This is a genomic window from Hungatella sp. SL.1.14 (genome assembly GCF_024460495.1).
Classification (GTDB): Bacteria; Bacillota; Clostridia; order Lachnospirales; family Lachnospiraceae; genus Hungatella; species Hungatella hathewayi.
In genome coordinates, this window is record NZ_JANFYJ010000003.1 from 1 (window position 1) to 57,671 (window position 57,671).

Here is a 57,671-nt window from a genome sequence, read left to right on the forward strand (position 1 = left end):
TTTTTGTGCGTAATCATGTATAGGTGATCAGTAGTAGAGACATCTAAAATGAGTATGCTGCATATAGAAAATGTGATACAATTAAATTCCTTCTTTACAAAACAATATATGCGTGCTATAATAATTACGTTTTTGCTTTTCTAACTTGCGGCTTAGCTATATTGGCAGGCCGCATTTTTTGTATACATAACTGCATAAATTTAGCAGAGTAGAGTAAAAAAGCGTTGATTTATTGAGAAAAAAGTGATATGATTTTCCCAGCAGCTCTTCTTTGCGGTCGTCTAGGTATATTTCCCCCATATACCCGGGCGACTTTTATATGCGTATCTTACTATGTTACATCAACTGGCATCTGGTGATCGTTGCGTTAAAAACCACATAGCTGATATATCCACATCGATTATCGTTTCCGCCATCTCGCGGGTCTCCTGATACTTTGCGTTTCTGGCAGTCTGGGCGTGCCGCTGGTAAGTTTCAATTATTTCAAAAAACAATTCGACTGTTCTGTCCATTTTTCCCCCTTCTTTCTTTATAATTATATTTACCGGTAATTGATATTAACCGACCGGAAACTGGCCCGGCAAGACCGTGGCCAACGCCCAGGGCTACGCAAGTGACGGAGAGCAGGGCTACGTTATGGTGGATATCCCCGGCTGTTACTCTCTGATGGCCCATTCTACAGAGGAAGAGGTGGCAAGGGATTTTATCTGTTTTGAAAATCCGGATGCGGTCATCGTCGTCTGTGACGCCACCTGTCTGGAACGAAACTTAAACCTGGTGCTTCAGATCTTAGAGGCCAACAGGCGGGCGGTTGTCTGTGTCAACCTTATGGATGAAGCAAAGAAGAAATCCATTACGATCAGGTTCGATGTCCTGGAGGAGCGGCTGGGAGTTCCCGTCATCGGTACCACGGCCAGAAGCGGGAAAGGGCTGGAACAGATCTACGAAGGGCTTAACCGTGTGCTGGAACTGAAAAGAGAGATGGTGGAAGCAGAAGAGGTAGAGGCAGAAGAAGCCACAGAGGCAAAGGAAGCCACAGAGGCAGAAGAAGCCGTAGAAGCAGAAAAATCCGTAGACAGACGATTTGCGGAAAATCCGGCGCCGCGGATTCTTATCCGGTATCCGGAATACATTGAGGCGGCTATCGCCCGGCTTACCCCGGCGGTAAAGAAGACGGCCGGTGAAGGAGTCAATATCCGCTGGCTCTGTGCCCGTCTTCTGGATTCCAACGAAAATCTGATGGAGGCCGTCCGCAAATATCTCACACCGGTGGCAGAATCGGAGGAAGTCTCCTCCCTTCTGATGGAAATCCGGGAGGAATGGCAGGAACGCGGCATCTCGCAGAAACAGGTGAGCGATGATATGGCGTCCGTCTTTATCCGAAAAGCAGAATTTCTCTGCCGGGGCGCGGTTGTATTTGAAAATCAGACGTATGACAAGAAGGATCGCCTCCTGGACCGTCTGTTTACAAGCAAGGCCACAGGATTCCCCATTATGTTTCTGATTCTTCTGGGAGTTTTCTGGCTGACGATCACGGGAGCCAACTATCCGTCGGAACTGTTAAGCAGCGGCCTGTTCTGGCTGGAGGACCGGATCAGCGATCTGTTTCTTGCCGCCGGCATGCCTGTTGTCTTAAATGATCTTCTCGTCCACGGCGTTTACCGCGTGCTGGCCTGGGTTATTTCGGTTATGCTGCCGCCAATGGCAATCTTTTTCCCGCTGTTTACGCTTCTGGAGGACTTCGGTTATCTTCCTAGAGTTGCGTTTAACCTGGACCGGTGTTTCAAGCGCTGTGCCGCCTGCGGAAAACAGGCATTGACCATGTGCATGGGCTTTGGCTGCAATGCCGCCGGAATCATCGGCTGCCGCATCATCGACTCACCGAGGGAACGTCTGATCGCCATGATTACGAACAACTTTGTCCCATGCAATGGCCGTTTCCCGACCATGATTGCCATCATCACCATGTTTTTCGTGGGAAGTGCTGCCGGGGCATTTTCCTCCGTCCTGTCCGCTGCAATCCTGGCGGGAGTCATCGTGCTCGGCGTGCTCATGACGCTTCTGATTTCAAAGATTTTATCCGCTACCGTGTTAAAGGGCGTGCCCTCCTCCTTCACGCTGGAACTGCCGCCATACCGGAAGCCGCAGATTGGAAAGGTCGTCGTCCGCTCCATTTTCGACAGAACCTTATTCGTACTGGGCCGTGCCATCGCGGTGGCGGCACCGGCAGGGCTGATTATCTGGCTGATGGCGAACATCTCTGTGGGGGATGCAACGCTCCTGGCACACTGCTCCGGATTCTTAGATCCCTTTGCCCGGGTGATTGGAATGGACGGCGTTATACTGCTGGCGTTTATTCTCGGCTTTCCGGCTAATGAGATCGTGGTGCCGATCATCATCATGGCTTATCTGGCTGAGGGAAGCCTGCTGGATATCAGCGATCTATCGGTACTCCGGGACTTGCTGGTGAGCCATGGCTGGACCTGGATCACGGCGGTCAGCACCATGCTGTTCTCCCTGATGCACTGGCCCTGCTCCACGACGTGTCTGACAATCAAAAAAGAGACACAGAGTGTGAAATGGACGATTGCTTCCTTCCTGGTACCAACGGTTACGGGAATTGTCGTGTGTTTCTTATTTACGACCGCGGCGAGAGCATTTTTCTAGGAAAACAGAGGCAGAGACCGCAGCCATGTGTCAAATCATATGGTCTGCGGTCTCTGTTTTTGCTTAACCGCTGTTCTTCCTTGATTCCCGGTATTCTCCCGGTGTCATGTCTTCATACTTTTTAAATATTTTTGAGAAGTAATAAGAGTAGCTGAACCCTGTCTGTTCCGCAATTTCCTTGATGGAAAGGCTGGTTTCTTCCAGAAGCTTCCGGGATAGTTCTATCTTCTTCCGGTTTATATAATCATTGAAATTATAACCAGTCCTTTCCTTGATAATCTGGCTGATATAAAAACGGTTATAGTGGAAATGTTCAGTTAAATCCACCATCTGAATATTTTCTGTGAAATGTTCATTTAAGTAGGTAATGATTTCCTGGTCATCTGAGGCAGAGGACAGGCGTTCTGCAGAGCTGATGATTCTGCCTGTCATATCTTTAAGTTCTGCTTCAATCTTATCCAGATCATAGATTCCATCCATATACGGTGCGGGCATCTTCGAGATCGGGAAATCTCCGATGTCCAGCTTATTTTCATATATTACGTTATAGAGGCTGGAAAGAAGCTGAAAAAAGACAAAGGTGATCTCCTGTTTTTTTAAATGGTGGTACTGCTTCAGCTCGGAAAAAATGGCATGAAGCGCCTCAAGACTTTCTTCGTACAGCCCAAGACTTACCAAATGAGTGAAACGCCGTTCCTTTTCATAGGGATATTCGAAGGCGCTTCCCACATTTTTCTGAATCTGGTAGATGTTGATGACGGGAGAGTCGAATGTGGCGACGAAATTCAGCGCAGTGACCGAATCGGCATAACTTTTATACAGCTGCTGAATGGTTGGGACAAAACGGCCGATGCCGATATTGGTCTGAACATTCGTCTGCTGGAGAATACCGCGGCAAAGGTTTTCGGCGAATGCCGCAGCATCACCTATTTTCGACTCTTCATCCGCGTCTCCGGGTAAATGGAGTGCAATGGTGATTGCGTCCTTTTCTGTTTCGGCACAGAAGCCGGTGGCAGAGTCTGAGAACAACTGGCTTAAGATGGACAGAGTCTTTAATTTGACCTGCCATTTTTCATCCTCCGTATGTTGGCTGAATGCAGGTTTCAGAGTCATTACAATATAGTTTTCAAGCTTTAGACTGATATTCTGGCAGCGCAGTTTTTCCACCATCTCGTCCAGAGACCAGTCCGGAAGAGTGATGAGTTCTGTCAAAAGGTAATTCCGATAGATGGGAAGTGCCTCCTTTAAATGGGCCTTCATCGTCTGATTTTCTATCCTCATGCGTCCGATATAGTTATCGAGGGCCTCAAACTCCTCTGTATGAGCCGGTTCTGCTGAAATGATAGAGGAAAGGATCCTCCGGAGCGGACGAAACAGGCGGAGAAAGGCGTACAGGATAATGATGAGCGCGGCCAGAAACAGGGTGGCTACAAACAGGATGTAATAGATGTCAAGGCCGGCGAAGAGAACGGAGGGAGCCGGAGTTTCAAACAGGTAGATGAGCCCTGTGATTTCACTGACGAGTGTTGTCACAACCGTCTTATCGAAAATGACGGTGCCTTCGCCGGAAGATGGCCGTGTCCCCTCCCCCCAGATGCGTGAACCCTGGCTGTCAAATATGGACAGATGTTCACTGCCGGATACACAGTATTTGCGGACCAGTTCCTCTGATACGACTCTGGAGAAATTGATATTAACCACGAGGCAGCTCTGGCCATAGCCGTCAGAAGAGGGAACCTTCATGACGATGGAGGAAATGTTCTGCCCGCCGAGTACATGGCTATTGGAACGGCTGTACAGGGTGCGCAGACTTGTCCTTTTGTCCTGGGAAAGCATATGGGTGATGGGGGAGGGATCGAAAAAACGTTCAAACGGCATGGCGCCCATGGCTGTAGACAGAACCGTCTGGTAACCGGGCAGATAAAGATAGATGGAATCAAAGTATTCATTGACGGGCAGCATGGAGGAAAGATAGGACATGAGAGCCGTTTTGTGCTCAAAGGAATTGTCATAGGTTTCTACGATGCGGATGAATTCCCGGTTATTGTGCACCATGTTCCAGCAGGCAGTACGCATGAGATCCATGGAAGCATCAAACTCCCGTGATATCTGAAGTGCAGTATGATAGTTATCCTTCTTCAGCTGCTCTGTATACAGCTGCTGCGCCCGGTGGTTGTAAAGCAGCAGATTGAGAATAAGAATGAGGCACAGGGTCAGTGTCAGTAAAAGGACAAACTGTTTCTGTGCAGATTTTCGTGACGAAAAAGATTGATGCTTCATGGAAACTCCCCCTGTTTCTGATGAATAAAAACGTAGCTTTTTCTGGCGCTTCTGTGTCTGAATTATATCATTTGAGGAAATAAAAGTAAACAATCACAGGCGCTCTGCAATGGAGGGAAAATGGAAAAAACATCGAATTTGCGGGAAAAAACGGTGGGTAATAGATTTGTGAATCACATTTTTATTCATCGTGGGGCATCGGAGGAGTAAGGGGAAGTGTGCCGGGTGAGAGAATAGTTTTGTCAATTGCATTTATTATTATATACATTTGACCGGAAGGGGCTTAAGATGAAATTGCCAGCCATGGACAAGGCATTTCGTTTTTTATTACAATTGTTATATCTAAGGAGGAAGGGGCAATGAAGGTAATGACAGGTCCCCGGCCGGAGAACAGAGTCAGGAGCACATGCAGCTATATCTGGAGAAACAAGTACCTGTATCTGCTGATGCTTCCGGGAATCGTACTGCTGCTGGTGTTTAAATATGCACCCATGTATGGAATCCTGATGGCGTTTAAAGACTTCAGTTTCCGGGACGGAATTTTAGGCAGCCCATGGAATGATTTTGCACATTTTAAAAGGCTGTTTGCTTCACCGGATTTTTACAACGTTTTAAAAAATTCTATCGTATTAAATGTATTAAAGATTGTATTCTGTTTTCCCATACCGATCATACTTGCGGTCATGCTGAATGAAATCCGCTATAAGAGATTTAAAAAGATTACGCAGACGGCGGTGTATCTTCCATACTTTATATCCTGGGTGGTGCTGGTGTCAATTACCACAAATCTGTTGTCTACCAACGGAGGTCTGGTAAATGAACTGCTCAAAAGCCTGGGGATAGAGCCGATCATGTTTTTAGGGAAAAGCGAATGGTTCCGCCCTCTGATCGTGATTACCACCATATGGAAGGATACGGGATGGAATACCATCGTATATCTGGCGGCTTTGACGGCCATTGACCAGTCTCTTTATGAGGCAGCCATGGTAGACGGAGCATCGCATATTCAGAGAATCCTTCATATTACACTGCCCGGCATTGCCGCGACTATCGTTGTGCTGCTGATCTTAACCGTAGGTAAGGCAATGGAAAATGGATTTGAACAGATGTTCCTGTTTCAGAATTCGGTCAACATGCAGGTCTCCGATGTATTTGAAACGTATACCTACCGGGTAGGCATGGTGATGGGAGAATTCGCCTATGCTACCGCGGTCGGTTTATTCAAAGCGATAGTTGGTTTCATTCTGGTCGTAGGTTCTAACAAACTGGCCAATATGATGGGGCAGAAGGGAATCTATTGAGGGGGGAGGACACATGCTGAGAAGAAAAAAACTGAAGGGATTTTCGCTGTATGATTTCGTGATCTGTCTGTTTGTACTGGCGTTTGCAGTTCTCTGCATCCTGCCGTTCTGGTATACTTTTACATATTCCATTACACCGTATGCGGATTATTTAAAGAACCCGGTCAGCCTGATCCCGAGAAATGTTACGCTGGAGGCATATGCGGAGGCATTAAGATTCCCGCTGCTGACTACGGGATTTATTAATTCCATATTTATCGTAGTGGCAGGATCCGTGCTTCAGGTGCTGGTGCTGGTAATGACGGCTTACCCGCTGACAAAGAAGAATTTAAAGGGAACGAAAGCCGTAATGCTGCTGTATATCTTTACCATGTTTTTCTCAGGAGGAATTATACCAGAGTACTTCGTTATGCAGAAGCTTCATCTGATTAATTCGCTCTGGGCGCTGATTCTGTCCTCCGTAAACGGGGCATATTCCATCATACTGATGAAGAATTTTTTAAGCAGTATTTCGGAAAGCCTGACGGAGGCTGCTACAATCGATGGGGCCAATGACTTCCAGACGCTGTTTCGCATCGTGCTTCCTCTGTCAAAACCGGCGGTTGCCACCATGTTCCTGATGTATGCGGTGGTTAACTGGAACGAGTTTTTCAAGGCGATTATCTACACGACGAAACGGTCGGTATGGCCACTGCAGCTGGTTTTGCGGGAGATGATCCTGGAAGGAAATATGTCAGAGATGATGGCTGCCAATGAGCGGACGGTATTCCCGTTCAGCCTGCAGATGGCGACCGTGATGTTAAGTATAGTACCGATTATCTGTATGTATCCGTTTTTGCAGCGCTACTTTGTATCAGGGCTCACGATGGGGGCAGTAAAAGAATAAAAATTGAGAAGGAGAAGAAGATGATGGGTGATAGAAACATGAATGGAACGAAGAGTATGAAGAGAGTGGTGTGTTTATCCATGGCGGCGGTTTTGGCGGTATCCACTGCTGCATGCGGAAAAAAAGAGACAGAGACAGATGGAAATGGTGAGGCTCCAGCCACGATTCGTATCGTAACCAGTGTAGACGCGCAGTTCCAGGTTGATAACAATCCGGTTATTGAAGCTATTGAAAAAGCGGCCAATGTGAAACTGGAGATTGAGGTGCCTCCGATTAACAATTATCTGGATCGTTTAAATGTTATCATGGCATCAGGAGAACTGCCGGATATCGTCTTCCTTCAGGAAACCACGGATTCCTCTTTTTACAAATGGGCGGACGACGGGCTTTTAATCCCTCTCGACGAGTATCTGCCGTCACTTCCCAATGTCACGGCCAATACGACGGAGGAACAGCTGAAGGCGGGTGTGGTTCCCGCTTCCGGAAAACTGTATGCGTTTCCGCGGCCTCACGCGGAGAACTTTAACGGAGCGGTGATCCGTCAGGACTGGCTGGACAGGCTGGGATTAGAGCTGCCTGAGACAATCGAGGAGTTTGAGGAGGTGGCGACGGCGTTTACCTTCGATGATCCGGACGGGGATGGTCAGGATAATACATATGGATTTTCCATGACCAATGTGAATGATAATTATAATTACAACAATCTTTCCGTATTTTACAGTGCTTTTAACATACACAAGGCGTTTAGTCCGGATGAAAACGGAAAGGTCACGATAATACAGGATCAGCCGGGCTATTACGACATGATCGATTTCTTCCGGCGGATGTATGAGAAGGGCGTTATGGATCCGGAATGGTACACGAACCAGGGCTATGCGGAGACAGACAAATTTAAATTCGGGCAGACGGGGATTGATTCCCTGTATATCAAACCGGTCTCTCTTTTCAGTACGGATGTATATACCGGGACAAAGAGTGCGTTTCCGGAGTCCAGGCTTGGATTTATTTATCCGCTGAAGGCGGATGAAAATTCACAGAGTTATTATGAGACGCCTGCGTCCACCTGGGGCGGATATGCCGTTTCCAGCAGCTGTACTCAGGTAGAACGCGTTCTTCAGTTCATCGACTGGTGTTACTCAAAAGAGGGAAGGACCCTGATGAATCTCGGTGTCCAGGGAATTACCTATGACAGCTATACGACGACAGAGGACGGCACGCTGGCTAAGATAAATTATAAGGATGAGCAGTATGAGAACAGCCTGAAGTACGTCTCCAAGTATTTTACATTTATCACTGCATTGGATGGGATGCGTCTGGTCGCTGTCGGCGATTCCCCGGAAAATCAGGATGCCTATATTAACATGGAAACGACATACAGAAACAACGTGCAAATGGCGTATATTCCGACAATCCAGGTGCTGACGTCCTATTCCGCTCTTATGAAGGATAATCCGGAACTGGGATCCAAGCTGGATGAGGCATGTGCCAAATATATCATTGGAAACAGTACCCGGGAGGAGTTTGTGAACTATGTAGAAAATACATATGTTCCGCAATTTGCCGATGTGATTGCTGAGATGCAGGAATACTACGATACCAATTTAAAATAAGGGGATGAATGGGATGGAAAGAAAAAAGACAGCGGCATTTGAGTCCGCAGAATTGAAAGAAACGCTTCTTCCCGGGAGATATGCGCTTTCCAAAGAGCGTTTTCAGTATAAAAGGTTTCAGATTTCCAGGGAGAATTACGACAGACTTTCTGCGGTCCGCCTCACCATGGAGGTAACCAGCGGCAGGAGCGTGGTGGTGTTAAATCAGTATCTGGGAACAGAGCCGGAAGAAGTGGAGGGGCCAAACGCCGCGGTGCTATATCCGGCCAGCGTATGTGAGGCAGGGGAAAATGCTTTTGCATATAAGGGACAGGTAAAGCTAAAAGAGATTGAACTGGTCTATAAAGAGGATTCAGACACAGAGGCTGCATATAAAAGGCGGGAAACCGCCTGGATTGCGGACGGGACAGATCCCATCCTGGATACTGCCCAGTTCCTCCTTAATCTTCAGATACAGGAACCGGAACAGTCGCCGTTTAAAGGCGCCTGCTGGACGCTTTACGACTATGATGACGAATGTCCGCGGCTGGTCAACTGGCTGTGGGACAATGCCGTGGTGGTGGCCTGTATGGCGGAGCTTATCAAAAGCGGCTGTTATCCGGAAAAAGAAGCACTGTTTTTGCAGTTTGCCAGAGAGGCCGGAGAAGAATTTCTCCGCACTCAGATCCTGGAAGAAGGCAGCGAGGTTTACGGAGCACTGACGGCCAGGTGGGAATATCCGGGGCATCCGGAACATTCCTATGACTGCTATCTGGGGCCGAACGACGCGTCCTTTGCCGTTAAATGGGCGCTGCTTCCACTTTATGAACTGACAGGCGAAAGGCGGTATCTGGAGGCCTCCAGGCTGGCTCTCGACTGGGTTAAAAAATCCATCTATCTGCCGGACAGAGATTACCTGCCTCTGGATTACGATCTCACAGATGGAACGTGGGGAGATTATTCTATCATCGATACGGCATTTATTCCGGAGGGCTTTACGGAGTATGACCGGCTAAACCGCACCTGCGGGTACGAAGAGGACAGCCGGTTTTTCATGGATCGGTTTATCAGACAGTATCGCCTGGATAATGGATTTTACGGTCAGAATTACCACCCGGATACCGGAGTGGACCAGGTCCTCTTCACCAGAGGGCTGGGCTGGACGATCGAGGGACTGCTGGCGGCATACAGGGGAACCGGGGAAGAACGCTATTTAAAAGAAGCGGCTGCGCTGGCGCGTCTGACCGCGGAAGAACAGAATGAGGATGGATCCTTCAGCTATATTCTGGGGTATGAGGGGGTTCCGGCGCAGGAGGATAAAGACGGTACGGGAGTCTGTGAGAAAGCGACTGCCATTCTGGCCTATCTGTTCTACGACATCTGCACCCTGGATCAGACACAGAAGGAGCTAATCGAATCAGCAGACAGGGCCGTGAGCTGGTGTGAAGCCAATATTCACAAAGGGCCGGGGACCGGATACGGTGGAATTAAGGCTGCGGGAATCCGGTCCGGAATAACCTGCATGTCGTATTTAACGATTGCAACACAGTATGCCAACGCATTTTATATACTGGCGAAGTTAAAAAGGAGAGAGATATCATGCCTGAAAACAGAGTCATTCAGATAGAGGTTCCAACGAAACAGAAAGCCGGCAGCTATGAGCTGAGAATTTACAGCGACCGCAATGAACCGATCGTGAAAGAGAGTGATGCCTCTCCTGAGGATCCGGGGAGAGAGAGCCGGCTGTACGGGACAAAGTATGAGGGGATGTTTAATTTTAACTATTTGTTTCCCGTGGTGGATTTCGAATACGATGAGACAATGGAAGGCGTTCTTCTGTTTGAAGACGTTTTTTACGGGACATGGGCGATGAATCCCATGTATCACGGGGAGAAGCGTTTTCCCTTATCCTCAAAGGTCGTAGTTCCCGGCTGTTTTCTTGAGTGGTGGGAGAATATGTTTCATTACGATAATCCACAGGCGGGAGCGCTGGAATTTTATATGAGAAAAGTATATCCTTCCGAAACAGAGATGGTGAAAGAAGACATCAGGCTTCTGACCGATCAGTGGAAGGGGCGCATAGCTGTATGGGGAATTATGGAGGACAGTGAAACACTGCTGTGGGAGAAGGCGTTTGAGTTTGATTCCAATGGTCAGACGGAGCACGGAACGGGTACCCGGACCGGAAAGGAGCATGAAACCACTGGACGGCTGTCCAGAGAGACTCTGCTGGCCGCGTTGGAGGAAGACCTGGATTTTATTATGAAATCCCGGAACCGAAATCCGTATAGTGCGGTACCGGGAGGAACCTTTCTATTTTACGATTACGATGCCAGGACGTTCCGCCAGCGAAATTGGCTGTGGACCTTCGGTCCTGCTATGCAGACGCTGTTAAAGGCCAGGGATATACCGGAGATATCCGAACGGTACGGTTCAGACCAGCTGTTGGAAACCGCTGTCGCAATGGGAGACTTATGCGTGAATAACCAGGAACTGGATCCTGAAAAGCCCAATTACGGGCTGCTCCTGTGCCGGCTGGACCATGATACAGTCAACAGCAGGGTGGGCTATGAACTGAAATATTCCCCGCCGGACGGCTTATTCCAGGCCGGCTGGGGGATGATGCCCCTGTACCGGGCTACGGGGGATAAACGCTATCTGGAATTCTGCCGTATCATGACGGAGGCGACAGGACGCCTTCTGGATCGGGATGTGATGATCCAGCAGGATTACTTTGCAGTGACGAAGAGCTGGAAGACGAACACCATGGATGAGGCAGGCTTCGGCATGGAGGGAATTGCGGAGTTGTATCTGGATACCGGGGATCCCCGTATTGCGGAGATCGGCCGCAGATACATTGACCAGCTGATCCGGTACTTCGAGATGCCGGACGGCACATGGGCCCGGAATTATTTCCGGCACAGCCGGACTGTGGAACCGCCGTTTGATTTGACGAGGGGAGCAGGATGGGCCATGATGGGAATCTCGTCCGCCGCACGCATGGGACTGGGGGAGGAATACTTTGAAAAATGCCGCCGCATGGCCTCTGTCCTTATGAACTATCAGAATGAGGATGGCAGCTGGTGGTACCGCTTCAGTGAGGCGGACCCGGTAAACGGAATCGCAGAGAAGGGAACTGCGGTGTGGGCCGTTATGTTCTACCGGCTCTATAAAATGACCGGGGACGCCGCATATCTGGAGACGGCCAGAAAGGCTCTTGGCTGGCTGATCGGCAATCAGTATCGTGGTGCAGACCGGGACGGACGAGGCGGAGTTCCGGTGGCAGGTCCCATGTCCGGGGTATCCTACCGGCCGTTTTTCCGTATGGCATGTCAGTACACTGCCGGATTTCTGGGGCTGGCGCTGATTGAAGAACTGGGGCTGAAAAGTCAGGACAAATGAGGAAGGAGCGAAGCAGGATGCTGGCTGGATTAGAACAGGACTGTGTCTGGCTGGAGGAAGCCAGGCAGAAGCTTATTGAAAAAATGGAATGGGTAAGCCGCGCTTCCGCCGGTAAAATTCCGTATACCACCGTAAACGGACGACACGACGACCGCTCGGATAACTCTGCTGATTGGGATATGGGAAACGGAATCAACTGGTGGACCAATGGATTCTGGGGTGGTATTCAGTGGCTGATGGTTCAGGCGACGGGAGATGAACGTTACGTGACCATTGCCCGTGAAACGGAGGGGAAGCTGGACCGGTGTTTTGAACTGTACGAAGGGCTTCACCACGACACCGGGTTTATGTGGCTGCCTACCGCGGTAGCGGATTACCGTCTGACCGGAGACCCTCTTTCACGAAGGCGTGGGCTGCATGCGGCCAATCTGCTGGCCGGAAGGGTTAATATAAACGGCGGGTATATCCGTGCCTGGAACGAAAGCTTTTTTGGCGGAAATGCGGCGGGACTGGCTATTATTGACTGTATGATGAATATTCCGCTCCTCTACTGGGCATCAGAGGAACTGGACGATCCCAGGTACCGCAGTGTGGCCATGCTTCATGCGGACACAGTACTGCGAACCTTCTTCAGACCGGATGGCTCCTGCAGCCACATCGTGGAATTCGACCCGGTGACAGGGCAGAAGGTGAGAGTACATGGCGGACAGGGGCTTCGGGAGGATTCTTCCTGGACGAGAGGCCAGGGCTGGGCAATCTACGGATTTGCCGTCAGCGCGCGCCATACCGGGGAAGCCAGATATTTGCAGGCAGCCAGAAAAACAGCAGATTATTTTATCAGCAGGATACCGGAAAGCGGCCTCATCCCCGTGGATTTTGAACAGCCGGAGGTTCCGGCGTGGGAGGATTGTGCAGCGGCTGCTATTGCAGCCTGTGGGCTGATTGAACTTGCGGAACAGCTGGATGAAAAAGAAGGAAAACCGTATTTGCGGCAGGCTCTCAGGCTGTTAAAAACATTGTATGTGTACCGATGCAACTGGAGCAGGGAAGAGGACTGCATACTTGAAAACTGTACGGCAGCCTATCACGGGAAGGAGCATCATATCCATATGATCTATGGGGATTATTTTTTCATGGAGGCGGTATTCCGTCTGTGTCAGCCCATGGTTTCCATGTGGTGATTAAAGAAAAAAGCAGTGTGACACGTAACGGTGGTCACACTGTTTTTTTTGCATGTAACGAGCTGGGGGAATAAAAATCAAAAATATTACAGGTTAAATCGTAATATTTTACATGTATTTTTCAAAAAGTTGTAACCGTTTATAAAAACATGTAATTTTTCACAATAAGAAAAGAAATGAAATAATTAATTACATTCAAATGTCCCAAAATAATTGCTAAAATAAAACAAATCTTAGAAAGGAAGGGAGGATATGAATAAAAAATACAGGAAAAAAGCTTATTGTCCCGACACAATTGGCAAAAATCTGGTGGCACAGAAAGTTTCCTGTATGCGGAAGGCAATAAGCTTATGACTTATTATATCAGAAAAAAGGTTTTGTGAAAAGGATTCCTGTTTATAAAAGACGTCATCAGCTTCTGCCTTGTAACCAGTCATTAAAATCAGGGAGGCAAGGAAAATGAAGATGAAACAAATGGCAAAACAATCCCTTTGTTTTCTGCTCAGCGCGGGTATGGTTATGAACAGCGGAATGATGTTCAATCCGCCGGCTTACGCTGCGGCAGACTCAAACGTCCATGAAATTACCGTGGATGGGGATGTGATTGACCCGGTAAATACCTTTAGGGGATTTGGGGCAGTTACCTGCAACAACACGTCGAGACTGCTCATGGACTACAAAGAGGAGCATCCGGACAAGTACTGGGAGATGATGGAGCTTCTGTTCAATCCGGAAAAGGGCGCCGGCTTAAATCACATTAAAGTGGAAATGGGCGGAGATGTCAATTCTTCTTCCGGCACGGAACCGGCGACGATGCGTTCCCCCGAGGAAGAGGCTAACGTGCTGCGCGGAGCCGGATGGCATTTTGCAGCGGATGCCAAGACGATTAATCCGGACATTACCGTAGAAATTCTCCGTTGGGGAGAGCCGAAATGGACCCAGGAGGGGATTGGATACGAAACTTCGGAAAATCCAAAGTACGAAGCAAGATATCAGTGGTATAAGAAGACCATCGATGCGGTTTACGACGAATATGGCTACGAAATCAATTACGTAAGCCCTGGGCAGAATGAGCGCCGCAGGGATTACGGTGACAATACGGCATGGATTAAATACTGTGCGAACCGTCTGAATGAGGACGCAGAAAAAGAGGATGCGCGTTACGACTACAGCCAGATACAGATCGTGGCAGCGGATACGCATTCAAACAGCAAGGATATTGCGGGACGCATGCTGAGTGATTCGGAACTCATGGATCTGGTAGATGTCGTTTCGGATCACTATACCCTGTACGGCAATTCTGATTTAACGAAGGTGAATCAGGAATATGGAAAGGAAATCTGGTACAGCGAAGCAATCGCTCCGATGATTAATGCAAAATACCGGATTAACGTAGATCCGGACCGGGGCGGCGTAGGCGGAAAGGTTGGAATGGCAGATTTGGCCACCCGCTTTATCAACAGCTACAGCTATTCGGATGCAGGAGACAATCCGGCCCGAATGACCCGGTTTGAATTTCAGCCGGCGATCGGCGCCTTTTATGAAGGAAGTGCCTACAGCCCGAAACAGCTGATTGGCGCCTTTGATCCGTGGTCGGGTTATTACGATGCAGACGGCGGTCTGCAGATGGTAGGCCATTTTATGGAATTTGCAGACCTCGGCTGGAATTACCTTCCGGATGCCTGCTATGGAGACGGCTCCTACAGCGACGGCGGCGTTCTGGCTGATACGGGTACCAACAATTATCTGACCTTAAAGGATCCGGATACCGATGATTACTCCATGATCTTTGCAAACAACACATCCCAGACGAGAAAGTACAAGGTGACGGTTAAGAACTTAAAGAAGGCTTCCAGTCCGTTAAATGTATGGGAGACCAGGGGTCCTGACGAGGGGCAGGAATACGACAGCAACTGGATGCAGATGGTGGATTCCTTTACTCCGAATAAGGAAAGCTACGGTGTCTACAGCTTTACCTTAACTGTAAAGCCGTATTCCATTAAGACGGTGACCAGTCTTCTGGACCGGGGACAGGAGTACAGCCCGGGACAGAATGATCCCAATGTGGACCGCGATGTGCTGGCGCTTCCTTATACCGATGATTTCGAGTATGCGGATTATGATACGGATGAAAAAGGAAGAACTTATCTGGAGCGGAGAGGAGGAACTCCAAGATATACGACAGACCAGTACGGCGCCTTTGAAGTACGGGAGGGAAGCTTTGGAAACCATGTGCTGACCCAGATGATCAACTATGACAACCGGCCCTACGACTGGAACGTCTGGGGGAATGGAACCGATGAGAACAGCCAGACAACCGGCCGGCCGAGAACGGTACTGGGAGACCACCGGTGGACGAATTATACCGCGGGGATCGACTTTAAACTTGATCTGACAAGCCCGGAATGCTTTGAAAATTATGCGGGAATTGGCGTCAGAGAGGTCGTGCACGAGGGAACGAACGCCAATGATATAGCTACCTATACCTTCCAGGTCTTTCAGAACGGTTCGTACCAGCTCAGCTGCCGTACCGGCAAGAGTGTAAAGGGCACACTGGAGAATTTCGACAGCACAGTCTGGCATAATATGCAGTTATCTGCGGATGAAAATGTGCTGACAGCCTATGTAGACGGAAAAAAGGCAGCAGAACTGGTGGATGACAATCATACCTCCATGAGCGGCCGTGTCACACTGACCAGTGGTTTTTATAACACGCAGTTCGATAATCTGGAGGTGCTGCCGATTGAGGGAAAAGCAGCGGCGGCAGAACAGAAGCTGGATGACACCAGTGAACTGATTACATGGAACGGAAACTGGAATCATGTGCTGAACGAGGGCTATGGCCATTACAACCGTACAAGAACTTACGGCGGCTCCATAGAGAAGGGCGTATATGCACATAACAGCGGCCAGATCCGTTACTACAAGGGCGGCAACCCGCTGGCCTGGGGATCAAACGACAGCAATGCCTGGGGAAGCGCGGCGGATGAGGCGCACTATGAATTTGATTTCTATGGCACAGGAATTGAAATCTTCGGGGAAGCAAACGGAAGTAATGGAACCGGTGACGTCTATGTAGACGGGGAAAAAGTGGGAACCGTCAATTATAATTCCGGAAATGGCGGTACAGGCCATAATGTATTTAACCTGGATCTGGATCCTGACCAGCTTCACACCCTGAAGGTGACGGCAACCAGCTCCTTTATCAGCCTTCAGAAATTAAAAGTAATCGGCGAGCCGGATGATTCCGGTGAATCAAGAGAAAATTCCTTCAGTCTTACCTTCCATGGAACAGGCATCCAGGTATTTGGCAATTCCGGTGCCGCCACGATAAAGGTTGAGGTAGATGGAGAAATCAGGGAGGCGGCATATCAGACGCCGGCAGCGGGCAACCGCCAGACCACATATGCACTCCAGAACCTGCCGGAAGGAGAGCACACTGTAAAAATTACAGTAGAAGGCGGCACCTACTATGTAGATGGAATCGACGTGCTTGGCACAGCGGCCGAGGGCGCTGCGGTAAACACGGCAAAGCTGCTGACACTGATCGATACGGCAAAGAAGCTGACCAATGATGATGAAACGTATATGCCTGAAGACTGGGAGAATTTCCGGAAAGCGATTACAGCGGCGGAGGAAGCACTTGCCGGCGGCAGCGCCGAGGCTGTGAACCAGGCTTACTTAGCACTCCGCAATGCGATGGAGAAGCTTGGGCTGGCAGGCGCCATTACCGAGGTTACGGGACTTGAGAAGCTTTATATAACGACAAAAGGTACAGTCCCCAGGATGCCGGACAGAGTTTCCATTATCCGTCTTGACGGAAAAGTATCTGAGGCGGATGTTGTATGGAACCTGTCGGAAGAGCAGTTTGACACCGTTTATAAAACAGTAGAAGTAACCGGAGAGGCCGGGGAAGATAAGTATCCGGTGAAAGCCAGAGTTATGACAGTTCCGCAGGAACTCCGGTATTACATTGACTGCGCGGCTGACGTGCCTGTGAATCCCAACGGAGGCGGGGCGTTAGAGATCCGTTCCTCAGTCTATGAAGCAGTAGAAAAGTATTTTGAGGCTGGCGGAAAAGCGCTGCTTAACGATACCGCAGATCAGAAGTATGGTTCCGCAGCAGAACAGTGGGGATTTGAGATCACGGATTCCAAAAATCCCTTAAAGCCAAGTCCGGATGGAGCAGAAGGCGAGTATGATAACTCCTATACGGCCGGTTGGAGGACAAACGGTTCAGAGATTGTCTATCACCTGACACTGGATGCCGGTACGTATAAGATCACAAACGGATTCCATGACTGGTATGGAAGCCGTTCAAGGGATATGAGACCGGAACTGATCTATAAAGATGAAAACGGACAGGAACAGAAAATTACGTTTGACACCATTTTATCCCGTGGAACGGATATGGCGGTAACCAATAAATTTACGCTTCCGGTAAGCGGTGATGTAACCTATAAGCTGGTACACGCAGCCAATGAAAAGCCGATCATCAGCTGGCTGGCCGTGGAAGAATCTGCGAATTTAACGAGTATTGAAGTCAGTAAAATGCCGGATAAGACCATGTACTCCATCGGTGAAAAGCTGGATACAACAGGAATGGAGGTAACAGGCTATTACGATAACGGCACTGAAAGAAAACTGAGTGACAGCCAGTATTCCGTATCCGGATTTGATTCTTCTGTACCGGGAGAAAAGACCGTAACCATCACGGCGAAAGAAGATAACGTGACAGCGACAGTCAAGGTTACGGTTGGCGGCGACTCGGTGGAGGACATACCTGTGCTTCCGGTTGTGGCAGCGGAGGATCAGCTTCCTGAGACACTCACATTAAAAGTAAATGGAGAGATCAGGGATACGGCAGTAACCTGGAACTTAAAAGAAGGAGACTGGAGCCTTCCGGGAAGCACAGTGAAGCTGGAAGGCGTCCTTGAAAATCTGGACGCAGGAACCATCAGCTGGTCTCCGGTGGTTTACAGCAGTACGCAGGTGTACTTTATCGACTGCGGAATCGGTGTGAAGCGTGGAACCGTGGATAACACCGGCAGGACTTCAGAAATCTTTAACGCAGTGCACGATGCGGTGAAATATTTGAAGAACGACGTTCCGGATCAGGCAGGAGACGGCAATTCATGGGGAAGCGGCTCGGACTATGACGGCATAAAGGGATATGAAGAGAACCATGGTCTTCACGCAACCGGTTATTTCGGAAAGAACAGCATCGGAGATTCCTTTACTTACAAAGTGACCCTGGATGCAGGGGAATACAATATCACAACCGGACATACCGAGTGGTGGTCAGGCAACAGCCGTACCACAAAGGTGACAGCTTCCTATATTGGAACGGATGGAACCGTTGTAAAGACAGAACTGGGCAGCAGCGGCTCTACAGGGGGAACCCAGTGGAAGGAACTGTACGTACAGGGACATTTATCCGTACCTGAGAATGATACGGAAGTCACCCTGACGTTTACAGCAGCAGAGGCAAAGGGAGCGGCAGTTTCCTATATTGCCATTGAAAGAGGCGAAGCGCCCGTCACAAAGCAGGCCATCAATAAGATAAAGGTGGATACCATGCCAAACAAAACCGTCTATGAGTTAGGCGAGGAATTCGAACCTGTGGGCATGGTCATAAACGGATATCATGGAAGTGAACTGGTTCGTGAATTGAAAGAAGAGGAATATACCATGGATGGACCGGATATGAATGAAGCCGGGCTCTCCAAGGTAACAATTACTTATGAGGACGAAAACGGAAAAGAATATTCCGCAATTTTCAGAGTAACCGTTTACGATCCGGAGGATTTGAGAGCAGACAGTATTAAGGTGGTAAGGGAACCGGAGAAAACCGTATATCTTCCGGGTGAAAACTTTGATGCAGACGGCATGGAAGTACGTCTTCTGCTGAAGGCTACAGCCAGCAATGCTGTCCCTGCCAGGGCAGAAAAGCTGGAAGACGGAGAGTACGATGTAGTCAGTGATCTCTCTGATCCGGGAAGAAGAAGTGTCGAAATCTGTTATTCTTATTTCGATGATAACGGGGAAGAAAAAGTGCTGAGGGATACGATTAAGGTAACCGTATTGGATGAAGAGGACGAGTTTTACCAGAAAGGCATCAGCATCGCGAAGCAGCCAAAGAAAACCGTATATCCTGTGGACGGACAGTTTGATCCGGAGGGAATGGAAGTAGAGACCGTCATGAAGGCCAGCACCAGCAACGCCTCCTATGCGGAAAAAACTCTGGATTATGAGATTGGTAAATACGACTTCTCCGAACCGGGAAATAAGAAAATTAAGGTAACCCAGACGGGAACCGGAAAGGATGGAGAGGAAAAAGACTTTACTGCAGTAATAGAAGTAACGGTAACAGAAAACGAGGCGCTGGTGATGGAAGACAGGCTTGATTCCGTGATCCGCGATGCCTCCGAGATATTCGACAATGATACCGCAGCATATCGCACCATAAAGGAAAAACAGGATGCCGCCTCTGCCCTTCGTCATTCAGCAGCAGAAAGCTTTGCAGAGTATGAAGGCGAATTATCCAAAACAATGGTCCGGCAGATTGGAGAACTGGAAGACTACTTTATGGAGGCGTATCCCAATATCACCGTAAGAGTCAGCGGCGATCGTAATCTTACGGAAGGTGCAGCCGTCACCGGCGCAGTTCTGAGCGCTGATGCGGAACAGGAGAACCAGGTGATTACCCTGATGATGGAAGAAGCGGAAATACCGGATGGTCTGCCGGAGGTAAAAGCAGTGAAAGCGATGGATATCCGTCTGATGGTATCGGATGAGGAAATTCAGCCGGTGGTACCGCTGTTTTTGACAGCCAGAATACCGGAGGGGATAAGTCAGAAAAACCTGGTGATCTATCACGTAACAGAATCCGGGGAGATTGAAACCATAATACCGGAAACTGCCGATAACATGATGAGCTTTGGCGTATCATCCTTAAGTACCTTTGCAGTGGCAAATCCGGGAACGCTGACCGTTACAGGCATCAGGATTACAGCGAAACCGTACAAAACCGTTTATCAGATCGGTGAGTCCTTCGAGGCAGACGGCATGGTCGTGACGGCCGTCTATGAAAACGGTACGGAGGCAGTCGTAACAGAGTATGAACTGTCTAGTTTTGACTCTGCTTCAGCAGGAATCAAGCATGTTGTTATTACATACGGCGGCCGCAAGGCGATTCTGGATGTTACGGTTAAGTCAGAAACAGGGGACGAGCCGGATGACGGAGATAATCCGGGCAGCAGCGGCGGAAGCGGCAGCAGCGGAAGCAGCAGTGGAAGCAGGCCAAGGGTTAATACAACATCGACGGTAACAGGGACCTGGATGCAGGATCAGACCGGCTGGTGGTTTGCAAAGACGGCCGGCGGATACGTAAAAGCCGAGTGGGCGCAGATCAATGGAACCTGGTATTATTTCGGTGAAGACGGTTATATGAGAACCGGCTGGATACTGTCCGGTAACCAGTGGTATTACTTACAGCCAGATGGCTCCATGACAGATAACAACTGGATCTGCTACAAGGATCACTGGTATTTCCTGCAGCCTGGAGGAGCGATGGCCGTGAGCGGCTGGGTGACATGGAATGGCCGCAGCTATTACCTGAATGCGGATGGTACCATGGCCGTAAATACAACTACACCAGATGGATATGTCACAGGTGCCGACGGCGCCCGTATCTGATCTGAGAACAGCATCTGAGGAATGACAGAATACGGGCATGGCTTCTGAATACCGGACAGCCGTGCCCGTATCACAGTATGAAAAAAAATAAATAACGGGGGTTAATGATGAACCGAAAACCACTGAAACGCCTGACAGCCATCGCGCTGTCCATGGCAATGACTCTTCCGGGAGCCATGCCGGTCTATGCAGTACCGGAGGGAGCAGAACGATTTTCCAATACCATGCCCGGATATGAAGAGCTGATGGCAGCCGATTACACTCTGTATCTGGTAAAATGCGGAGCTTCCGATCCGGCGGCAGTACCGGACGGATATAAAATGGGACTGCTCCAGACAGTTACCGACCAGAAAAATGGCCGGGATGCCACCGGATATACCTGGGGATACATAGAGAACGATTCATCAATCATATACGGAAAACTGGATACGAATCCCTCCTCTCTGGAGGCGGGGCTTCGCTATATGAGCGATAAAATCGAGTATGATCCTGATGCAAGCGGAATTAAGTATCAATTTGAAATGCCGGAAGGCGAACGGACGTATCAGGTGACCCTGGGCTGTAAAAATCCCTGGGATACGAGACCGGCAGATATTACCCTGGAAGGTCAGACGGTAAAGAGCAGCTGGAGCTTTACCAAAGGCAGTCTGGCGGAAGAGACCTTCTCCGTGACCGTAAGCGACGGAGTGCTGGATGTCCGGGTCCATAACACGAACAGAACTTCCTCCAGTCAGGATGCGATGTTAAGCTACATAATCATAAAGGCTCCCTACGATCAGGAATACTTGAAAAACGCAATGAAGCAGTATACGCTGACCAGTCTGGAGCGGGAACTCTATTCGGTTCAGTCTCTGGAAAAATATGACGAGGCTTACGAATATGCCAGGAGAGCCGCGGAGTCGGAAGAGCCGGTATCTCAGGAAAAGATTGCTTCAAACTTAAAAAAACTGGCTGCTAAGTATAACGGTCTTCAGCCGAAGCAGGACGCCGTCAGTTATACCAGCTTTTCCGGTACCGACGGGGAGGTGTGGCTCGATCAAAACGGAACGCCCATCCAGGCACACGGCGGCCAGGTACAGAAGTTTACGCATAATGGGGTAACGAAATGGTACTGGTACGGAGAAGACAAGACGGACGGCTACCGCACCGTGGACGGAGGAGTCCGTGTGTATTCCTCCACAGACCTCTATAACTGGGCCGATGAAGGCATAGCGCTCCGCAACCTGACGGACGAATACGACTTCGAGGAAGACTATTTTCATGCCTTATACGGTGATTACACGGAGGAGCAGAGAGCCAGGGTTCTGCTGGCCATCAATGATACCACTTCCGTGATCGAACGGCCCAAGGTAATCTACAATGAAAAGAATGACAACTACGTCATGTGGTTCCACGCGGACGGCCCCACAGAGACCAGTAATTCCAACTATGCGGCGGCCAGCGCGGGCGTTGCAGTCAGCGACAGCCCTGTGGGTCCCTTCAAATTTATCGACCGTTACCGCTTAAACTATGTGGCCGGAAAGTACGACCAGAGCAAAGGCATGGCCCGCGATATGAACCTTTTCGTGGATGACGACGGTACGGGATATATCATCTACTCCAGTGAGGAGAATGCCACGCTGTTTATTTCAAAATTAAACGAAGACTACACCTATCTGTCGGCCAGCCCGGAGACAGCAGTGCAGGGCGTGGATTTTTTAAGAAGTGAGACATTTGCAGGACAGAAGCGGGAAGCGCCGGCCATGTTTAAATATGACGGAAAATACTATTTAATGACCTCCGGATGCACCGGATGGGGCGCCAATCAGGCCAGCTTTGCCGTGTCAGAAAACGGGATTCTGGGAGACTGGAAGATCATCGGTGATCCCTGTGTGACGGACACCTCAGTCTGCAGCTATACGAGTGCGCTGACCTTTGGAACCCAGTCCACCAACATCATTCCCATCGATGCCGCCAATGGAAAGTTTATCTATATGGGGGATCGTTGGAACAATAAGAGCCCCGGCCAGAACGAACTGGTCGATCCGCAGTATGTGTGGCTTCCGGTTGAATTTGACGGCGAGGGCAATATGATTCTGCGTCCTTATGCGGACTGGAAGCTGGAGATGCTGGATTATATGGCGCCGATTACCGTCAATACAGAACTTCCCAAAAGCATAAAGAAGGGAACCGCTCTGAGTGAACTTCCTCAGAAACTCAGCATTACCATCAATGGGGAGACAAAGGAAACCCCGGTAGAGTGGACGCTCGTTTCCGGCGATTTAAACAGTGTCGGACCCGTAACCATCAGCGGAAAGATGACGGGAACCGGAGGCCGTATGGTGACGATCGACGGATTCGTTTACTCCCGGGAACTGACATACCTGGTAGACTGCGGCGTCATGGAGGCGTCAGGAAGCCCGAAGGTATCCGGGCTTTATGAAGATGTTAAGAAGCACGTAACCCTTATGAACGAAACACCCGACCAGAAGGCGGAAGGAAGCAATACGTGGGGACACGGTTCCGGCTGCGATTCGCTTACCTGGAGAGCCGGCCTGGGACTTCACAGCACCGGCTGGTACGGCAAAGAGAATAAGACAGGAAATTCGTTTTCCTATGAATTTACACTGGACAAAGGCACGTATACCATTACGACGGGACACACGGAGTGGTGGAGTGCCGGCAGAACCACGAATGTAACCGCTTCTTATGAAGGCATCGCGGCCCCGGCAGAATTGGGAAGCGCGTCCTGGAGCGGCAGCAACGGCGGAATCACACAGAATGTAACGGGAAGCATTACCGTTCCGGCGGATCAGACAAAGGTAACCCTTACCTTTACAGCCGGAAGCGCCCAGGCGCCGGTAGTCTCTTACATTGCCATTGAAAAGAGCAGTATTGCAAACGTGTTTGATGATAATCTTTACCTGGCGGTCGCAGCCGGTAAGACGCCGGAGCTTCCGGAAACCGTGGAGGCAGAGATGGCGGACGGACAGATTACAGCGAAAAAGGTAATCTGGGATATGCCGGAAGAGGGCTTCCACGAGGTGTGGACAACGAAGAAGGTGACCGGTGTTTTAGAGGGAAGCGACGTTCTTGTGACTGCTTCTGTCGAGGTGGTTCCGGAAAATCTTGTATATTTTATTGACAGCGGTTTTGCAGACGGGAAGATCTCTGCCGCATGGCAGGGAATCAGCCGGAGCATGGACTTAAAAAATGAAGCGGCAGACCAGAAATTTGACGGGACATGGGGATACGTGGAAGAGGGAATCTCGCCGCGAAATACCAGCTCCGGAGACAAATATGAGAATGGTTTTTATGCGCAGAAGGACCAGGAAATTGTATATAAACTGGCTTTACCGGCAGGTACCTACCGGTTTGCCAGCGGTTATCAGGAATGGTGGGCGCAGTGGAACAGCGGCCGTTCCATGGCAGTGAGCCTCCGGTACACAGATGCGGAAGGCAGCATCCAGACGGAAGATCTGGGAACCATAACCCTTGGAAATGACGCCGCAGGACATGTGCTGGAGAGCAGCAGGGAATTTGAACTTCCGGCAGACGGAATCGTGGAATTCCATGTAAAGAAAAATGCAGCTCTTGACGTTGTGCTGAGCTGGATTGCAGTGCAGGAAGTGAAGAAGGTTTCTCCTTCCGAAGCGGTCGATCTCGATTATGAGGCATTAAACGTTTACAATATCAACGAGGTAAGAGGTAATTTAACGCTTCCGGAAACCGGAGCGAATGGTACCGTCATTACCTGGGAATCCTCCGATGAGTCCGTCATTGCTGTCACCGGACTGGCTGAGGGAACGCCGATCGGCGTTGTCAGCAGGCCTGTAACAGATACCGATGTTACGTTAACGGCCACAGTCACCGCAGGTGATGTCAGCAGAGAGAAGGTATTTACTGCATCTGTACTGGCTAAGCCGGAGGAGAAGCAGATGGAATCCTACGTCTTCGCTTATTTCAAAGGCGAGGGACTGTCAAACGGCGAACAGATTTATATGGCCTCCAGCAGAGACGGGATGAACTGGGAAGATTTAAATGCATCGAAACCGGTACTGACTTCCAGACTGGGAGAAAAAGGCCTTCGCGATCCCTTTATCATGCGGTCTGCGGAAGGCGATAAATTCTATCTGATCGCCACCGATTTGAAAATCAACGGCAATAACGACTGGACAGCGGCTCAGACCAGCGGCAGCCAGTCCATCATGATCTGGGAGTCTGCCGATCTGGTAAACTGGTCGGACCAGAGAATGGTAAAAGTAGCGGCAGAAGGAGCAGGCTGTACCTGGGCTCCGGAAGCATTTTACGATGAAACCACAGGAGAATACATCGTATTCTGGTCCTCCAAGATTCCGGCCAGCCAGAATGTGGAAAACAACGATTATACCCACCGGGTCTATTATGCAAAGACGAGGGATTTCTATACCTTTACAGAACCGGAGGTCTGGATTGAACTTCACAGCGAGAGCGGTGAGACGCTGAGCGTCATCGATGCCACGGTAATCAAAGTGGGAAATACGTATTACCGTTTTACCAAGAATGAGGCAGCGAAGCCTCATCGGGAGGGACTGCCATCCGGCGGCAAGTACACCATGCTGGAGACCAGTGATTCCCTGCTTGGCCAGTGGACAGAGATTGAGTCCGGCATCAACCAGATAAGCGGCGTGGAAGGCGCCACCGCATTCCGGTTAAACGGAGAACAGAAGTGGTGCCTGCTTCTGGATAATTTTGGAGGAGGCGGTTACTTCCCGCTGCTCACAGACGATATCGGAAGCGGAGCGTTTACGCGTCTGGACTCTTCAGAATATTCCTTCCCCGGGACCATGCGCCACGGAAGCGTCCTGCCGGTTACGGCTGACGAATACGGAGCCATCATGGATGAGTACGGACCTGCGGTTTTAAACAGCCCGGATCTGACGGGGACGGAACTGATGGAAGAGATTATCGGATCGGCAGCACCGGTCTATGAGGATACCTTTGACACGTATGAGACAGACGCCGCTGCAGATAAGAATGAGGTCCTCGAGAATGAGGATGGAACGAAGCAGTACGTGATGCTGAACGATTCCTTTCTTGTGAAGGAAGATGCAAAAGGAAACAAGTATTTGCAGGCAGCGGCGACGACCAATATAAAGCTGGCCCAGGCAGGGATCGCTGCCGGGGAGGCGGCAGGCCTTACGGATGCCCTGATTATGATGGATGTCATGATTCCGGGAACGGAAGAGAACTCTGTCAGATCCTATGCCCAGATCGGTACGGAGGGTGACCGTTCTTATGTGAAATTTGACTTAAAGAACTCGGCTGTCAATATCCGTGAAAATGGCCGGGACGACAGCGCTTCCTATACCTTCGAGCCGGGAGAAACGTATCACGTGGCCGTGCTGTATAAAGATGGATCGGCGTATGCCTATGTCAATGGAAAACTGATCCATAAAAAGGCGGCAAGCTCCTATGAAGAAGCAGGAATGGCCGTAATTGCAGTGGCCACGGGCGGAAAGATCGATAATGTACGGATTTACGATGCCTCTGCAGATGTAAGCGAATATGAGGCTGTTCTGGAATCGATGAAGCAGGTTGATGCGGAAGATTACGACGAAGAAGGCTGGGAAGAATTCGCGGCAGCGCTTAAAAAAGCGGAGAAGCTGATGAAATCGGCAGTGCCTTCCAAGGCGGATTTAGAGTCGGTTTTCCAGGCACTGACAGACGCTTATGAGAAACTGACGGCAGAGACAGAGTACTATACGGATTGCATTAAGATTACCCGGAAGCCTTACCAGACTGAGTACGAGCAGTACGATGATTTTAATCCGAAAGGCATGGAGGTGACCGAATACCGGATCGCCAGCGGCAGCAATGCAGTGAGAAAGACCGTACTTCCGGAAGACGCCTATGAACTGGAGTATGATTTCTCTGAACTGGGAGACAGAGAGGTGGCAGTATCCTATACGGCGGCCGGAGAAGATGGAGAAGAAGTGATCTTTACGGACTCCATCACCGTAAAAGTCCTGGAAGAAATCGAAGAGGCAGAGTACTATACCTCCAGAATCGCAGTCACGAAGAAGCCGGATAAGAGGGAGTATTCCATTGGCGAAACCTTCGATGCGTCTGGAATGGAGGTGACGGAGTACTTAAAAGCCAGCGCAAGCAACGCTTCACCGAGAAAACGGGTGCTGTCTGAGGAGGAATATGAGACTGTGTATGATTTCTCAGGAGAAGGCAGCCGCAAGGTGACGGTCGCTTATTACGGCACTGACAAAAAGGGCGAAGAAAAGAAGTTTACCGATTACATTGTGGTAAGCGTAATGGCTGACACAAGCCAGGGCGGGTATACGACTGGAATCAGAGTGACAGCCCGTCCGTTTAAGACGGAGTATGAGACAGGCGAAGAACTGGATACCGGCGGCATGATTGTAAAGCGCATGCTGGTAAAAGAAAACGGAGAGAAGGCCGAGGAAATTTTAAGCGAGGGTGATTATACCATCTTCTATGATTTTTCAAAGGCCGGAACGAAAAAGGTCGTCCTCTCTTATATAGCAGAAGGAAAAGACGGAGCAGAGGAAGTCTTTGAGACTGATTTCAAGGTGACGGTGAAAAAGGCCGGATCAGACAAGCCTTCCGGCGGGAACACCGGTTCCGGAGGTTCCTCAGGCGGCAGCTCGGGATCCGGAAGCTCTTCCGGCATCAAAGCAGCTTCCGGGAAGAGAGAGACTTACTATACGGAAGGAAGCTGGAGCAATACGGAGACCGGCTGGCAGTTTAAAAAGGCTGACGGCACCATTCCGAAGAGCGAGTGGATCTACACTGGCTGGGGAGATCAGGATGACTGGTACTTCTTTGATGAAAACGGAAATATGGTTACCGGCTGGCATCTTGCCGATGGAAAATGGTTCTACTTGAATCCGGTTTCCGACGGAACCAGAGGACGGATGGTAACCGGCTGGCAGCTGATTGACAACAAGTGGTACTATTTCAATCCGGTTTCCGATGGAACGAAAGGTGTGCTGACGACTGTTTCAGAATAAGAGAATAATCTCCTTTTAGAAGAAGGACCGAATCTGACAAGCAATGCTTTGGCGGATTTGGTCCTTTTTTCTGCTATTCAAAGCGAATGACAGCCTTCAGAACTTCTTCCGGATGCTGTCTGATCAGCTGAAATGCCTCCTCTGTCTGGCTGTAATGGAACGTATGAGTGACAAAGGTTTCCGGATGCAGGCTGCCGTCTTCAAAACCTTCTATGACTTCGTCAAAACAGTTGCAGTTTAATCGGGAACCGACTATCGTAAGCTCTTTTTTTGTGATATCCGCCATTGAAATGGCAGAAGGCTGATTTTTCAGGCCGATCACGACAATTCGCCCGGCAGGGCAGGCGAGCTGTACTGCTTGCTCAAGCGACAAAGGTGTGCAGACGGTGTCTACAATGACAGGGATTCCCTCTGAATCGGTAAAGTCCATAATCTCACATTCCAGGTCCTGGAGGGGAATTAAAATGGTTCGGTCTGCCCCCATTTTTCTGGCTTTTTCCAGGCGGGAGGCAACCAGATCGGTTATCATAACTGAGGCTCCGTTTCGTTTGGCTACCTGCATCGCCGTAATCCCTATGGGGCCGGAACCCATGATTAAAACTTTGTCTCCGGCTGTAATCCCACCTCTTCGATTGATCTCCACACCGATCGTAAACGGTTCCACCATACTCAGCAAAGACTGGTCAAAAGCGGTGTGGAACTTATGGACATTGCTCTCTGGAACACATACATATTCGCAGAAGCCTCCATCTCGATGAACACCCAGTACTTCGAGAGAAGAACATACGTTATGGCGTCCAATCCGGCAGGCATAGCAGTGACCGCAGCTCAAGACCGGATCTACGGAAACCAGATCTCCTTTTTTTACCGTATGTACGGAGGAACCGGTTTCTGTTACAATACCGCCGAACTCGTGTCCGATCAGGCGTGGGTAGGTGGCGAGTGAATTTGTTCCATTCCAGATTCCCATGTCAGAGCCGCAGATGCCGCAGGAAGTGATTTTTATGAGTACATCATTGGGAGTTTTTATCGTGGGTGTCGGAATATTTTCAATGCTAAGCTGAAACGGCTGGGGTATTTTAATTGCTTTCATACTGTGATCTCCTGTGCTCTTAAAATTAATATATTAGTTACGTGTAATAAATATAAGGTATATATGCGGAAATATCAATAATAAAACATAACTAATATATCAATTTAAAATTGTACATGTTTCACAAATTCCATATATATTTATTTGATGCTATGATTTATTGACGAAAGTGTGCATATGTGCTACTATTTTTATGAAAAATGTATTTTTTAAGAAAAAATATTACAGAAACTTTATGAATGATAGGATTAAGAGATGAAAGTGATATATTAGATAAGGAGATATCTATGAAGGTATTTGAAAAAAAACAGATGGAGAATAACAGAGAGTATGCATATCGGCTGTTGAGAGATAATATCATGACGTTTCGACTTGTTCCGGGTCAGTCTCTCAATGAGAATGAACTTTCGGAGCTGATGCATGTCAGCCGAACTCCGGTACATGAGGCAATTTTGATGCTGAAGGAGGAATCGTTAGTTGACGTGTTCCCCCAGAGTGGGTCGAGAGTGTCGGGGATTGACTTGGAGACGTTGAACGAGGGGCTGTTTTTAAGGCTTCAGGTAGAACCTGTAATCATATCACAGACAGCGGGAAATCTTACCAAAGAACAGATTGTGCGGTTGAAAGAGAATCTGGAGGCGCAGGAGACAGCCGCTTTGCAGGAAACGTACTTGGATACATTTTTCAAGATTGATGATGAATTTCATCGCATGATTTATGAATTTGCGAAAAAGGCAAGAGTCTGGCGGGCAGTAAGGAGTGTCTGTTCCCACTATGACAGGGTCCGTTATCTCGATGCGATTGATACAAAGGCAAATATCCAGATTTTTGTGGAAGAGCATAAGACGATATATAGCAGCCTGCTGTCAGGAGAAATCGTTGACTTTGATTTTCCGAAGTTTTATGAAGGCCACCTGGCTACCTACCGAAAGCATTTTCGGCAGATGCTTGAGAAATATCCGGAATATTTTAATCTGTAACAGAGAATAAAAGAGGGAAAGCCGTGAAAAATATTTTTTATAAGCTGAGCGTGAGAAATAAACTAATGGTGGTTCTGTTACCGCTTGTTTCTCTGTTCATTATTATTACAGGAACTGTATGTTACTTTTTATCCTCCGCACAGCTGAAGATCAATTCGGAAAAGCTTCTGGAGGATGCCGTCCATCAGGCCAGCGTGCGACTGGAGGAACGGTTTAAGATAGCATATTCTGCGGCAATCTCTCTGACGAATTCCGAAAGCCTGAAGTATTTTACATTTGTTTATGACGGAGAGACTATGGATAAGGAGTTTCTGATCAATAATCAGGAACTTAAGCAGCAGATTACCAGAATTTGTGTGGATTACCCTGATGTGATGGATTCCGTTGTTTTTAAGACAAAACATGACTACTCACTCTCGTATTCCAGCTACGCTTCGCCGTATGTGATTACTGAGAGTTTTGGGGAAATGCTGAAAAAAGTACGGATTGAGCAGCGTGGAGAACTGTTTCGCTATGCATGGCGCAGTTTACACGAAGAGGATCTGCTTCCTACGAGCCGGAAGCGAAATGTAATTTCTCTGTATTGTGTGGCTGGTAACGAAAATTCTGATGCAGGGATGCTTCTGGTAATTAATATGCTTCCGGAATCAGTGGCTGGTATTTTGAGAGATATTACCACGAGCCGCGGCAGCGTATCGGGAATTTTGGCGGAGGACTCGGTTCTGTATGATGGTGCTGAAAAAAAAGAGGTATTGAGAGAGGAAGACAGAGAGAAGCTGCTTCATGCAGAGCTGGAGGGTTCCTATATTTCACAGGATCTCAATGGGGAAAAAATACTGATCTCTTACGAAAGACTGCAATTGAATGGCTGGGTGATTTTTTCCGCAGTGCCGCTTAATAGTCTGATGGCCGGCAATGAGTTTATCGGTGTGATGATTGCAGTCTGCGTAGTGATCATGCTTTTGGTATCTTCCGTTCCCATTATTGTATTTTCCAGATATATGTCAGATGATATCAAACGGATTGCATGCCAGCTGGAGCAGTATGAGGCGGGAGATAAAACCATAATATTTGAGACGAAGGATGAAAAGGAGATTGGTGAACTGGTAGACGGACTGAATACATTTGTGGCAACGATTAACTGTCAGATCAGTACAATTGAGGATATATCGGAAAAGAAGCGTAAGGCAGAACTGCTGTTGTTACAGTCACAGATTAATCCGCATTTTCTCTACAATACCCTTATTTCTATCCAGGCATTAATAAATGCGAAGGATTATGACAGGGTGAGCAAAATGTATGAGTCTGTGGTGCGCTTCTACGTGCTGAGCTTAAGCAAGGGAATGGAGAAGGTGAAAATATCCGGCGAGCTGGACTTGATCCGTCACTATCTGACCATTCTCCAGATGAGGTATGATAACAGTTTTGAGTGGTGCATGAATGTGGATGACGAGATCCTGAATTGTGAGATTCCCAAGCTGACACTGCAGCCAATTGTAGAGAATGCCATCGATCACGGGCTGCGCCGTCAGAGTAAGAAGGGGATCCTGGATATTTCCGGCTGCCGTTTTGAGGATAAAGTGATTTTAACCGTATGGGACAATGGTGGTGGGATCAGTGAAAATAAACTGGCTGAATTGAATCAATATATTAAGATGGATGCGCCAGGGGATAAGGAGGTCGAGCATTTTGGCCTGTGGAACTGCAATCAGCGTATTGAGCTGTATTATGGGAAGGAATACGGCATCGAACTGGAAAGCGTGGAATCGAGTTATACAAGTACGCTGATTACGCTTCCATATACAGGGGAGAATGGAGGGGAATGGTATGACGAAACTTTTGATTGTTGATGATGAAAGGATTATCAGGGAGGACTTAACTCTGAATCTTCCGTGGAGGCAGCATGGCATCGAACTTGTTACCCCCGCCGGGAATGGACGGGAGGCAGTCGAGGTGATCGAGAGGGAGAAACCGGACATTGTTCTGGCCGATATCAATATGCCGGTTATGGACGGGCTGGAGTTGGCGGCATGGCTGGCGGAAAATCATAAAGAAATTAAAATCATGTTTCTTACGGGGTATGATGATTTTAAATATGCGAAGCGTGCTCTGGAGCTGCATGTGCAGGATTATATCTTAAAATATGAGTCGAGGGAAAAGATTATTGAAGCGGTCAAACGGTGTGAACTGGAATACCATGAGGCCAGGAAAGGAGAGACACTGATCCAAAAGTCAAAATCACTGCTGCAGTCCCGCTTTTTAACCCAGCTGATTATGGGAATCGCAGAGGAACAGGCGCTTGGTGAGTTTGAAAAAAAGAACAGGTTTGATATCTGTGATCCAATGTTTGATCTGGTACTCCTTCACATGGACTGTCAGGACAGTTACTTGAAAAGTGAAGGTCCTAATACCAATGAAATCTATGCATTTTCTGCAATTAACATTTTTAGGGAATTGGCGGAAGCTGAATTGCCGGAAAAAGATGTTTCCGTGTATTTTGGTACGTATGACGGTCAGGTTTTTGCTGTATTTGCGTTTCGGAAGGCCGGATACCGGGCGGAGTTCTCAAAATTGCTGGAAAGCGTGGTTGAGAATCTGAGAAAATTTTTAAATATGAAAGTAAAAATTGCCGTTAGTCAGGAATACCATCGGTTGAGTCAGACTGACGATGCATATAATGAGTCTTACCGGCTGCTGGAACTTATGAAGCTGGGGGACAGCGGCGCTGTGGTACACTGCTCAGATGGAAACTGCCGTCTGGTTAAGAAAAATGCCATAATGGAGGAGATCGAGGATTATATTATGGAACAGTATTCTGTTCCCGGTTTAAGTCTTAACGATCTGGCAAACCATATTCATCTTTCTCCGGCCCATTTGTGCAGGATTATCAAGAAAAATAAGAATACGAATTTCATGGCATGGCTTACCAGCGTGAGAATCGAAAAGGCGGCTTCCCTAATGAAGACGACCGATGACCGGATCTATGAGATATGCGAGAAGGTGGGATACAATAATCCGCAGTATTTCAGCGTAATATTTAAGAAGTATATGGGGGTGAGCCCCAGAGAATATATGGAGAAATAAAGTATTTGGCGGTTCCGATTCAGGGAGCCGCTTTTCTTATTTTTCCACAGGCTGCAAATAATCAAAATTCCAAACGTTTATATCAATCTGATTAATGTACTTTAACTCTTTTTTTTATTAGGATGATTAAAAAGAAGAAAAGAGAGGGCAATACAGATGCGAGGAAAAAAAAGACTGGATCATTATTATCCATATCTGCTTATTTTACCGACAGTCCTGTTGATTATTATATTTATTATGATACCAATTCTGGATGTGTTTAAGCTGAGCGCGCAGGATTACTCGACCAACAGTCTGAGCGGAGTCGGCACGTTTGTCGGATTTGAGAATTTCAGAAAGATTCTGATGGAGGATGAAGTATTTCGCAAGGCGGCGGGAATCAGTCTGAAATGGGTGGCATGCACGGTGGCAGGACAACTGGTGATCGGGATGGGGATTGCCCTTCTGCTGAACCAGAAAGTCTGGCTTCGCGGGTTGTTCCGTTCGGTTACATTCATGCCATGGGCGGTATCCGGAGTACTCGCCACTATGCTGTGGACCATTATGTACAACCAGAATGTGGGCGTGATCAATGACCTGCTTATCAAGGCCGGTATTCTGGAAAAGGGGGTGGCATGGCTTTCCAACCCCCATACAACCTTCTGGGCGGTGGTGGTGACAGAACTGTGGAGAGGAATCCCGTTCTTTGCCATCATGATTTTGGCAGGCCTTCAGTCGATTCCGGAGGAAATCTATGAATCCTGTAACGTGGATGGCTGTGGAGGTTTTCGGAAGTTTCTCTATATTACACTGCCATATTTAAAAGAAAGCCTTGTGTTTTCCACGTTGCTCCGATGTATCTGGGAATTTAATTCCATCGACTTAATCTTTACTATGACGAATGGAGGTCCGCTGCGGCTTACCACAACGCTTCCGGTATATTTGATGCAGAGGGCAGTGGTTGGCGGCCAGTACGGGTACGGTTCCGCCATGGCTGTGATGATGGGAGCTGGACTTCTGGTATTTGCATTCCTGTATTTGAAAATTACCCGCTATGGGAGGGAAGATGTATGACGAACAAACAGAAACGAACGGTAAAACGAATTCTTGGAATTTATATTCCCCTGTGCGTGACGGCGCTTTTTACAATTGCGCCTATTTTATGGAGTTTGATCACTTCTCTGAAAGAGCCTGGATCGGTTTTTAAACTGCCGGTACAGTATTTCCCAAGCCCGGCTACCCTGAAGAATTTTGTAACTGTTTGGGGAAGAAATAAATTTTCTCTCTATTTTGGAAACAGCCTTTATATCGGGGTTCTTTCCGTTGTATTTATTGTGATACTTGCCATATTAAACGGTTATGCGTTGGCGAGATTTAAGTTTAAGGCAAAGGGTGCATTTCTCTCTCTTCTGCTGCTCACTCAGATTATGCCGGTGATCATCTACATTGTGCCGCTGTTTTTAACCTTTAACAAATTTGGGCTGATCAATACGAGAGCGTCTGTTATTTTGTTTTACGTTGTGTCGCAGACGCCGTTTAATTCTCTGCTGATGAGAGGCTTTGTGTCTGACATACCGGTTGAGATCGAGGAAGCGGCCATGGTGGACGGCGCGGGAAGATTTTATATTATTACGAGAATGATACCGAAACTGATTCTTCCGGGGATTGTGGCGACCAGCGCGTTTGCTTTTGTGGGCTGTTGGAATGAGTTTCAGGTAGCATTTTCCTTTATTACACAGCAATCGAAGTTTACGATTCCGGTAGCCCTTAAATCTCTGGTCACCGAGGCGTCGGTGGATATGGCGGCATTGGCGGCCAGCAGCATTATTGCGCTGATTCCTCCGATTATCCTCTTTGCTTTTATTCAAAAGCACTTAATCAGTGGTATGGCGGCGGGAGCGGTGAAAGGTTGATGAGGAAAGAAAATGAATCAAACGGAAAGTTATGAGATAGAACGGGTCAGCCAGATCTTATCGGTGCTTAAGGCGGCTGTCAAAAAGAATGTGACAGTTCCGGAAAAATTGAGGTATGCGCCCGAAAAGCTGAATTTTAATCAATTGCCTGTTTTTCAGGAGTTTAGGAATGGGGGCTCCTGGGGAGGTTTTGACCAGTATGGCTGGTTTCAGTGCCTCTTTGAGATTCCGGAGAAAACAGAGGGCTGCGGACTCTGGATTGAGATTACGCAGAATAAGAGAGACTGGTATGCACAGAATCCCCAATTTCTGCTTTACTGCAATCAGATTCCGATGCAGGGATTTGATATTTACCATGAAGAATGCCTGATCACAGAACATGCGCGCGGCAAAGAGACTGTGTGTATAGATATTGACGCCTGGTCGGGCATGGTCCTTAAGGATGTGAGCTGGGATGACAGGGAAAACCGTCCGGGGATACTCTCCATTCGTTTTTATGAAAAGGACTGCAATACGGAACGGCTTTATTACGATATGAAATCGATGCTGGATACTGCGGTCTGCTGCGGAAAGGAGAGCGACGAAGGAATTATCCTGCTTCACGCTCTGCATGAGGCTGTCAATCTTCTGGATTTAAGAGAGATTGGGAGCGAGTCCTATGACAACAGCATAAAAGAAGCGGCGAAATACTTGAAAGAGGAATTTTTTCTGAAACGGTGCGGTTCAAATGGGAAGAAGGCCAGATGCGTAGGCCACACGCACATTGACGTGGCCTGGATGTGGCAGAAATCGCATACAAGAAATAAGACTGTGAGAAGCTTTCAGACAGCGTTAAAGCTGTTGGAGGAATATCCGGAATTCATATTTATGTCGAGCCAGCCGCAGCTTTACGAATACTTCCGGGAGGCGCAGCCGGAGGAGTTTGAGAAAATTAAAAAGTATACGAACCTCGGACGGTGGGAAGCGGAAGGAGGCATGTGGGTGGAGGCGGACTGTAATCTGACCAGCGGAGAGAGCCTGATCCGTCAGTTCCTGGAAGGAAAGCAGTATTTTAAAGAGCAGTTTGGAACGGAAAGCAGAATACTCTGGCTGCCGGATGTGTTTGGATATTCGGCAGCCCTGCCCCAGATTTGCCGGAAATGCGGGATCGACTATTTCATGACGACGAAGATCAGCTGGAATGAACAGGATCAAATTCCATATGATACATTTTTGTGGAAGGGAATAGACGGCAGCGAGCTGCTGACCCATTTTTCACCGTCCAGACGGTTTGACCATGTGGAATATAATTCATTTGGGTTTGCCCGAAGCCCGCATATAACGACGTACAATGCCGAACTGTCACCGGATTACGTTATGGGCGGCTGGAAACGCTATGCACAGAAGAGCCTGAACACGGAATTTTTAATGCCCTGTGGTTTTGGAGACGGTGGAGGCGGAACGACAAGAGAGATGGTGGAGTGTGGAAAGCGTATGAGCTATGGCCTGCCGGGCGCACCTGAAGTGCAGTTTTCCACGGCTGGAGAATTTTTTGAGAAGCTGGAGGCGGATACTGAGGGGAATCCGGCGCTCCCCGTGTGGTATGGGGAGCTTTATCTCGAATTTCATCGCGGTACCTATACCTCTGTTGGTGAAATCAAGCGTCTCAACCGTATTGCGGAGACCCTGCTTCAGCGATGTGAGTTTCTTTACAGCTTACTGGCACAGGCGGAAGGGCCGGAAATTTATCCGTACAGGAAGTTAAAGCAATGGATTCGGATAATTCTGACCAACCAGTTCCACGATATTCTGCCGGGATCTGCAATTGACGCCGTCTACGACGACTGCCGAAAGGAGTACGAGGAGATCCTGCCGGAAATGGAGTCTATGGCGGTTCAGGCGATGGAGCGGATCGCAGGAAAATGGAGCGGCCGGAGCCTTATTGCTTTTAACACGTTTGGCTTTGCAAGAAATTCCCGGATTTTATTCGCATGTGACAGCGACGCGGAGGTACTGATTTTAACCGGTGAAGATGGGATGGATATTCCCGCTCAGAAGACGCCTGACGGGCAGTACTGTGCCGAACTGAAAGCGGTTCCGGGCGCAGGTGCATTTCGTTACCGGATCAGGGAAACATGCGAACACGGTGGATTTACTATTACATACAGAGACAATATAATTGAGTCACCGTATTATAAAATCCGCCTCAATGAAAATGGAACAATGGCCTCCCTCTATGACAGGGAAGCAGACCGGGAACTGTTAGGCGGAGCCGCAAACGTGCTGGAAGTGTATGAGGACAGACCGTACCAGTATGATGCGTGGGAGCTGAGTCCGTATTACAGGGAAAAGAGGTATGAGCTGAACCACTGTACGGAGGTTGAACTTGTAGAGCAGGGACCTGTCAGGATCGGCCTGCGGTTTGTCTATCGGTATCTCTCCTCAACGGTAAGGCAGACTCTCTACGTCTACAGCAATTCCAGGCGGCTGGATTTTGTGACCGATATTGACTGGCAGGAAGAACATTTGCTGCTGAAAGCGGCATTTCCGGTAAATATCGTTTCACAGAAGGCGGTTTATGAAATACAGTTTGGTACAGTTGAGCGGCCGACCCATACGAACACTTCATGGGACGCGGAAAAATTCGAAACGTGTGCCCAGCGATTTGCTGATCTGTCGGAAGGAAACTATGGAGTATCACTCTTAAGTGACTGTAAGTATGGGTATGATATTCATGATGGGGTAATGCGCCTGTCGCTTCTTCGTTCTGCGGTGTTCCCGAACAGACAGGACAGAGGGTTCCACCACTTTACGTACTCCCTTTATCCGCATCCGGGAGATTACCGGGAGGCGGGAGTATTTCAGGAGGCATATGACTTATTAAGCCCTGTTCCGGCACTTTTCTCTAAGGTGGAGGGACAGCAATGCGGGACGTTTCCCTGCCGGCTGGCCGTCTGCAATACACCGGGAATATTTATTGAGACGGTAAAAAGGGCGGAGGATGGAGACGGCTGGATCATCAGAGCTTATGAAGGTTTTGGAAACCGCGTGAAGGCTGGTATTGAGATCATCACGGAAGCCCCCTGTACGCTGAAGGAGTGCGATATGCTGGAGCGGGGTGGAACAGAACTTTCGGCTGTCGGAAACTGTTTCACAGTTGTTTTTAATCCGTTTGAAATCAAAACATTTCGAATGCAAAAATAACAAACATTTCTGCAAATCTGGTTAATGGAGTTTTGCAGAAGGTAAAGATATAATGATACTATCAAAATACAGGTACAAAAAGAGTGCCGAAGTAAGGAGGATACAATGAGAAGGAAGCTTGCACTTGTTTTAACGGTGATTGCCGGTTTGTCTTTGGCAGGATGTTCTGCAAAGCCAGGGAATGAGACAACCGCAGAGGTGAAAACGCAAGGGGAAACAACCGTGGGGGAGAGCGCTGAAAAGGCGCCGGAGAGCAGTGAAAAGAGCGGGGAGACCAAAGGGGAAACGGTCAAACTAACATGGTGGATGGAGATGAGTACGCCAGAGTTAAATGAAGCATATGAAGCAGCGGCCGCAGCCTATATGGAGAAGAATCCTAACATTGAAATTGAGTTTCTGGGAATTCCGGGAAACTCTGCGGACGCCAAGGCAAAGCTGGATATGGCGTTTGCCACAGATTCTGCGCCGGATATCTTTGAGTGTGCCATGCCGGAATTTATTGCCAGGGGAAACGTACTTCCACTGGATGGCTATTATGAAAAATCTGAGCTTTATGGAAAAGTAAATGAGGAGGCGATCCGGGCGGATGCAAATCTGGATCCGAAGAAAGAACACCTCTACTATTTTCCGGCTTTCATGGATTTCAGAAACTTCTGGATCCGCCCGGATATTTACGCGGAAAAGGGTGTAGAGATTCCGGAAACCTGGGATGAATTCTTTGAAAGTGTGAAAAAGGTGGCCGATCCAGATAATAATCTTTACGGAACTACGATCCGCGGCGGATCCGGCGGAGCGTTCAATGTGATGTGTATGGCGTACGCCTACTCGGGGATTCCCCATGCTTTTGATGAAAATGGAAAATCAACCATGAACGATCCGCTTCATGTGGAATTTGTTGAAAAATATTTTGACCTTTATAAGAAGTATACGTCAGAGGATGATTTGAATAAAGGCTGGACAGAGATCGCCGCCTCTTTCACCTCAGGCTCCACGGCATCTATTTTTCACAATCTTGGTTCCGCACATATGATTTCAGAGACATTTGGAGGAGATGAGACAAAATTCCAGATGATGCCGTTTTTGAAGAGCGTCAACGGAGAACAGTGCCATCCGGAGGTAGGCGTAATGGGCTTCGGCATCTCAGCTTCCACAGAGCATCCGGACGAGGCGTGGGATTTCATCCAGTTTTTGAGCTCTGAAGGAACGGAGTACTGGGTAGAGAGCCGCGGAGGAATTCCGACCGAGCAGTCTGCACAGAAGGCGGACTGGGTGATGGAAAAGGATTACTACCAGAAGGCGATTTCAATTATGAACGATGAAAATACCGTTTTTTTTGAAGTACCGACATACCTTACAAACTATGTAAATATTGAAAATAATATAGCACAGCCGAAGCTGCAGGAGTGTATGGCAGGAATCTGTACCGCCCAGGAGTTCCTCGATGCATGGGCCGACGCCATGACGGAAGAAAAAGCGCGGTATGACGCAGAAAATGGGAATTAAACAGGAAGGAGCCTATCCATGGCAGAAAGAACAGCGAGACTTGTAATTGACCGTGCGGCAGTGACGGATGCGATCGACAGAAGGTTATTCGGCTCTTTTATCGAACACCTGGGAAGGGCTGTGTACGGCGGTCTCTATCAGCCCGGGCACCCGGAAGCAGACAGCCGCGGATACCGGCAGGATGTGATAAAACTTGTGAAGGAACTCGGTGTTTCCGTGATCCGGTATCCGGGAGGCAACTTTGTTTCCGGATACCGGTGGGAAGATGGAGTAGGACCAATGGCGCAGAGACCACGAAGGCTTGAACTGGCCTGGCGAAGCGTGGAATCGAATGAGGTAGGGCTGAACGAATTTGCAGAATGGGCGAAGCTGGTAAATTCTGAGGTCATGATGGCAGTCAATCTGGGGACGAGAGGAATCAGCGACGCCTGTAATCTGTTGGAATACTGCAATCATACATCTGGTACAAAATACAGTGATTTACGTATCAGCCACGGGGTAAAGGAGCCGCATAAGATTAAGCTGTGGTGTCTTGGCAATGAAATGGACGGTCCATGGCAGATCGGTCACAAGACGATGGATGAGTATGGAAGGCTGGCGGCGGAGACGGCAAAGGCCATGCGTCTGATCGATCCGGAGATCGAGCTGGTATCCTGCGGAAGCTCACAGATGTCCATGCCTACGTTTCCTGAATGGGAAGCTGCTACGCTGGAACACACCTATGATTTTGTAGATTATGTGTCCATGCACCAGTATTATGGCAACCGCCAGGAAGATTCTATGGATTATCTGGCCCAGTCTGACGATCTGGAACAGTTTATCAGGACGGTAACGGCCGTCTGTGACTACATAAAGGCCAAAAAACGCGGCAGAAAGAATATTAATATCAGTTTTGACGAGTGGAATGTATGGTTTCATTCCAAGGCGCAGGAGAAGGATACGGTCCAAAACCATCCATGGCAGCAGGCACCTCATCTGTTGGAGGATATTTATAACATGGAAGATGCGCTGATGGTAGGGCTGATGCTGATTACCCTGCTTAAACATGCTGATCGCGTAAAAATTGCCTGCATGGCTCAGTTGATTAACGTCATAGCGCCTGTTATGACAGAGGAGAACGGCACCGCCTGGAGGCAGACAATATTCTATCCGTTTTATCATGCGGCTTTATATGGAAAAGGTGTGGTTTTGCAGCCGATCGTCAATTCGCCCCTGCATGAGACGTCGGCCCATGGGCTGGTCACGGATGTGGAATGCGTATCTGTGTATGAGGACGAAGCTGGTCTGCTGACTGTCTTTGCGGTAAACAGGAATATTGAGGAAAATGTAATTTTGGATATTGACCTGAGAAGCTTTGAGGGGTATGAGCTTTTGGAGCATCTCGTTCTGGAAGGCGATTTAAAGCAGTGCAATGGCCCTGAAGGGGAAAAAATCCGGCCGATACGGGCAGAACGCTCGATAAAGGAAACAGGAAAACTTTCCAGTATGCTGGGAAAAGCGTCATGGAACGTGATCCGAATGAAAAAAAATAAAGAGACAGTTTGATAGAGAACCACAGACAGCGCTTATCTGTAAAGACGCTGCCTGTGGTTTTTATTAAGTGAGTGGGTTACCATGATGGCGTCGGTGGCCCTTGACCTGAAACTGCCTGCTTTTTCTTCCACAAATCGTTTCCCGGATTAAATTGACTTCTGCCATGGAACAATGATATAATTTTTACTTAATGAGCAGAAGGAGATATGATATGGAAGAAGACGGAATCCGCCTGAATAAATTCTTAAGCGGGGCTGGAATCTGTTCCAGAAGGGAAGCAGACCGGCTGATTGAAGAAGGTAAGGTGACGGTCGGCGGAAGAACCGCCGTTCCGGGCCAGAAGATAAAAAAGGGAGAAACAGTTGTCTGTAATGGACGGACAATCGCAGCAGGTTCCAGGGGTGCAGAGAAGAAACCGGAGCGTGTGCTTTTAGCTGTGCATAAACCGTGCGGAATTGTCTGCACCACCTCGGACAAGGACCGTGCTCCCAATATTGTGGACATGGTGGACTGTCCTGTGCGGATTTATCCGGCAGGACGCCTCGATAAGGAGTCCGAAGGGCTGATCCTGATGACCAACCAGGGCGACTTGGTCAACCGGATGATGCGCGGCAGCAGCGGCCATGAGAAAGAGTATCTCGTATGGATTGACCGGCCGGTGAAACCGGAATTTATTCAGAAAATGAGAAAGGGAGTATTCCTTCCAGAGCTTGATGTGACGACAAAGCCGTGTTTTGCAGAGAAGACGGGAGAAAAATCGTTCCGTATTGTCCTGACCCAGGGACTGAACCGCCAGATTCGCAGGATGTGCGAACAGCTTGGCTGTAAGGTGCGGAAGCTGAAGCGCGTCAGAATCATGAATATCGAGCTGGGCGATCTAAAAGCCGGCGAATCACGGCCGGTGTCAAAGAAGGAATACGCGGAGCTGATGCGCCGGCTGGAACATACTTCCGGCCTTTCCTTAAAGGATCGGGAGGAAAAACAAAAAAAAGACTCCGGAAAACGGAAATGATGCATGGAAAACTGCTGTTTCCGGTATGATATGGAATAGGAAAGAACGCAGTGAAAAGGAGATTGTAAGTGGACGAGAAAATCAGCAGAATGAAAGAACTGGCTGCCACTCTTACGGCCGCGGCGAAAACGTATTATCAGGAAAGCCGTGAGATCATGAGCAACTATGAATACGATAAATTATATGACGAACTGGCGGAGCTGGAAAAGGAGACCGGAGTCGTGCTGTCCAAGAGTCCGACTCAGAGCGTGGGATATGAGGTTCTCTCCGAGCTTCCGAAGGAACGCCATGAGAGCCCCATGCTTTCGCTGGACAAGACGAAGAGTACCGCCGATTTGCAGGAATGGCTGGGCGATCAGACGGGAATTCTCTCCTGGAAGCTGGACGGCCTGACCGTCGTACTCACTTACAGCGGCGGAACACTTAAAAAGGCTGTCACCCGCGGCAACGGAGAGATCGGAGAAGTGATTACCAGCAATGCCAGAGTATTTGCCAATGTACCGGTTACCATCTCCTTTCAGGGGGAACTGGTCCTGCGGGGGGAGGCTGTAATCCGTTATTCAGAATTCAATCGGATCAATGAAGCAATCGACGACGTGGATGCCAGATACAAGAATCCCAGAAATTTATGCAGCGGCTCGGTCCGTCAGCTGAACAGCCAGATCACGGCGGAGCGGAACGTGAATTTCGAGGCATTTGCACTGGTAACAGCTGAGGGCGTGGATTTTAACAACTCCAGGAAGGAACAGTTTGAGTGGCTGAAGAGACAGGGCTTCGATGTGGTAGAATACAGAACCGTTACGGCGGATACGCTGCCGGAAGCGGTAGAAGCGTTTGCCGAGGCTGTATCCGGATACGATATTCCTTCCGATGGTCTGGTCCTTCTCCTGGACGATATCGCCTATGGAGAATCCCTGGGACGGACGGCCAAATTTCCGAGAAACGCGATTGCTTTTAAATGGGCGGACGAGATCAGAGAGACGAAGCTCCAATACATTGAGTGGAGTCCGTCACGGACCGGCTTAATCAATCCGGTCGCCGTATTTGATCCGGTGGAGCTGGAGGGAACCACGGTAAGCCGTGCCAGCGTGCATAATTTGAGCATCATGGAATCGCTGGCCCTTGGGGAGGGCGATACCATCACCGTTTATAAAGCCAATATGATTATTCCGCAGATTGCCGATAACCTGACCAGAAGCGGGAAGATACAGATTCCGGAGAAATGTCCGGTCTGCGGCGGCAGGACGGAGATCCGCCAGGCAGGCGATGTCCGCAGCCTTTACTGCACCAATCCCGACTGCCAGGCCAAGCGGATCAAGAGCTTTTCCCTGTTTGTCAGCCGCGATGCGCTGAATATCGACGGCCTGTCGGAGGCAACGCTGGAGAAATTTATCGGCGCGGGATTTATTAAGGAGTTCGCTGACATTTTCCATCTTGACCGGTATGAGGAGACGATTACCCAGATGGAGGGCTTCGGGCAAAAATCGTATGATAACCTGATCCGGGCGACGGAAGCAGCCTCTCACACGACGCTTGCACGCATGGTTTACGGCCTCGGAATCTCAGGAATCGGTCTCGCCAATGCGAAGATGCTGTGCCGGAAATTTAAGTTCGATTTTGACCGGATGCGCCATGCTACAGCGGAGGAGCTGGTAGAAGTCGATGGGATCGGCGCCGTTCTGGCTGATGCGTGGATCCGTTACTTTGCAGATGAGAAGAATCAGGAGACTGTGGACCACCTTCTTTCTGAGCTGACTTTTGAGCAGGAGGAAGAATCGGCGGAGGAAGCGGTCTTTGAAGGGATGACCTTTGTAATCACCGGCAGTGTAGAGCATTTCGCCAACCGAAACGAACTTAAGGAGGCCATCGAAGCGCGGGGGGGCAAGGCCACAGGCTCTGTGACTTCGAAGACAACGTACCTGATCAACAATGACGTGACGTCTAATTCTTCCAAGAATAAGAAGGCAAAGGATTTAGGCGTGCCGATTATATCAGAGGAAGAGTTTATCAAGATGCTGGGGGAATAAGCGATGCCGATTAAAGTACAAAAAGATCTGCCTGCAAAGGCCATACTGGAAAAAGAAAATATCTTCATCATGGCGGAGGACCGGGCACTGAGCCAGGACATCCGCCCTCTGGAGATCCTTATATTAAATCTGATGCCGGTGAAGGAGGACACGGAGACGCAGCTTCTGCGGGCGCTCTCCAACACGCCTCTTCAGGTGGACTGCACTTTTTTGATGCTGGCCACCCATACGTCGAAAAATACGTCGGCCAGCCATTTAAACAAATTTTACGTCTATTTTGATGAGATTAAGAATAAGAAGTTCGACGGCATGATCATTACCGGGGCGCCTGTAGAGAATCTGGAGTATGAGGAAGTGAATTACTGGGATGAGCTCCAGACGATTATGGAGTGGGGCAAGACCCATGTGACGAGTACATTACATATCTGCTGGGGAGCCCAGGCCGGACTCTATTACCATTACGGGATTCCGAAATATAAGCGGGAGAAGAAGCTTTCCGGTATTTACCGCCACAGGGTTTTAGACCGTAAGGTGCCGCTGGTGCGCAGCATGGACGATTACATTATGGCTCCCCATTCCCGTTATACGGAGGTGCGCAGAAAAGACATAGAAAAAAATCCGGAGCTGGTGGTTCTGGCTGAGTCGGATGAGGCGGGAGTATTTTTAGTGATGAAGCGTGACGGAAGCCAGGTGTTCGTACAGGGCCATCCGGAATATGACCGCATGACGTTAAACAACGAGTATCACAGGGATTTAAAAAAGGGACTGAACCCGGAGCTGCCCTGCAATTACTATGAGGACAACGATCCCTTCGCGGTTCCGGTTCTTTCGTGGAGAAATGCGGCGAATACGCTGTATGGTAACTGGCTGAATTTCTACGTATATCAGATCACGCCCTATGATCTGGAGGGGAATCCCTGTAAGACGCTGTATTGACAAAACGCTTGTAAAATCAAGCCTTTTCGGGTATAGTAAAAGATATCCGAAACGAAAAAACGGGGGAAAAGTACCATGAAATATGAAAATGCCGGCCAGATGAATTTTTTCTCGGAAATGGCGGAACATCAGATTTCAGCACGTGAATTTTTCAGCAACGTTCTGCTGGATTCTCTGGATCGAAATTTTGGCTTGAAGCATGTGCTGATTTCCTATTTTGATACACATGGGAGATTTCTCTCATGGATCAACCGGAATGGCATTCTGCTGGACTGTGAAGAGCATCCATACAGGAAGTTCGTTGCCAATGATGTAATCAGACATGTCGTTTATCAGGATGCGGTCCGTGATCATCTGACCTATTTTAATGTGCTCCCCAGGCTGTATAAGTCTACTGACATCATAAGCCCTGTCGATTACGCCCACTCCGCCTACGTCCGCTTTCTGGAGGAAAATTTCCATGCGCATTACAGTGTGACCATGGCATTCGGCATTAATGCATACATCCAGGTGGCATTTTTTAAGAGTGAGGAAAGCGGGGACTTTACGGACAAGGAGATCGAGGCGTTAAACGAGATCTATGTCTATGTGGCCAATTCCTACAAGAATTTCAAAAAGTACGAACAGGCCAAGATCGTATCAAATATTCAGAGTGAGATTATATCCTCCGGTGAAAAAGCATATTTTGTGACAGATGATTTTATGCACATCATGAGCTATAATAAGACGGCGCAGAATTACTTAAAAGAGATTTTGGGGCCGTCTGTGGCTGATCAGATCAGCACCACAACGCCGTGCAGCTGGCTTCCGTTTCTTTTGGGAGGCGAGGAGAATAACAACACGGCTGACCGCGTCCAGACGCGGGTGATCAAAAATTATATTTTTACAATCTACACCTACGATCAGAGCTATTCCAACGGAATCATAGACCGGTATCACTGGATAACCATCTCCAGGAAAGAGGAGGGAAAGCTTTTGGACGGCACCGGTACGATGCTGCCGCTGACGCAGGCGGAACAGAGAGTGGCGGAGCTGATGTACAACGGCCTGACCTATAAGGCCATTGCCGATGAGCTTGTGATCAGCTACCATACGGTGAAGAAGCACGTACAGAACATCTACACCAAGTGCGGGGTGAAAAGCCGGTTTCAACTGTATAAGTGGCTGGAGAACAGAGAGCAGTAAAAGAGTTTCAGGCGGAATCACAGACGGGACATTGTCCTGTCCGGGGTTCCGCCTGATTTGTTTTTTCCCGGTCTCCGGGTTCTGACTGCCTTCCTGTTTGTCGAAATAGGGAACATTCCCTATATGAAATACTACAGATGGCCACTTTTATCGATAAAAAAGGTTTGATATAATTTTAACATACAAGAGAAAGTGAACATTGGGAGGAGGGGATTGATTGCCGCAGCAGGGAATCATATTTAATATTCAGCGCTTTACAATCCATGACGGACCTGGGATGCGCACAGAACTGTTTTTAAAAGGCTGTCCGCTCCGGTGCCGGTGGTGCAGCAACCCCGAGAGCTGGACTGCTTACATACAGCCGGGGATATACAAGACAAAATGCATTTCGCGGGGGAAATGCGGGGCCTGTGAAGAGGTCTGTCCCGAGAAGGGGATCTTACATTTCACGCGCGGAAAGCTTACCGCCATCGACAGGAGTAAATGTACCAACTGCCTGGCCTGCTATGACGCCTGCCCTTCGGATGCCGTCAAGCAGTGGGGAAAGAGCATGTCTGTAGAAGAATGTATGAAGGAGATCCGGCGGGATAAAGGATACTATGAGCGGTCCGGCGGAGGCGTCACGGTATCAGGCGGGGAGCCGTTAATTCAGAGCGATTTTGTCGCAGAGCTTTTTCAGGCATGCAGGGACGAAGGAATCCAGACCTGCTGTGAATCCACATTCCATGCAGACTGGAAAGAGATCGAAAAGATACTGCCGGTCACGGACATCATGATTTCAGATATCAAGCACATGGATCCCGAAATTCATAAAGAGTATACAGGAGTCACCAACGACAGAATTCTGGCCAACTTAAAGAGGCTGACAGAAGAGGAACGGGAGCTGATACTCCGGATTCCGGTTATCCCCCACGTCAATGACGACAAAAAGAACATGGAAGCCACGGCCGATTTCATCCGGAATGAGCTGGGGGGCCGGGTCAGAACCCTGCAGCTTTTGAGCTTTATGCGCCTCGGTGAGGAGAAATACGCTTCGCTGGGGCTGCCGTATCAGATGGAAGACGTAAAGATCAACCGGAAGTCCTTCCAGAAGCATGTAGAAGAGATTGCAGAGTACTTTAACAGCCGGGGAATCCACTGTATGGTGGGGACGAAAGAGAAACAGTAATTGAAATTATATCATCATTTTAATCAGGAGGAATTTCCATGAATATGAATCACACAACCGCGTGTGGAACAGAACCGTTTGACCATGTCTACAGCCTGGGATATCAGGTACACCATGAAGACTGGTCCCCATTTCCAAGGGTCAACCATTTACGGCAGACTTTTTTAGACAGACCGTACGAGGTCGATGTGGAGCGGCTTAGATTAGTGACGGAAAGCTATAAAGAGCATGAAGTCTGTCCGCGCAAGCTCCAGTGCGCCTACGCTTTCGAGAACATCCTGCTCAATGCAGCGCTGTATATCGATGACGAGGACTTAATTCTGGGTGAGATTGCCGCACCGGTGAAGGCGTCGCCGATCTATCCGGAATTCTCCGTAAACTGGATTATCGATGAGATTCTTCATTCACCCTTTGAGGAGCGTGAACACGACCAGTTCTACATAAGAAATGACGAGGAAAGAAAAGAGATTATCGAACTCTGCAAATACTGGCAGGGAAAAACCGTAGACGACATGATCAACGTAAGGCTGGAAGACGAACAGATCAAGGGTTCCGAAGCCGGCAAGAAGATCTTCCAGACAAACCTCTACCATTTTGCAGGAACCGGCCATCTGGCGATTGATTACGCGAAGCTGATGAAGGTGGGCTACAACGGCCTGATCGAACAGGCGAAGGAGTGCCTTGGCAGACTGGATAAGAGAGATCCGGAATACGGTGATAAGAGGGACTTCTATCAGGCAATGATTATCATGCATGAAGCCGCGAAAAAATATCTGGAGCGCTACGCAAAGCTGGCGGAGGAATACGCGGAGAAGGAAACCGGTTCCGTGAGAAAGAAAGAGCTGGAAGCGATCGCAGAAAACTGCCGTCAGATCGCAGGCGGAGCACCGAAGACCTTCTGGCAGGCCCTGCAGCTATTCAACATTGCAACCACACTGATCCAGGTGGAAAGCAACGGCCACTCCATCTCCTACGGCCGCATGGACCAGTGGCTGTATCCGTTCTATGAGGCGGACATGAAGAATGGCACCATCACGAAGGAATTTGCTCTCGAGCTTCTCGAGGTAGTCTATGTCAAGGTGAATAACCCGACTAAGCTTAAGGATAAAGGCAGTATGGCGGTCCGCAACGGCCGCGGCTTCGGCGGCGAGAGCCTTACCATCGGCGGCGTGAACCGTGACGGCAGCGATGCAACCAATGATTTGACGATGATGCTTCTGGAGGCCTCCGCTCATACGCGTATGATGAACCCGTGGGTCTGCGTGCGTATGCATGAAAACACGCCGTACGAGTTAAAGGTAAAGACCGTGGAATGTATCCGCGCGGGCTACGGCCATCCGAAGCTTTTCAATGACGCCCCGGCCATTAAGGGGATGATGCGGAAAGGAATGACTCTGGAGGAAGCGAGAGATTACTGCGTTGTTGGCTGCGTTGAGATCGATCTGCCCGGCAAAGAATACGGCTGGCACGACGCCGCTTACGTAAATACAGCGAAGATGATGGAGATGGTATTAAACGGCGGACGCTGCTTAGACTGCGGCCCCCACTGCATGAGATGGGAAACATGCGGAGCCCTGGGAGAGCATCTCGGCCCGGATACCGGAAGTCTGGCCACCTATCAGAGCTTTGATGAGGTTTTAGAGAGCGTGGATAAGCAGTTTGCCTACTGGACCGACCAGATGTGCAGCAGCTTAAATATCATTGACAATACCCACCGGGCATTAAAGCCGGTTCCCTACGTTTCCGCATTTTATGAGGACTGTATGGAGTCAGGGAAGGATTTAACAGAAGGCGGCGCCAAGTACAACGGAACCGGTCCCCAGGCCAGCGGTATGGCTACCTGTGCAGACAGCCTGGCAGCCATTAAGCAGCTGGTGTTCGACGAGAAGCGATGCAGCGGAGCGGAGCTGCTTCAGGCGGTTAAGGATAACTGGAAAGGCCACGAGAAGCTGTATGCCCTTGTAAACAGCAGTAAGGTCCATCACTACGGCAATGACGACGATTATGCGGATGAGATGTTTAAGTATATGTTTGAATGCTACTGCAGACACATCAGGGGCAGAAAGAACCCCAGAGGCGGCGAGTTCAGCCCGGGCGTATACTCTGTCAATGCCAATGTAGCCATGGGCTTAAATACCAATGCTTCCGTGGACGGACGCAGGGCAGGCGAGGCGATCTCCGACAACATGGGCCCGGTACACACCGACGGCGGTTCCCACGATTTCAGCGGCCCCACCGCCGTGGTAAACTCCTTAACAAAGGTGGATCACAGCCTGGCGTCCAACGGCACGCTGATGAACTTAAGGTTTCCGGAGGAATCTGTGGCCGGTATCGAGGGAAGAGATAATTTAATCAGCTTTATAGATGAGTATATCGCCAAGCAGGCGATGCATGTCCAGTTCAATATTATGAGCTCCGCAACGATGCGGGCAGCACAGAAGAAACCGGAAGATTACAGAGACATGCTCGTGCGCGTCGCCGGATACAGCGCGTACTTTGTCGAGCTGGGCAAGCCGCTCCAGAAGGATTTAATTCAGCGTACAGAGCTCCATTTCTAAATTCTAATGAAAACACATAGGGGGATATTATGACTTTTGAGTTTGATTTTATACTTGTCGGATTAATGCAGATTTTCGGCTTTTTTGTTCAGGGCTGTACGGGATTTGGCTGTACGGTTATCGCTGCCTCGGTTACAAACGGACTTCTGGGAACAGCAGAAGGCGTGCCCTATGGCACACTCCTCACGATTCCGTTTTTATACTATTTGGGAGTGAAGGCGTGGCGCGAAGTTTCCTGGAAGGACTTACTGAAAATAGTTGCTCTGTGTGCTCCCGGCATTCTGATCGGTAATTACCTGTTTTACACAATCAGCCCGACGACCGCAAAAATCTGCATCGGCGCCATGGTAACGATCATTGCGCTGATGAATATCTACAAACATATCATCAGGCCGCTGGTTCTGAAAAAAGTGGATGATGAGGATGCGCCTGACACCACAGGAAAGAAGATTTTCCGCTACGGCTGTCTGATCCTGGGCGGTATTGTCCACGGTGCGTTTACCATCGGCGGCCCGCTGATTACGGTCTATACGATCGAGGCGGTGAAGGACAAGGAAAAATTCCGCAACACGATGAACATGGTATGGGTGGTTTTAAATACGTGGAATATTTACACGCAGTGGCGCAATGGCGCATTTACCCCCCGTATGTGGAGTGCGCTGGCGATTGGACTTCCGTGTGCTGCCATCGGTTTCTTCCTTGGCATGGGCTTCTTAAAGAGAATTAACCGTGAGCAGTTCTTACGTATTGTCTATTGTGTTTTATTGTTTATCGGTGCTAATATGTTCATTACCAGTCTGATGGCAGTTTTATAAAAAAGGAGAACAGAAATGAAAGAGTTTCGTTTTAAAATACCGCAGAATATTGAATTTGGAGTGGGAAGCTTAAAAAAGCTTCCCGAAATCCTGAAAGAGAACCAGTCGGAGCACGTGTTCCTGATCTCCGACCGGGGCCTGGAGAAGATTGGCGTGGTAAAGAAGATTCAGGACATTATTGAAGCCGCAGGAATCAGCTGCACGGCCTACCTTGATGTCATCCCGAACCCGACGACCGATATCGTCAATGAAGCCACCGGGCTCTACAAAGGCTGCGGCGCAACCAGTATTGTGGCTCTCGGCGGCGGAAGCTCCATGGACGTGGCGAAGGCGGTGGGCGTGCTCGTAAATTACGGCGGAAGCATCACCGACTATGAAGGAAATCATAAGGTTCCGGGACCGATCGTTCCGATGATTGCCATTCCTACAACCGCCGGGACCGGAAGCGAGGTTACAGCCTCCGCTGTTATCACGGATGAAGCCAGAAATTATAAGCTGTCCGTATTCAGCTATGAGATCCTCCCGAAATACGCGGTTCTGGACCCGGAACTGATCATGACGGCACCGGCCTCCATCGCAGCGGCCTGCGGAGTCGATGCGCTGATCCACGCGATCGAAGCGTACCTCTCCACAAACGCCTCCCCGTTCTCGGATGCGATGGCGGAAAAGGCGATGGAGTTAATCGGCGGCAATCTCCGCCAGTTTGTGGCAAACAGAAAGAATGAAGAGGCCGCCTGCGCCATGATGGCAGGCAGCAATTTCGCGGGAATTGCCTTCGCATGGGCAAGACTTGGCAACGTACATGCCATGAGCCATCCGGTCAGCGCGTATTTTAATGTTCCCCACGGCGTTGCCAACTCCATTCTTCTTCCTGCGGTGCTTGAGTATAATGCGCTTGCCGACGACGGCCGCTACGAAGTGATCTATAATTACGTCCGTCAGGGCAGTGAGGAATTAAACGGTTTTAAACCGGAGATGCTTGTTGAGGAGATCAGAAGGCTGAATGAGGATTTGGGAATTCCAAAATCGCTTTCCCAAGTGGGCGTCAAAGAAGAGCTGATTCCGGCCATGGCGGAGGACGCCATGAAGAGCGGCAATATTCCGGCTAACCCGAGACAGACAAACGTGAAGGATATTATGGAACTTTATAAGAAAGCATTATAAAAAGCATGATAAAACAGGTTTTTCAGAATGAACATCCCAGATGTTCAGATGGTGATCCGCTGCGGTCTGCGGTCTTCGGCCCGCAGCCTGCGGCGGTGATCCATGCATTTGGGATCTGTTTTTTACCTGAGATTGATAAAAAAAAGACAATCCATACCGGGGGATTCTGCACCAGCACAGCGGGGCAGGAACAAAATTTCGAAATACATCCGGGATTGTAAAATGGGGAGACGAGAGAATGTTTACAACTTTAGATAAGAAAAAACAGATTGGCTGGACCATCAGTATCCTGATTCCGCTGATCATTGCTTTTATTCCGGTTTCGGAGAATTTTACGGTAAGTCTGAAGCTTTTTTTTATGATTACGCTGTTTATGATACTGATTATCGCGTTTGAGCTGTTTCCGCTGCTGGTTTCGGCAATTCTTTTGCCGTCCTTATATATGGTCAGCGGGATTGTCCCGGCATCAGCAGCCTTTGGATCGTGGTCCAATACGACGGTCTGGATGGTTCTGGGCGGGCTGATTTTCAGCACGGTGCTGGATGAATGCGGCCTGTTAAAACGCATCGCCTATTTTGTGATCAGAAAATGCGGCGGAACCTACGGCGGTGTGGTATACGGCTGTTTCATGATCGGTATTGTACTGAACCTGGTGACCTTCTGTTATGGCTGGGTGATTGCAGGCGCGCTGATATTCGGTGTGTGCAAAGCGATGGGATTAAAACCGTCGCGTGAGTCCTCCCTGGTGTGCTTTGCCGGAACAATCGGCTGTACGGGGAGCACGGTATTTCTGTATTATCCAAGCTACTATTCCATGATAGAGACGTCCTTACAGGAATTTGTGCCCGGATACAGCATGGGGATGTTTACGACCTTTATCTACAACGGCTGTTTTATTCTTTGGTGTGTACTGACTCTTTTTATCCTGATGAAGGTATATAAGACAAAGGAGCTGGGAGCGAAGCTGAACCGGAAGATTTTTGATGAAAAATATGAACAGCTCGGAACGATGAGCAGCAAAGAGAAAAAAGCGGTTGTCATGATAGTCTTATTGTTTGTCTATCTGTTTTCATCAAACTTTACCGGACTTCCGGCGGCGTACGGATTTATGACAATTCCATACCTGATGTTCCTTCCGGGAATTGAGATAGGCAATACCGAGGTGATCGGGAGAATCAATTTTTCCATGATTTTCCTGGTGGCGGCCTGTCTCGGGATTGGCGTTGTGGGGGCAGCCGTTGGATTTGGTGATTTCCTGACTAATATTGCGGTACCTCTTCTTTCCGGAAGGAGTGTTCTGACAGTATGCATCTGCTTTATGCTTTTTGGAATGATTGCCAACTTCTTTATGACACCGCTGGCCATGCTGGGCGGCCTGTCCATTCCGTTTGCTCAGATCGCCGTGTCGCTGGGGGTCAATCCGGTCGTGGCCTGCATGATTCTCGTATACGCGTGTGAGATGCTGTTCTTACCATATGAATCCAACGGAAATCTGATCATGTACGAGTACGGCATGATGCCGATGAAGGATTTTATCAAACAGGAAGGCTTAAAGACCGTGATCATGTTTGCCGGATTTATTGCAGTCATGTTTCCGCTGTGGAATCTGTTCGGGTTGATGTAGGGCAAAACGGAGGCTGCAGGATGGTTCCATCCTGCACGGTAATGATCCGGCTGCTGCTTTTGGCCGCTTCCGGTGAGTGGGTTACCATGAGGATGGTCTGCCCGGTGGTCCGGTTGATCTTTTGCAGCAGGCTCATGATATCCGCCCCCGCTCTGCTGTCCAAGTTTCCCGTGGGTTCGTCGGCAAAGAGAATCCCGGGATTCCCGATGAGTGCGCGGGCGATTGCGACCCGCTGCTGCTGACCGCCGGATAATTCCCGGGGCGTGTGCCTGCGCCTGTCAGTCAGGCCCACCACCTCCAGGATCTGATCCAGGCGGTCTTTTAAGTGCTCCATTTTCTGGCCGTCCAGAAGCAGCGGGAGCATGATGTTTTCTTCGGCATTTAAGTTGGGGATCAGATTATAAAACTGAAAGACGAATCCGATGCTCCGGCGCCGGAGCATGCTCATTTCTTTATCTCCGAAGCCGGAGATATCGGTTCCGTTTAACAGGACACGGCCGCTGGTGGGGGTGTCAAGGCCGCCGAGAATATAGAGCAGCGTGCTTTTTCCGGAGCCGGACGGCCCCATAATCGATACGAATTCCCCCTGCATCACCTGTAAGGACAGGTCCTTTAATACCTCGGTTACGGCATCGCCGGTCCGAAAATTTTTAACAATATGCCTGCCTTCGACGGCGGCAGTTTTTCCCATTGATTTCATCTTTTCTTCTCCATTTCTATAGTCTAATCAACTTTGATTTCTTCCACCAGCTTCATGTTCCGGCTTTTCATGACAGGGACGACAGACCCCAGCAGCGTGACAGCGATTCCCAGAAGTCCGGAGGTCAGAAACACGGAGGCATCCAATTCCGGCACGGTCTGTATTTTGGGGCCTGCCACGAGGAATATGGTCTGGATTTCCATATAAGAGATAAAAACAGCGAGGACCGCACTGATCAGACCGGCTGAAACGCTTTCAATCACCGTGATTTTTACCATCTGGCGATTGGAGAGCCCGATGGATTGATACATGGCGGTACTGCGGCGCTTCTGGATATGGCCGATCAAAAGGTTGTTGACGACGCCGACCGCGGCCAGCAGCAGGATAAACCAGGTCATGCTGTGCATGGGCTTTAAAAAGGTTCCGACCGTGGTTAAGGCATCCGTGTTAAATTCCTCTACCGTGCGGCTCCAGTTGGAGGTTTCGCCAAACAGGCTGCGGAGCTGTACCATGATGGCGTCGGGATCGGCGGCGGTATAGGCAGCAAAGCCGTAGGAGGAGGCTCCGAAATCGGAGACTGCACAGGCGGACGGAATGACGGCTTCCACGTCGGTGGCCCTTGATTTAAAACTGCCGGCGATCAGATAGTCCTGCTGAACGGTACCGTCAGAAAGGGACAAAAGTCCGCCCACAGTACTGCCGGTCCGCTCCATGCAGTCCGTGCTCAGAATGACCGCGCGTCCGGAGGCAAAGGCGGATATGGCAGAAGCCTCCATATCCTTTTCCGAATAATGGAGCGCCATCATGGGGCCGTACCAGTCCAGCCGGTCGGTTGCCTCCAGCCGGTTCAGTGGGATGCCGTCCGCCGTCATCCGGCTGTTGAATACGTAAAGCGGCAGTACCTTTTCTATTCCCTCCATGTCCTTCAGCTGACTGATAAATTCCGGCTCCATGTGTCCGTCGGCAAAGCCGTCAAGCTCAGCTCCTGCAAAGACATCGCTTACATACGATGTGACAAAATTGCCGACAACCGTGATGGCAGTCACTGCGGAGATACTGATAAAGAGCAGCGTGATATTCTGCGCTGTATTTTTATTGTCCCTCATATTCCGGGCGGCCAGCCAGCCTTCATTTCCCAGGAACCGGCAAAAGAGTGGTGTAAATGCCGCAGAACAGAGGTTGGTAAGCGTGGGAATGAGCAGCACGGCTGCTGCGATCATTCCAAGGAGAGAGAAGCCGCCGGCCGGATACCGCATCGGGCCTGATACCAGACGGGGCAGAAGCGCAGAGACGAGAAACAGGAGCACACAGACACCGGAGAGGAATCTGACGGAAGTGCGGGGCTCTTCCACCGTGCCGAGGACGATGTCCTTCACCGGCAGGCGGCCTGCGCGGCGGATCGGAAGCCAGGCGGACAGGAATGCTGATATGACTGCCGCGGCAAGTGAGAATACGGCATAGAGCGGGGAGACCACTGCCGGAATTTCGATGCCCTGAGTCAGAGACTGTCCCATGCCGTGAAGGATCAGCTTCAGAAGGGCAGTACCTGCCGGTATCCCCAGAAGTCCGCCTGCGCTTCCGTACAGAAGGCTTTCCAGAAGAAAGATGCAGGTCACGGTCTTTTTCTCCGCACCAATACTGCGAAAGGTCCCGATCACCGGCAGCCGGTCCAGGGTAATTACTTTATAACTGCTGTAAATAATGAAGACACTCATGGTCAGTGAAAAAAAGCTGATGAGGAAAAAAGGCATGGATTTCTGCCTTGCGTCGGCCTCGATCTGCGCCTGGTTGACCGTCTCGGATACGTGATAGGCGGGAGCGGGCAGGGCTGCGGATAATTCGCGTTTCAGCGCGGCAGTGTCGGCACCGGTTACGGGTTTTATCAGGATTTCGCTGTATCCGTCTGTCTGATCCAGGAGTCCGGCCAGGGTGGAGAGAGGAAGGAGCGCGGTCACCCCTCTTGTATGGCGGAGGAAAACGGTATCATAGTTGGCGATGTCCGCGACCCTCAGCGGAACCGGGGTGCCGTTTATCTGTAAATGAATGGTGTCGCCTTTCTTAATTCCGTATTTGGATGTGAAACGGTCGGGCAGGATCACCTGGCTGCCGGTGAAATCCGTGATTTTTTTACCGTTTGCCAGATGGGGCGGGTTGATTTTGTCCAGCTGCGTTAAGTCTGCGGCAAGTAAATCAACGGTCTCATAATAGCCGTCTTCGTGGTAGAGAGCCGACCCCTTTAAAACTCCCACTCCTGCGTCGATGGAAGGCAGCGGGGGAATCTCATCGGTCCCCACAGCCCGGTCCGCCGCCCTGACGGAGAGAACCGCACTGCCGGCCATTCCCCTCGCCATTTTCTGCTGTGCACTTTCGTAGGAGGCACCGATGGAAAAGGATACAAAGAGAAGCATGGACGAGAGCAGAACAGACAGGAACATGACCGCCGTCCGCAGCTTCCGCTCTTTGATATTGGTTAGAATATATTTCAGTATGATCTTCATTGCAACACCTGCTTTCAGTAGAAAAATTGTCTTGCTGCAGAAACGCGTTCCCGATATATAAAAAAAGCTGACAGCTATCATGTAAATCATGATAAACTGTCAGCCTTAAACGAACGTTCAGATAACCTTAAGTAACCTTAAGAAACAGGAAATTCTATCGAAAATACGATTCCTGCGCCGGGAGAGCCGGCAGCGGAGATGGTTCCGCCGTGCAGTTCGATGATGCTTTTTGCAATCGCCAGGCCCAGACCGGTTCCTTCCGGCTTCTCTCCGGTACTGGTACCGCGGTAATAGCGGTCAAAAAGGTGTTTGATCTCTTCCGGTCTCATGCCGTATCCGTTGTCAGCCACCTGGATACACGGCGAACCGCCGGAGACGGTTATCCGGAGCGAGACCTCCGCCTGTGCGCCTCCATGTACGAACGCATTGATGATCAGATTCCGAAAGGCTCTCGCCAAAAGCTTTGAATCAAACGAATAGAAGAGCGTGTCCTTTGCGCTGTCGAAATGGATGATGCGGTTCTCATATTCGGGTGAATTTAAAAGATCAATGGCCAGTTCTCTCAGGAAGCGGACCATATCCTGACATTCCCGATTCACAGGGAGCAGACCGCTTTCTAATTGATAAGTCAGCTTCAGATCTTCGATGAGCGCTTCCAGGCAGGAGACATTTTTTAACATGACGGCGGCGTAGCGTCCGTAATTGTCC

General features: G+C 49.3%; 32 protein-coding genes (1 of these 32 running past the window's edge). 26 read left to right on the forward strand and 6 right to left on the reverse strand.

The window, feature by feature from the left end; all coding sequences use genetic code 11:
* Positions 1–341 precede the first annotated feature (341 nt).
* A complete protein-coding gene (locus NE473_RS04070; RefSeq protein WP_118078013.1) occupies positions 342–512 on the reverse strand; it encodes a GNAT family acetyltransferase in 171 nt (56 codons plus the stop codon).
* A gap of 76 nt (positions 513–588) precedes the next feature.
* Between NE473_RS04070 and feoB the strand changes: the two genes are divergently transcribed.
* Positions 589–2,667, forward strand: coding sequence for a ferrous iron transporter B (gene feoB, locus NE473_RS04075; protein ID WP_242866069.1), 2,079 nt, complete (start codon positions 589–591; stop codon positions 2,665–2,667).
* 63 nt (positions 2,668–2,730) lie between these two features.
* On the opposite strand, the gene NE473_RS04080 is transcribed toward feoB, so the two are convergent.
* Positions 2,731–4,947 (reverse strand): helix-turn-helix domain-containing protein, encoded by a 2,217-nt coding sequence (locus NE473_RS04080; protein ID WP_055649243.1) that lies wholly within the window; start codon positions 4,945–4,947, stop codon positions 2,731–2,733.
* Positions 4,948–5,306: 359 nt separating this feature from the next.
* Between NE473_RS04080 and NE473_RS04085 the strand changes: the two genes are divergently transcribed.
* From NE473_RS04085 to NE473_RS04120, 8 genes are all read left to right on the forward strand, one after another.
* On the forward strand, positions 5,307–6,248 hold the full coding sequence (locus NE473_RS04085) for an ABC transporter permease (RefSeq protein WP_138312881.1): 942 nt from the start codon (positions 5,307–5,309) through the stop codon (positions 6,246–6,248).
* 13 nt (positions 6,249–6,261) lie between these two features.
* A complete protein-coding gene (locus NE473_RS04090; protein ID WP_055649244.1) occupies positions 6,262–7,134 on the forward strand; it encodes a carbohydrate ABC transporter permease in 873 nt (290 codons plus the stop codon).
* 20 nt (positions 7,135–7,154) lie between these two features.
* Complete coding sequence (locus NE473_RS04095) at positions 7,155–8,744, forward strand: extracellular solute-binding protein (RefSeq protein ID WP_081034807.1); 1,590 nt, start codon at positions 7,155–7,157, stop codon at positions 8,742–8,744.
* Between the two features lie 13 nt (positions 8,745–8,757).
* The gene (locus tag NE473_RS04100) at positions 8,758–10,350 is read left to right on the forward strand and encodes a glycoside hydrolase family protein (protein WP_055649246.1); all 1,593 of its coding nucleotides are present in this window, start codon (positions 8,758–8,760) and stop codon (positions 10,348–10,350) included.
* Positions 10,323–12,125, forward strand: a complete 1,803-nt coding sequence (locus NE473_RS04105; protein ID WP_055649247.1) for a glycoside hydrolase family protein — start codon at positions 10,323–10,325, stop codon at positions 12,123–12,125. Before NE473_RS04100 ends, NE473_RS04105 begins: the two co-directional genes overlap by 28 nt.
* 17 nt (positions 12,126–12,142) lie before the next feature.
* Positions 12,143–13,306 carry a glycoside hydrolase family 88 protein gene (locus NE473_RS04110; protein WP_055649248.1) on the forward strand — a complete coding sequence of 388 codons (1,164 nt, stop codon included), beginning with the start codon at positions 12,143–12,145 and terminating at the stop codon, positions 13,304–13,306.
* Positions 13,307–13,765: 459 nt separating this feature from the next.
* Positions 13,766–21,004 carry a bacterial Ig-like domain-containing protein gene (locus tag NE473_RS04115; protein ID WP_148509398.1) on the forward strand — a complete coding sequence of 2,413 codons (7,239 nt, stop codon included), beginning with the start codon at positions 13,766–13,768 and terminating at the stop codon, positions 21,002–21,004.
* Positions 21,005–21,108: 104 nt separating this feature from the next.
* Positions 21,109–28,008, forward strand: coding sequence for a family 43 glycosylhydrolase (locus NE473_RS04120; protein WP_081034808.1), 6,900 nt, complete (start codon positions 21,109–21,111; stop codon positions 28,006–28,008).
* 73 nt (positions 28,009–28,081) lie between these two features.
* On the opposite strand, the gene NE473_RS04125 is transcribed toward NE473_RS04120, so the two are convergent.
* Positions 28,082–29,101: a zinc-binding alcohol dehydrogenase family protein gene (locus tag NE473_RS04125; protein ID WP_055649251.1), complete on the reverse strand. Its 1,020-nt coding sequence runs from the start codon at positions 29,099–29,101 to the stop codon at positions 28,082–28,084.
* A gap of 287 nt (positions 29,102–29,388) precedes the next feature.
* Between NE473_RS04125 and NE473_RS04130 the strand changes: the two genes are divergently transcribed.
* The 17 genes from NE473_RS04130 (at position 29,389) to NE473_RS04210 (ending at position 53,765) form a co-directional block, all read left to right on the forward strand.
* Entirely contained in the window at positions 29,389–30,081 is a 693-nt protein-coding gene (locus NE473_RS04130) for a GntR family transcriptional regulator (RefSeq protein ID WP_006775240.1), read from the forward strand.
* A gap of 23 nt (positions 30,082–30,104) precedes the next feature.
* Positions 30,105–31,931: a sensor histidine kinase gene (locus tag NE473_RS32775; protein ID WP_055649252.1), complete on the forward strand. Its 1,827-nt coding sequence runs from the start codon at positions 30,105–30,107 to the stop codon at positions 31,929–31,931.
* Positions 31,909–33,165: a response regulator gene (locus tag NE473_RS04140; protein WP_055649253.1), complete on the forward strand. Its 1,257-nt coding sequence runs from the start codon at positions 31,909–31,911 to the stop codon at positions 33,163–33,165. The genes NE473_RS32775 and NE473_RS04140 overlap by 23 nt, the downstream gene beginning before the upstream one ends.
* Positions 33,166–33,321: 156 nt before the next feature.
* Positions 33,322–34,218 carry a carbohydrate ABC transporter permease gene (locus NE473_RS04145; protein ID WP_055649255.1) on the forward strand — a complete coding sequence of 299 codons (897 nt, stop codon included), beginning with the start codon at positions 33,322–33,324 and terminating at the stop codon, positions 34,216–34,218.
* A complete protein-coding gene (locus tag NE473_RS04150; RefSeq protein ID WP_006777159.1) occupies positions 34,215–35,057 on the forward strand; it encodes a carbohydrate ABC transporter permease in 843 nt (280 codons plus the stop codon). Before NE473_RS04145 ends, NE473_RS04150 begins: the two co-directional genes overlap by 4 nt.
* Positions 35,058–35,069: 12 nt before the next feature.
* Positions 35,070–38,240, forward strand: coding sequence for an alpha-mannosidase (locus NE473_RS04155; RefSeq protein ID WP_055649256.1), 3,171 nt, complete (start codon positions 35,070–35,072; stop codon positions 38,238–38,240).
* Positions 38,241–38,345: 105 nt separating this feature from the next.
* The gene (locus NE473_RS04160; RefSeq protein ID WP_055649257.1) at positions 38,346–39,743 is read left to right on the forward strand and encodes an ABC transporter substrate-binding protein; all 1,398 of its coding nucleotides are present in this window, start codon (positions 38,346–38,348) and stop codon (positions 39,741–39,743) included.
* Positions 39,744–39,761: 18 nt separating this feature from the next.
* A complete protein-coding gene (arfA, locus tag NE473_RS04165; RefSeq protein ID WP_055649258.1) occupies positions 39,762–41,288 on the forward strand; it encodes an arabinosylfuranosidase ArfA in 1,527 nt (508 codons plus the stop codon).
* 199 nt (positions 41,289–41,487) lie between these two features.
* Positions 41,488–42,288, forward strand: coding sequence for a pseudouridine synthase (locus tag NE473_RS04170; RefSeq protein WP_055649259.1), 801 nt, complete (start codon positions 41,488–41,490; stop codon positions 42,286–42,288).
* A gap of 89 nt (positions 42,289–42,377) precedes the next feature.
* On the forward strand, positions 42,378–44,315 hold the full coding sequence (ligA, locus tag NE473_RS04175; protein ID WP_207746926.1) for an NAD-dependent DNA ligase LigA: 1,938 nt from the start codon (positions 42,378–42,380) through the stop codon (positions 44,313–44,315).
* Between the two features lie 3 nt (positions 44,316–44,318).
* On the forward strand, positions 44,319–45,251 hold the full coding sequence (gene metA / locus NE473_RS04180; protein WP_006774403.1) for a homoserine O-acetyltransferase MetA: 933 nt from the start codon (positions 44,319–44,321) through the stop codon (positions 45,249–45,251).
* Between the two features lie 75 nt (positions 45,252–45,326).
* On the forward strand, positions 45,327–46,436 hold the full coding sequence (locus NE473_RS04185; protein ID WP_055649261.1) for a response regulator transcription factor: 1,110 nt from the start codon (positions 45,327–45,329) through the stop codon (positions 46,434–46,436).
* 217 nt (positions 46,437–46,653) lie between these two features.
* Positions 46,654–47,604, forward strand: coding sequence for a (2S)-3-sulfopropanediol dehydratase activating enzyme (gene hpfH, locus NE473_RS04190; RefSeq protein ID WP_006774405.1), 951 nt, complete (start codon positions 46,654–46,656; stop codon positions 47,602–47,604).
* A gap of 38 nt (positions 47,605–47,642) precedes the next feature.
* Positions 47,643–50,162: a (2S)-3-sulfopropanediol dehydratase gene (gene hpfG / locus NE473_RS04195; RefSeq protein ID WP_055649262.1), complete on the forward strand. Its 2,520-nt coding sequence runs from the start codon at positions 47,643–47,645 to the stop codon at positions 50,160–50,162.
* A 29-nt stretch (positions 50,163–50,191) separates the two neighbouring features.
* On the forward strand, positions 50,192–50,977 hold the full coding sequence (locus NE473_RS04200; protein WP_006774407.1) for a sulfite exporter TauE/SafE family protein: 786 nt from the start codon (positions 50,192–50,194) through the stop codon (positions 50,975–50,977).
* A gap of 15 nt (positions 50,978–50,992) precedes the next feature.
* Positions 50,993–52,141 (forward strand): iron-containing alcohol dehydrogenase, encoded by a 1,149-nt coding sequence (locus NE473_RS04205; protein WP_006774408.1) that lies wholly within the window; start codon positions 50,993–50,995, stop codon positions 52,139–52,141.
* Between the two features lie 238 nt (positions 52,142–52,379).
* Complete coding sequence (locus tag NE473_RS04210; protein ID WP_055649264.1) at positions 52,380–53,765, forward strand: SLC13 family permease; 1,386 nt, start codon at positions 52,380–52,382, stop codon at positions 53,763–53,765.
* On the opposite strand, the gene NE473_RS04215 is transcribed toward NE473_RS04210, so the two are convergent.
* The 3 genes from NE473_RS04215 to NE473_RS04225 form a co-directional block, all read right to left on the reverse strand.
* Complete coding sequence (locus NE473_RS04215; RefSeq protein WP_055649265.1) at positions 53,728–54,465, reverse strand: ABC transporter ATP-binding protein; 738 nt, start codon at positions 54,463–54,465, stop codon at positions 53,728–53,730. The genes NE473_RS04210 and NE473_RS04215 overlap by 38 nt on opposite strands.
* 23 nt (positions 54,466–54,488) lie before the next feature.
* Positions 54,489–56,963, reverse strand: coding sequence for an ABC transporter permease (locus NE473_RS04220; RefSeq protein ID WP_055649266.1), 2,475 nt, complete (start codon positions 56,961–56,963; stop codon positions 54,489–54,491).
* Between the two features lie 137 nt (positions 56,964–57,100).
* Positions 57,101–57,671, reverse strand: the 3' end of a protein-coding gene (locus NE473_RS04225) for a sensor histidine kinase (RefSeq protein WP_055649267.1). Its footprint extends 848 nt past the window's final position; the window shows 571 of its 1,419 coding nt (coding positions 849–1,419); its start codon lies off the right edge, out of view; the stop codon is at positions 57,101–57,103.

Coding starts and splice junctions, on each gene's coding strand:
- NE473_RS04070 (WP_118078013.1), bottom strand. CDS start 512: ATGGACAGAACAGTCGAATTGTTTTTTGAAATAATTGAAACTTACCAG.
- NE473_RS04210 (WP_055649264.1), top strand. CDS start 52,380: ATGTTTACAACTTTAGATAAGAAAAAACAGATTGGCTGGACCATCAGT.
- NE473_RS04200 (WP_006774407.1), top strand. CDS start 50,192: ATGACTTTTGAGTTTGATTTTATACTTGTCGGATTAATGCAGATTTTC.
- NE473_RS04145 (WP_055649255.1), top strand. CDS start 33,322: ATGCGAGGAAAAAAAAGACTGGATCATTATTATCCATATCTGCTTATT.
- NE473_RS04095 (WP_081034807.1), top strand. CDS start 7,155: ATGATGGGTGATAGAAACATGAATGGAACGAAGAGTATGAAGAGAGTG.
- NE473_RS04155 (WP_055649256.1), top strand. CDS start 35,070: ATGAATCAAACGGAAAGTTATGAGATAGAACGGGTCAGCCAGATCTTA.
- NE473_RS04115 (WP_148509398.1), top strand. CDS start 13,766: ATGAAGATGAAACAAATGGCAAAACAATCCCTTTGTTTTCTGCTCAGC.
- NE473_RS04140 (WP_055649253.1), top strand. CDS start 31,909: ATGACGAAACTTTTGATTGTTGATGATGAAAGGATTATCAGGGAGGAC.
- NE473_RS04105 (WP_055649247.1), top strand. CDS start 10,323: ATGCCTGAAAACAGAGTCATTCAGATAGAGGTTCCAACGAAACAGAAA.
- NE473_RS04185 (WP_055649261.1), top strand. CDS start 45,327: ATGAAATATGAAAATGCCGGCCAGATGAATTTTTTCTCGGAAATGGCG.
- NE473_RS04130 (WP_006775240.1), top strand. CDS start 29,389: ATGAAGGTATTTGAAAAAAAACAGATGGAGAATAACAGAGAGTATGCA.
- NE473_RS04100 (WP_055649246.1), top strand. CDS start 8,758: ATGGAAAGAAAAAAGACAGCGGCATTTGAGTCCGCAGAATTGAAAGAA.
- NE473_RS04110 (WP_055649248.1), top strand. CDS start 12,143: ATGCTGGCTGGATTAGAACAGGACTGTGTCTGGCTGGAGGAAGCCAGG.
- NE473_RS04120 (WP_081034808.1), top strand. CDS start 21,109: ATGATGAACCGAAAACCACTGAAACGCCTGACAGCCATCGCGCTGTCC.
- arfA (WP_055649258.1), top strand. CDS start 39,762: ATGGCAGAAAGAACAGCGAGACTTGTAATTGACCGTGCGGCAGTGACG.
- NE473_RS04220 (WP_055649266.1), bottom strand. CDS start 56,963: ATGAAGATCATACTGAAATATATTCTAACCAATATCAAAGAGCGGAAG.
- NE473_RS04150 (WP_006777159.1), top strand. CDS start 34,215: ATGACGAACAAACAGAAACGAACGGTAAAACGAATTCTTGGAATTTAT.
- NE473_RS04160 (WP_055649257.1), top strand. CDS start 38,346: ATGAGAAGGAAGCTTGCACTTGTTTTAACGGTGATTGCCGGTTTGTCT.
- NE473_RS04205 (WP_006774408.1), top strand. CDS start 50,993: ATGAAAGAGTTTCGTTTTAAAATACCGCAGAATATTGAATTTGGAGTG.
- NE473_RS04215 (WP_055649265.1), bottom strand. CDS start 54,465: ATGAAATCAATGGGAAAAACTGCCGCCGTCGAAGGCAGGCATATTGTT.
- NE473_RS04125 (WP_055649251.1), bottom strand. CDS start 29,101: ATGAAAGCAATTAAAATACCCCAGCCGTTTCAGCTTAGCATTGAAAAT.
- hpfG (WP_055649262.1), top strand. CDS start 47,643: ATGAATATGAATCACACAACCGCGTGTGGAACAGAACCGTTTGACCAT.
- ligA (WP_207746926.1), top strand. CDS start 42,378: ATGAAAGAACTGGCTGCCACTCTTACGGCCGCGGCGAAAACGTATTAT.
- NE473_RS04170 (WP_055649259.1), top strand. CDS start 41,488: ATGGAAGAAGACGGAATCCGCCTGAATAAATTCTTAAGCGGGGCTGGA.
- NE473_RS04085 (WP_138312881.1), top strand. CDS start 5,307: ATGAAGGTAATGACAGGTCCCCGGCCGGAGAACAGAGTCAGGAGCACA.
- metA (WP_006774403.1), top strand. CDS start 44,319: ATGCCGATTAAAGTACAAAAAGATCTGCCTGCAAAGGCCATACTGGAA.
- NE473_RS04090 (WP_055649244.1), top strand. CDS start 6,262: ATGCTGAGAAGAAAAAAACTGAAGGGATTTTCGCTGTATGATTTCGTG.
- NE473_RS04080 (WP_055649243.1), bottom strand. CDS start 4,947: ATGAAGCATCAATCTTTTTCGTCACGAAAATCTGCACAGAAACAGTTT.